We start from the raw sequence: 57,671 nt of genomic DNA, 5'->3' as shown, positions 1-57,671 counted from the left end.
TATATCTTTTCTTTCTCCAAGCATATTCATCTAAACCAAACTCCTCTATACTTCCATGAATCCAAGATATTTTCTTGATATCTCTTTTTGTAAAAGGCATATCAGGATACATTATTTCAAAATATATTTCTACGTCATAATCATCTTTTTTTACCAAATATTTTCTCAAAAAACTTGGGAAATATTTACCAAACTGATCCAGAAATAAACTAACAAATTTATTATATTTGTATGAGTTATAATAATTTATAACATTAATTCCTTTTGGTAAATTTTCTAATCCTTTATCTCCTCTGAACATTTCTACAATATCTATATCATAATCATCGAAATTTCCGTTCATTAAAATATTTGACAATATTTTTTCTGCTCCTCCTCCGCTAGAAAAAGAAGGAATAGCAATTAGTACTTTTTTTCTCATAAAATGTTATCCTTAATCTATTGACTAATTTTACCTTTATAAAATTTCAAAATTTGTTTATACAACCTTACATTCAAGCTGATAATAAAAGCTGATAATTTCCTGTTTTTAGAAATTACATTATTTTTTAATATTAATCTTCTATTATCTACAAAGTATTTCTTAATCTGCTCATACTCCTCAACTTCTGTATAGTTATCAAGTTCTAGTATTTTGTTAAATACAGAAAAGTAAGAATACATTTCTTTGGACTTCGCATAACTTAATAGATTGGGATAATTATTAGAAACATAATCAACAAATTTCTCAGCTATTTTTATATTATCCAAATGTTTTTTATTAAAATTCATATTAGTTATACTACCATCACGCATAATGTAATAATAAAGCTCTTTATTAGTTATAGCGTATTTATTAGCAACTTCTATTAATTCATAAGTATAAAAGGCATCTTCATAAAATTTATCTTTTGGAAATTCTATTTTTCTCGCAACTTCTGATTTTATAAGTTTCCAACATACTGCTCCGTATATTCTTTCCATACTAAGATATTCTTTTAAATATTCTTCCTTAGTTAACGTTAAGCAATAGTCTTCACTACTATAATAACTTCTTGGTTTATCATTATAAACTATTAAAAAACTACATTCTGCAACATCTGCATCACTTTCTGTTATTATTTCGTACAAGTGTTTGTACATATCTTCGTGAATATAGTCATCACTGTCTACAAAGCCTATATAATCTCCCGACGCTCTTGCTACACCATAATTTCTTGCGTCCGAAAGACCGCCATTTTCTTTGTGATAAACTTTTATCCTATTATCTTTTCTTGCTAAATCATTGCACAAAGTACCACTACTGTCTGTAGATCCATCGTTTACCAATATAATTTCTATGTTTTCATAACTTTGATTTATTATTGAATTGACACATTTCTCTAAATATTTTTCAACATTATATACTGGTACTATTATACTTACAAGTTTTGTGTTACTCATAAATTTACCTCTAAATTATTTATTTAATATTTCTTTTTTCTTATAATGAACCAACACTTTTTTATACATATTTTTATTCAAAAGTAATAATATAACTGCTAATTTCAATGATCTTGAAGCTTTTTTACATTTAATTATTTTATATTTATTATTTTTGAAGAATTTAACAATTTCTCTATATTCCGAAAAATCTTTATATTTATCTACCATTATTAATTTATTAAAAATAGATAAATATGCAAAAGTTAATCTAACAAATGCAATCTCTTCGTATTCTGGATAATTTTCTAGAGTGAATACATGGATTAAATTCATAATTTCTAGCATATCCATATGCTTAGAATTAAAATTCTCCGTAGTTATACTATTTTCTCTAATGTAGTAGTAATAGTAACTACCGCTAGTAATAGCAATTTTTAGATTATCTAAATTAAATAAATCATAATTATAAAATAAATCTTCATAGTATTTTCCTAAAGAAAATTTTAATTGCTTAGCTAATGGAGATTTTATTAATTTACACCATACTGATCCATAAACTCTATCCATTGACAAAATTTCTTTTAAATATTGTTTTGTATCTATAATCTCTTTATACTCTGGACCTTTGTAGTGTGATCTTGTATGCCCGTTTGCATAAACTCTTACTACATTACATTCTACTATGTCTGCATCAGTTTCTTTGGCTACATTGTACAAATGATTATACATATTATAATTTACATAGTCATCGCTATCTACAAAGCCTATATAATCTCCATTAGCTTTCATTACCCCGTAATTTCTCGCATCAGACAAACCACCATTTTCTTTGTGATATACTACTATTCTACTATCTTTTTTTGCAAATTCATCACATAAGTCTCCACTATTGTCAGTAGAACCATCATCTACCAATATTATTTCTAAATTAGAATAATTTTGATTTATTAGTGAATCGACACATCTTTCTAGATAGTCAGATACATTATATACTGGTACTACTATACTAATTAGTTCATTATTTACTATGGCTTTATCCATTAAGAACACCTGCTACTATTTTTTTATAATTTTCTATTATATACTCTACATCATCACCTGATAAATTAGTGTGTAATGGTAATGTTATCTCACTCTCATAATAACTATACGCATTAGGATAATCTTTTATATCAAATCCTTTATTTTTATAAGCTGTTAGGAGTGGTAGTGGCTTATAGTGAACGTTAGCACTAATTCCTATTTCTGCCAATCTTTTAATTATCTCATTTCTTTGTTCAATATTAATTCCTAAAATACGAGTTATATAAAGATGATGCGATGATAAATAGTTTGTTCCTTTATGCTTTAAAGGTATAATGTTACTTCCCTCAAATCCTTTATCATACATATCAACTATATCATACCTTTTCTCCAAAAGTTTTGGATAGCGAGTAAATTGCACAAGCCCTATACTAGCCATAATATCTGTCATATTGCATTTGTAACCTGGAATAACTATGTCATATTCCCAAGATCCTGCTTTCATCTTACTCAAAGCATCTTTCGTTTGCCCGTGTAAAGAATATATTTGAAATTCTTTGTAAAGCTCATCGTTATCAATGTTAGCATTATCTTTCCAAGTTACACAGCCACCTTCTGCTGTCGTGAAGTTTTTTACGGCGTGAAAAGAAAACGAACTAAAGTCTGCAATATTTCCTGCTTTTTTACCAAAATACTCACTTCCTAAAGAGTGCGCACAATCTGCAACAACTGCTACTCTGCCTAGTTGCTCTTGGTATTTTGAATTAGCGACAAATAAATCTTTTTTTCTGTCTAATATATCAAAAAGTTTATTATAATCACAAGGTATCCCTGCTAAATCAACTGGAATAATAGCCTTTGTTTTGTTGTTTATAGCTAGTTCTAACTTGTTATAATCCATTTCAAAGCTATCTTTTTGGATATCTATTAATACAGGCGTTGCTCCTACGTGATAAATAACACTGCAAGATGCTGTATAAGTCATAGCAGGAACTATAACCTCATCTCCTTCTCCTATCCCTAAAACTCTAAGAGTAAGCTCTAAGGCTGCTGTTGCTGAATTAAGGCATACTGTGCAAGAAGTTCCCATATAATCTGATAATTTTTTTTCTAATTCTTTAGTCTTTGGTCCTGTAGTTATCCAACCTGACTTTAGAACCTCTGTTACTGCTGCAATCTCTTCTTCAGTTATATCTGGTGGTGAAAATGGTATATTTAATTTTGACATATTATTCTCCTATTATTTCAATACTCCTAACAAAGTATTAATCATTATTTTTATATCATTTATAAAACTAAAATTCTCTAGATACTCAAGGTTATATTTCATCTTCTCTGGTAAGATTTTATCAACATAAGCATCATCTACATTCATACCCTCTAATAAATATTTATCTAATTCTTCGTTTTCATCTTTGTACATTATACTCGCAGTTGAAGTTACACCCGCCGGCAATAACAAGGTAGCATACATCTCTCTGCTATATCTAGATACATATTTAGCTACTTCTGGTCGAGTACCTACAAAACTCATATCTCCTAATAAAATATTTATTAATTGTGGTAATTCATCTATTCTTAAATTTCTAAGTTTTTTGCCGACTTTACTTATTCTAGGGTCATCTTGCAATGTTACCGCACTTCCCAGCTTATCAGCATTTTTTACCATAGTTCTGAATTTATAAATTTTAAACTCTCTTCCATAGGTAGTTACTCTCTTCTGACGATAAAAAACTTCCCCTGGACTATCTATTTTTATCCAAATAGCTATAAATATAAGAACTGGCGATAAAAAAACAAGTAAAATTAAAGCTAGTATTCTATCAAAAATATACTTTATAAATAAAGAAAATTTCTTTTTTCTTAAAATATTGTAATAATACTCTACTTCGCTATTTTGGAATTTACTATCTAATTCTTTAAAGTTTTTCATAAAAATTCACTCTCATTATAATATCTTTTAATTATAGCATATATTTATATTAAAATAAAACTGATTAAATAATATATCTATATTTAGTAAAAGAATAAAAAAAGATAATACGATAAAAAATCGTATTATCTTAAATTATAAACTATTAATTATTTAAATGCTGAAGTTTTTGGTGAAGCTTTGTTGCCAGCTGTTCTTGATTTAGCTGCTTCTGCTGCTTTGGCTACAAGATCTGATTTATGAGCTTCTAAGTAAGCTAATAGTTCTTTTTCTACTCTTGGTCTTACTTCTTCTTTTTGTTTTGCATTTTTAGCTGCATCTTCTACAGTTACATTTCCTGCTTCTCTACCTGCTACTGATGCTTTTTCTGCTTCGTTTAATTCACGTGCTAATACTGAAGTAGTTGGTAAACTAACCCAGCTACTAATACTGATAATAATACTTTCTTTTTCATAATAAAGTATCTCCTTCCAATTTACTGATTATTTATAAGTACGTATTAGCACTCATTAAAATAAATGTCAAGAGCTAGTATCAAATAATAGTCATTTTTTGTTTTGGTATCGTTTACTCCGTTTATTTTATAGAGTTTTTATAATTGAAATATATTAATTTTTTCTGGGTATATAAATAATAATTATTGTTATATTAATTTTTTATTAGATTAAGTATGTATAAACTATCTTAACTATTTTGTATTTAAATTAATTTGTTTTTGATAATAAAAAAAAGCATTTTACTATTATTCTATAGTAAAATACTTAAAATAATTTTTATAATAATGCTGTTAATACTGCCATTATTCCAAATACAATTCCTGGCGCATTAGCAGCTGCTAAAGGTATATCTCTATTTTTCTTCAATAATCCGTAAGATACCCATAAAGTACAATTTATAGCAGCGACTAACGGCTGAATAAAATCACCTTTATTTCCGTTAAGGTTGTTAGCTATTTGTGGAATGTATGCAACATACATTAAAACAGATAAAGTCGTAGCAATCCAACCTAATATCTTTTCGTTTTTTTCAGTCATAAGATTTCCTTACTATTAAAATTATTTTATTTTTTTAATAAATCACGAATTTCTTTTAATAATTCTTCTTTTGCATCAACTTCTGGAGTTTCTTCTACAGCTTCCTCTTCTTTAACAACTTTTGATTTAGCTCCATTAATAAGCTTAACAAATATAAAGATAGAAATTGCCACGATTAAGAAGTCAATTACAGTTTGAATAAAGTTACCGTATTTTACATTATTCCATACTAACTCTGTGAAATCAGGTTTTGTTGGGAATAATAATCCTATTAATGGCATCATAATATCAGATACTAATGACGATACGATTTTACCAAAAGCTGCCCCGATAATTACCCCGATAGCCAAATCAAGTACATTACCTTTTAAAGCAAATTCTTTAAATTCTTTTAACATAATAACGTGTTCCTTTCATAATAATATAAATTGTCTTTGCAAAACAAGATTATTATAACAAATTTTAGTAGACTAATCTATCAATAAGCTCTGAAAGATAAAATATTTTGTGATAATGTATAAATTTAATATTTAATTGAAAAGATATCTTTATATGACGTATAATATAATTGATGTTATTTTGTAGGAGGTATTTATGGATAATAAAAAACTTTTTGAGAATATAACTTTACCTAATGGTGTAACTATTAACAATAGAGTAGTTATGGCTCCAATGACTACGTGGGGAAGTAATGATGACAATACTGTTTCAGATAATGAAATATCGTTTTATACACGAAGAGCAAGAAATCTAGGAATGACTATTACTGGATGTACACACGTATCAGCTAATGGTATAGGTTTTGAAAATGAATTTTCTGCTTATGATGATAAGTTTATTCCTGGTCTTAGCAAATTAGCCTCATCTATTAAAGAGCAGAATACTAAAGCTATATTACAAATTAATCACGCTGGCAACAAAGCTTTGCAACACCTAATAAAAGATTCTGATGTTGTTAGCGCTAGTTATATAGCTACGTTAGATACTGAATTTGCAGAAGCGTGCAAAACTAGACCACTAAGCGAAAAAGAAATATTAGAAATAATAAAAAACTTTGGAGAAACAACAAGGCGCGCTATCAAAGCTGGATTTGACGGAGTAGAGATTCATGCAGCACATGGATTTTTAATTCAAAACTTCACATCCCCCTATTTCAACAAAAGGTTAGATAAATGGGGAGGCTCTTTGGAAAATAGAATAAAATTTCCTATAGAGATAACAAGAGAAATTAAAAAAGTTATAATAGAAGAAAATAAACCAAACTTTATTTTAGGATATAGACTGTCTCCTGATGAGCCGATGGAAAATGCTTTGCGTATAGAACATACTTATAAGATTATAGATGAAGTAATTAAAATAGGGATAGATTATATTCACATTTCATTACCTAATGCTCTGCAAGACAAACCGGTAAACAACAAAGATCATACATATCTTGAACTTTTGTCAAAATATATTGATAGACGTGTACCTACAATTTACGCAGGATCAATAAAAACTTTCTCCGAAGCAGAGTTATTACTAGAAAATTGTGATTTTGTCGCATTAGGACGTATTCTAGTAACAGACCCAGACTGGTTAGAAAAAGCAAAATACAATAAATCTCAAGAAATAGTAACAAAATTAGACTTACAAAATATTAACAACTTAAAACTACCCCAAAAATTAGTAAAAGAAATAATAAAAAATAAAGGTTGGTTTGAGATTGAGGGGGATTAAGTATATTTATTATAAAATATAATGGTTATTAATAAAATTAATTTATAAGAATATAAGCCGACTAGTTTATAGTCGGCTTGTATTAATTTTGACTTATAATTCTTAGTAAATCATAATTATAATATTTTACATTTCTTTTAGTTGTTTTGTCTTTGTCTAGTAATCCAATATTAACTAAATAATCTAAAGCTTTTTTTACAGTACTCTGATGATTCTCTGTAATGTTAGATACCCCTTTAGCTGTAGTTATCGGATTAGAAAAAGTTGACAACCATACTTTTTTTGTATCTCTGTTTGACATTTAGAAATTCCATACTTAGCTAATTGTTCCGAACTTTCAATTTCCTCAATAATCTTATTGGACATTCTTTCACTAGCATTTAAAAAGAAATATATCCAACTTATCCAATCAGGATTATCTGCTCTAGTTGCGTTTAAAGAATTATAATATCTAATTCGTTCTTTCTCTAATTCTTCACTAACAAAAAATAAAGGAAATTCTATGATATTTTCTTTTACCGCCATTAAAGCTATAAGAATCCTACCTAATCTTCCATTACCATCTAAAAATGGATGAATTGATTCAAATTGAGCGTGCATTATAGCTATTCTCAACAAAGAATCAACAGAATGATCAAATATTGTACTATCTTCTTTTACATCCACTTCAAAATCTCTATGTTTTTCTTCGTTTATAAAATATTCTAGATTAGTCATATAAACTGGTATTTCATTAGAATCTATCGGAATATAGACCGCATTCTCAATTTTTTTATCTGATCCTATAAAGTTTTGAATTTTCCTAAACTCTTCTTTATTAGAAGTCGTCCCTCTTGCATTATTCATTAGTATAGAATGCAAACTCTTAATTAATTTACTAGATATAACATCTCCATTTTTTATATGTTGAACACCATACTCTATTGCTGCTCTATAATTACTAACCTCTATTTCTTCCCAAGATTTATTTTGACTTTCCATTATTTCATAAAAAGTTACTTGCGTTCCCTCTATCCTTGTAGATTGAACAGATTCGTTATACATTAATAAATTTAAAATAGAATTATTAACAATAGATTTTTTTAAAATAACATCTAATTTACCTATTTTTTATTAACTTCAGATAATTTTTTATAAATCTTTATAGCATCTTTATTATTGATAATTATAGGTAGTTTTAACACGCCTTTTATCATAAAAAACTCTTTAATATAATTTTATTGTTTTTTTATATTATAAAATAATTAAAGATAAGGTTCAATGATTCTATACTTAAATCATTTAATAATATACTTTTAGTTAATAATTATATGATATTGTAATATCTTAGACATTTGTGTAAAATTAACTATAAAAAAGGAAGATGATTAATCATCTTCCTTTTTTATATTCTTTTTAGCAATTCTGTAGTTAATATAGAAGAATTTTGAGCAGCAATCTTCAAAAATTCATCAAATACTATTCTAGTACCCTCTTCTGCTTTATCACTAATACTTCGACAAACTATAAATTTTGTTCCAAAATTATAGCACGTCTGAGCTATTGCTGCTGCTTCCATTTCTACAACCTGCATATTAGGAAAGTTATTCAATATATTTTGTTTTATATTTTTATCAGAAATGAAAGAATCCGACGTTCCTACTAGACCGTAATGAATTTTATAATTAGGTAATGTAATATCTTTTGTAATATTGACTAATTTTTCATCACTTTTATAATTTTCTGGCATTTGTGGAACTTGTCCTAATTTGTAGCCGAAATGTGTTGCATCAACATCAAAATAAACAGTATTCGTAGCTACTATCATATCTCCTATTTCCATTCCTTTTTGTAATGCTCCGCAACTACCAATATTAATTACATAATCAACATCATAATTATCTAATAGCACAGTTGTCGCTATCGCTGCATTTACCTTCCCTGGTTTTGACAACATCAAAACTATTTCTTTATCTTGGTATATACCCTCATAAAATTCTACGTGTGCAATTTTATTAGTACGAGAGTTTTTTATTTGTGATTTAATAATTGCTACTTCTTCTGGCATAGCGCCTATTAATGCTATCATATTATACCTACTTAACTTTTATAATTTTGATATCCATTGAGTCTTCTGGACCAGTAGGAAGTGATACTTTTACTACATCTCCTACTTCTTTTCCTAGTAATGCTTGTGCTACTGGAGATTCATTTGATATTTTGTATTCAAATGGATTTGCTTCTGCACTACCGACTATTTTGTAACTTTCTTCAACACCATCTGGAAGCTCAACATAAGTAACAGTATGTCCCAAACGAATAGTATTAGACTTATCATCTATTTCGATAATTTTAGCATATCGAATCATTTGTTCCATTTCTAATATTTTTTGTTCGATAAATCCTTGTTCATCTTTTGCTGCATCATACTCAGAGTTCTCTGATAAATCCCCGAAACTACGTGCTACTTTTATTTTTTCTATTACTTCTGGTCGTTTTATTTTTTTGTAATGTTCTAATTCTTCTACTAATTTGTCATAACCTTCTTGGGTCATTTGATATTCTAAATTTTCTTCTATAGCCATAGTTATACTCCTTTTATTTTAGTATAGTAGTTATATTATATATGTTTTCATATTATTTTTCTAGTACTGATTTTATTTTTGTAATCAAAATATCTACTGCTATATCATTATATCCACCATCTGGGATAATAATGTCTGCATATTGTTTTGATGGTTTTATATACTGTTCGTGCATAGGTCTAACAGATGTAAGATACTGATTTATGACAGATTCCACACTACGTCCTCTCTCGTTCATATCACGCAGTAAACGACGAAGTATTCTTATATCACTAGGTGTGTCAACAAAGATTTTTATGTCCATAAAATCACGTATTCTTTTTGAGTACAATCCGAATAATCCTTCTAAAATTATTATATCTTTCGGTTCTTGAATTACTGTCTCTTCACTACGAGTATGATTAACGTAATCGTATCTTGGAACAGCTACCTTTTCTCCAGCAAGCAGTTTTTCTAGTTGTATGCAAAGCAAATCGTTATCGAAAGCATCTGGATGATCATAATTAGTTTTTATACGCTCTTCCATTGTCATATGCGACTGATCTTTGTAATAATAATCTTGCTCTATCAAAACTACTTTTTCTTTATCAAGTTCTTCTATAATTCTCTTTGTTACAGTAGTTTTTCCACTTCCGCTTCCACCAACTATTCCTATTACTTTCGGTTTCTTTCGCATTATTTCTTACCGATTTCCTTTCTCATCATATTTTGTTTATATATTTTCTTATCAACCTTAGTTCTTATAATTTGCAAGGGATGACGAGCTGCATCTATTAAATCACCGTCTTCGTCATATATCTCACCTATCACTTGTTCGAAACTATCAATTTCTGGACCAAAAAATTCTACTTTATCTCCTGTTTTAAAGTGATTTCTCTGTTGAATAGTCGCTATCTTCGTTTCTTCATCATAATGCAATACCTGCCCTACAAAGTCGTAGTTTGTTTTCTTACCACCTTGATTTCCAAACATTTGCTCTTTGTAACTAGGAATATTATAGAAGAACGAAGATGCTGTATCTCTATTAGCACATTTGTAAAGCTCTAATTTATAATTTGGTGTCATCTCAAAGTTGTCTGGATCGGCACAATAATCGTCTATTAATTTACGATATACGCTGGCTACTGCAGCAACATAATGAATAGATTTCATACGTCCTTCTACTTTCAGAGAATCTATACCAAGTTCTATAATTTCAGGTACACTTTCTATAAGTGTCAAGTCTTTTGGACTCATAGCATAAGGATCTGATGATTCTTCATATAACTTATTATCTTCACTATCTCCTTCTTCATAAAGATCATAATTCCATCTGCAAGATTGACAACATCCGCCTCTATTACTATCTCTAGCAGTCATATAATTACTTAACGTACAACGCCCCGAATATGCGATACACATAGCTCCATGAACAAACATTTCTATTTCTACATCTGTTTTTTCACGAATTTTTTTGATCTCTTCATAACCGGTTTCTCTAGCTAACACTACTCTATCAACATTTTCACTTTCCCAGTATTGTACTTCTTTATAGTTAGATATTGATTGTTGCGTACTAATGTGTACCTCAACTTTCGGTGCAACTCTTTTACAAGTTTCTATAATATAAGGATCTGCAACAATAATCCCCCTAACTCCTACATCTTGCAAAGCAATCAAAAACTCTTCTAAACCTTCAAAATTTTCATCGTGGGCAATTATATTTGCTGTAACATAAATATCTGCACCGTAATTACGGGCAAAATCACAGCCCTCTTTTATTTCTTCTATAGTAAAATTATCTGCATTACTTCTTAGTCCAAACTCTTGCCCGCCTAAAAATATTGCGTCTGCTCCATAATGTACTGCTATTTTTAATTTTTCTAAATTACCAGCTGGCATTAACAACTCTGGCTTTCTTGTTATTACTCTTTTTCCGTCTATTATTTTTGAAATTTCTTTTATTGCCATAAGTATAAGTTACATTCAAGTATAACTTGTTTTCCTCCTCAATTTTAGTACATAGTTTTTTTATGGAAAAATCCTAAATCTATTTCACGATATTTCGGTTTTATAATCTCTATATCATTATAAAAATCTTGTTTCTCATCTTCATAAGCTTCTTTATCTTCAAAGTATAAATCTATAGCATCTCTATATATGGTAGTTACTTCTGTAATATACTCTTCTGACTTTAATATACCGTCTATTTTTAATGCTTTTACTCCCGATGATATTAATACATCCAAATATTCTATAGCGCATATATCATTTGCACTCATAATATGTGTCCCGTTAGAATCTTCAAAAATAGGGTAACGTTCATTTCTATCCTGACTATATAAAAACAGCTTTTTAGAACCACTATATTTTTCTATATAATCTTCTTTTTCACTATACAAGAAATAATTATCAACTAATTTTCTTATCGATTGGAACATACAAAGCATACCTTGCACTTGTACTTCTACTTCAAAATTAGATTTCGCAGCTATTTCTGTTATTTCTTCTAATGTTAGTTCCTTGGATAAACACGTTCTGTACGCTCCTCTGTTTCCCCAGTAATTACAAGAGAATGAGTTTGTAGCTAATGTATGTGGATCCCATTGTAATTTAAAGTTTAAATTTTCTTCGCGCATAATAGTAATTATTGTAGGTTCTCCAAAAATTACTGCATCAGGATTTAATTCATTCACATACTTCAAGTACTCTATCAAATCTTCTAAATGATCGTTATGAAATATAGCATTTACACTTACATAAGCTTTTTTCCCTGCTTGATGTATTATTTCGATAGCTCTTTTTAACTCTTCTTTTTTAAATTCACCAGCTAGTCTAAGTCCGTACTTCTCTTCACCAAGAACAAAACTATCTGCACCTACATTAATAAGTTCATAAATATGTTCTATACTTTTTGGTGTTACTACTAATTCTACTGTCATTTCTTTACCTTTCTTGTTGTAATAGCTATTCCATCTCCAAACGGCAATATAACACTAGTATAATTAGGATTAGCCATTAACCATTCATTATAATTGTTAATTTTACGTGATAATTGTTTTAAATCTCTACTATGTTTTATAATGCTAGGATCTGCTACCATACCTTTAAAAAGAACATTATCGGTAATAACCAAAACATTGTCTGCAAAGTAAGGCTCATAAAGTTCAAAAAATTTTCTACTTTGACTTTTTGCTCCATCTATAAAAACTACATCATAAGGTGCATTATTAACAACTCTACTATCTAGTTCTAAAGCATCACCATAAATAGCAACTATTTTATCTTGCAAATTTCTTTCTTGTATATTTTTTTGTGCTTGTTCGTACATTTTAATATCACGCTCAATAGTTACTACCTTGCAACCAACATTTTCGCAAAAGCTTATGGTACTATAAGCAATAGCCGTCCCTATCTCCAGCACATTTCTAGCATTTTTTATATTTAATAATTGAATCAAATAAGCTCGCCCTATTTTATCCAAAATAGGCACTCTATTTTCTTTTGCAAAATTTTCTAATTTTTTATAAAAAATATCATTTTCAGGAAGTAAATTTTCTACATACAAACTATCTTTGGAATCTATAGCTACCATAACTCCTCCTAAACATAATCTTGTCATCATAATATAATACCATAACTAACAAGAAAAATATAGTAATCAAAGTCTATTATTTAAAATATAATATTTACAACTTATCCAATATACAATCTATTTTTTATACAATATAATTACAAAAAATAATTGCGGATAAAATTATTAAATTTAACTACAGATTTATTTTAATTAATATATAAAATAAAAATAGAATTTCTTACTAAAAGAAATTTTTCTAATTAGCAAGAAATTCTATAATAAATTATTTTAGAATTATTGTTTTTTTGGAATAATTACTACTATTGAAATAATAGAGAAAATACAGAATAGTATGTTTATAATTAATCCGTAAGTTGCTCCGTCATTAAAGTTTCCTCCAGCACTTAATGCACTATAAACTGCAGCCGATATAGCTACCCCTATAGCTCCACCTAAAGAACTAGCCATTTTATAAATACCCGCAGCACTTCCTACTTTATCATTAGGCACACTTGATAGTGCTGTATCCGTAGATGGCGTTGCATATATTCCTAATCCTGTACCGAATAAAGCATATCCAACGAATACTAGGATAAGGTAAGCTGTTCCTTCAACCATAGTTAATGTCATCAATCCAACTCCTATACATGTGATAACAGTCCCTAAAAGCATTGGTGTTCTAGATCCAAATTTTTGTAAAAATTTCTCCCCGATTCGAATAGTAATAAGAACACACACTAAATATCCTAAAGACATCATTCCTGCATCACGAGAATTCATCCCTCTTCCTTGTTGCATATAAGAATTAATTACTATTAAAGTTCCCGCAACAGCATTTAGTAAGAAGTTTGATATTGTCGCACCAAGATAAACTTTAATTTTGAATAAAGAAAAATCAATAAAGCTATTATCTTTGCTAGTTTCTACTTTGTAGAAAACAACTAATCCTACAACTACTACTAAGCTTAAAGCTAAAATATACGGACTAAATATTCCTAATTCTTTTGCTTTAGATATAACTACATTTAATGATAACATTGATACAATAAAAATAGTTAATCCTATAAAATCAAATTTTTCTTTAGTAGAACTGTTGACTTTGCTTTCTGGCGTTCCAAAAATTAATAGCATACTAATTACAGATACTATAATAGACATTATAAAAACGTAGCGCCAACCTAAACTACTAGAAACAGCACCACCAAATAAAGAACAGAATCCAGATCCTCCCCATGATCCTATTGACCAGAAACTTACCGCCCTTTGTCTATCTTTACCTTCATAATAAGTTTTTACCAAAGCCATTGTTGCAGGCATAATAAACGCAGCAGCTAGTCCTTGCATAGCTCTTCCTATAATAAATAATGATGATTCAAATGATATAGTTAATAAGAATGAACCTACTATATTAAGTAAAAGTCCTATATAAACAAATTTAACTCGACCTACCTTATCAGCAAGTCCTCCAACCATTACAATAAAAAGTCCAGAAAATAGAGCCGTTATAGAGATGCCTATATTTAAAGCTCCTTGTGATATAGATAAATCTTTTTGGACATCTGGTGCAATATTTAGCATAGATTGTGCAAACAACCAAAAAGATAATACCGCTAAAACTATCCCTATTAATAGTTTATTAGTTCCTTTGTAACTTGTACTCATAATTAATTATCCTCCTTTAAACATTTTAATAGTCCAGTAGCCATAGATTTCGCAGATATTAATAATGATTTTTCATCAATATCAAATTTAGGATTATGATGTGGATACATAGTAGTTCCTTCTTTATGGGCACCTACGTAGAAGAAACAACTAGGTTTTTGTCTAGCATAATATGCAAAATCTTCAGATGGCGTTTGTGCTTCACACTCTGCTACAGAACTAACTTCTGATATATTTGCTTCTTTTAGAGCTTCTGCTACTAATTTTGTAACTTCGTAATCATTCTCTAAGACAGGGTAATCATTTTTGTAGTCTAAAGTATAGCTTAAATCATATGCTTCGCAAGTGCCACGTAATAATCTAGAAAATTCTTCTTCAATTATAGATCTACAATCTTCATTCATAATTCTAACATCACCCTCTAAGAAAACTGTTTCTTTAATTACATTAGCAGACCCTTTACCATCAAAAGATCCAATAGTTACTACAGCTGAGTCAAAAGGATTTATACGACGACTAATAATTGTCTGTACTGATGTTACAAAATTAGCTGCCCCTACTATTGTATCATTTGCTAAGTGAGGCATAGACCCATGTCCACCTTTTCCTTTTATAGTAACTTTGAAAGTTGCACGCCCTGTGTGGACTTTACCAGATTTATAGAACACTTCTCCTGTTTTCATTGTACTCATAACATGAATACCTAGCACAGCATCAACTCCATTTAGAACTCCATCTTCTACCATTGATATAGCTCCTCCTGGTGGTACTTCTTCTGCAGGTTGATGAATAACTCTTACTGTTCCACTTAGTTCTTCTTTGAATTCTATTAAAGTTTCTGCAAGGACTAACATATAAGCAGTATGTGCGTCATGGCCACAAGCGTGCATAACACCTTTATTTTTAGAGCTAAAAGGTAACCCTGTTTCTTCTTCTATAGGTAATGCGTCAAAGTCTGCTCTTATAGCAATACACTTACCTGGTTTTGAACCTTTTATGTCTACAGTAATACCTTTTATACCACCTACATTACTTCTAACAACGCAGTCTTTTCCTTTGTAAAAATTTTCTATATAACTTGCTGTTTTTGTTTCTTGAAATGATAGTTCTGGATTTTCGTGCAAATGTCTCCTAATATCTATCATTTTATTTTCTTTTTCTTCTAATCTTTTATAGATTTTATCTAACAACATAATTATACCTCCTTCTTAAAATTTAAATTAATAATTACCTCTACAAACTATTTTAAACTTAATTTAAAGCGTTGTAAAATTCATATTATATATCAAACTATAACCAATAAGTTATAATATAATTATTCAGATAAAATTAATAAATTAATATTTTTAAAATTTAATAGTTTATTAATAAATTACATTATTTATCAATACTGTGATATAATTATAATAAATAAAATAATTCATTATAACTTTTTGATTATAATTATGGTGGTATTATGAATAATTCAACAAAACTAAGCTATATAAATACTATATTAAAACAACAAAATCTTACAAAAGCAGCAAAAAAACTCTATATTTCTCAACCTTATCTAAGTAAAATAATAAAAAATATAGAAGAAGAACTTGGTGTGCAAATTTTTTATAAAAACAAAAATATAATAAAACTTACATTTGCTGGAGAAAGATATATACATTATTTAAAACAAATAAACAAAATAGAAAATAAATTGTATAACGAAATATCGTTAATAAAAACGAATAAAAAAGGGAAAGTAAAATTAGGAATAAATTCTGCTTTGGCTACAGCATTCCTTTATAAAGTTATACCCGAATTTAACAAGAACAATCCCGACGTAATAATTGAGCTAATAGAAAAAAATCAAAATATTTCTGAATATATGTTAATAGAAAATGATTTAGATTTAGTTATAGGGATGAGCCCCATAGCAAATAAAAATTTATCATACAACACTCTTTATAGTGAAAAGTTGTACCTATTCATACCAAAAAAACATCACTTGTACAATCCAAAAGTAAAAAATATATCTAAGTTTAATAAACCTTTGTATATTTTAAATAATGAACCTATTGTTACCACTCCAGAAAAGTATGGCATAGGTCATACTCTAAAAATATTTTTTGAGAAAAATAATATAGAATTAAATACTGCCATAACTACTAGTACAGTTCCTACTGCGGTAAACTTAGCAAAATCTGGTATCGGTATGACATTCATTCCTGAAACTATAGTTGATGATTATATTAATGAGGAATGTAATATATACTACTTCAATAAGTCTGATATAAAAGCTGAGTATGTAGCTATTTATCGAAAAGATGAACTATTATCCGAAGTAACTACTAATCTGTTAAACATTATATTAGAAACATTAAAAAAATAATATTTCCATATTTTCTATATAAATATAACCTTTTTTAATTGTATTTAATAAACCCCTATTATAAATATTTAGGCAATATACGTTTAAAGCCATTGAGGTAGCAAACGTGTTAAATAAATTTTAACAGCGAAAATTTATTTGAAAATTACATTTATACAAGAAAATGCTCCTTTAGAAAATTACCTTATTTTCTAAAGGAGCCAAAATTATTTTTTTACCTTTTTATAAAAATTTTAATTCTTTTTGCATATCAAGATGTTCTATTCCTGCATCTAAGTAAATTTCTTCACTTTCATTTTTATAACCTAATTTCTTGTAAAAATTTTCTGCTCGCTTCTGAGCGCTTAGATGACTAACTAAATCTCTTTTGGATAATTCGCAGGCTAAACGTTCCATTCCAAGAACTAATTTTTCTCCTAAACCTAAGCCGCGATATTCTTTAAGTATAGCTATACGCCCTAGATGAATATTTTGACTACCTATATCCAAAATTCTTCCTACCCCTACCATTTTATTATTGTAAAATAACCCTACATGAACCGTATTCTCTTTACTGTCCAAGTCATCTATCTCTAGATGTAAGGGTACTTGTTGTTCATCTACAAACACTTTGATACGTATATCCTTTGCTAAATCAATATCTTTTTTATCAGTTAATATTTTTACAGTCATCAATCTTTCCTTATTCTCTCATACATAATTATTCCTGCAGATACAGAAGCGTTTAAACTCTGTGTTTTTCCTAGCATTGGCATGTGATACAAAAAGTCACAAGCATTAGTTATAGTTTTGCTCATTCCTTCACCTTCATTACCTATTATTATAGCTAGTGGAACATCTTTTGCTATATTTGTATAATTTTCTGACTTACTACTTAATGTAGTCCCTGCTATCCAAAAACCTTTTTCTTTCAATTTATTTATAGAATCCAAAAGGTTAGACACTCTAACTACTGGCATATGTTCTACTGCTCCTGCAGAAGACTTAACAACAGTTTGACTTACTACCGCTGAACGTCTTTTCGGTATAATAACTCCTTTTACACCGCTTGCTTCTGCACTTCGTATAATTGCACCTAAGTTATGCGGATCTTCTATATGATCTAAAATTAGAATTGTAGTATCTGCACTGATATCTATAGAGGAAATTAATTCATCTAGATCATAATAATTATAAGGAGCAACCAAAGCAACTACTCCTTGATGTCGTTCAGAAGTTAAATTATCTAATTTTCTTTTTGGAACCTCTTGACAAATTATTTTTTTATCATTAGCAATATTAAAGATAGACTTTAAACGCCCTTTTTCTATCCCTTCTTGAAACAATATTTTGTTAATTTCTCTTCCAGAATTTATCGCTTCTAGAATACTATTTCTTCCTGCTATAACTTCTTTATCGTTTGAAATGTTATCTTCTAATTGTCTTTCACGTCTTATTCGTTCTTCTTTAAAATCTCTATTATTTTTGTATTGTTTTTTCATATTCTTCAATAATGTAACTAAACACTTCCTCCAACCTATCAAAATTTCTATTAAGGTATAAATATCCAAAGACAGCTTCCAAACCAGTAGCTAATTTATACTCCATAACAGTTGCGTTTTTTGCTTTAGTATTATTTTTTTGATTTTTGGCTCTACTGTAAATTTTCAATTCCTCATCTGTCAAAATTTCTTGTTCTAAAAAAGTTTGCATAAATTTAGATTGCGCTTTGGCCGAAACTATAGATGACACTCTTTTATGCAAATCGTTTATTTTGCCTAAATGATTTTTCATAATATACTCTCTAGCCATAATATCATAAATACTATCTCCTATATAAGCGAGAGACAGTGCTTGTAATTCTCCTACTTTTGGTATATTTGGCTTTCTCAAATTAATAATTAAATTCTCTTCCATCTCACACCTTGTTTCGTATCTTCCAAAATTATTCCTTGAGCTTTTAAATCATCTCTAATTTTATCAGCAAGAGCAAAATCTCTATTTTTTCTAGCTTCTTCTCTTTCTGCTATTAGTGAATCTATATCTAGGTCATCAACACTATTATTACTAATTAAATTTATGCCTAAAACTTTAATATATGTATCAAAACCTGATTTTAATAATTCTAGAGTTTCTTTATTTACTGAATTTTGTTCTGTATATACATTAGTTATTTTTACTAAATCATACCACCCCGTTAGAGCATTAGCTGTATTAAAATCATCATTAAGCTGCGTTTCTAAATAAGCTATATTGTCATTTACTTTTGTTACGATGTCATTATTTAATATTGGCTCTAACATATCGTTATTAAGCCTAAATAATAAATTTTCATAAGCAACTTTTATTTTTGCATAATTAGTTTTGGCTAATTCAATAGTTTCACTAGAAAAATTTATTGGTGTTCTATAATGTACACTTAACATAAACAGTCTAATTATCATCGGATAAACAGTAGCTCGGATATCTTTTAGAAGTGTAAAGTTCCCAAGAGATTTACTCATCTTAGTTCCGTCTATATTGATAAAACCATTATGCATCCAGTAGTTACTAAAAGTAGCGTGATTATGGCATTCTGACTGTGCAATTTCGTTTTCGTGATGCGGGAAAGTTAAATCTTGTCCTCCAGCGTGAATATCAATAGTTTGACCCAGAGTTTCATTAGCCATAACTGAACATTCAATATGCCAACCTGGTCTACCTTCTCCAAACGGACTATCCCAAGATATTTCTCCAGGTTTAGCTTTTTTCCAAAGGGCAAAATCTAAAGGATCTTCTTTATCCTCTCCTACTTCGATTCTAGCACCACTAATTAAATCATCAATAGATTGTTTACTAAGTTTTCCATAATCTTCTTTTTTTCTTGTTCTAAAATAAACATCTCCATTAGATTCATATGCAAATTCTTCTTTTATTAGTTTTTGAATAAATTCTATAATTTCCGTAATATAATCGCTAACTCTAGGATTTTGGTCTGCTCTCTGGCATCCTAAAGCGTCATAATCTTCATAAAATGCTTCTATATATTTATCAGTTAATTCTTTTGGCGATATTTGTTCTTCTTTACTAGCCTTAATAATTTTATCATCAACATCAGTAAAATTAGATACGTATGTTATGTCATATCCAGCATATTCAAAATATCTACGTACAACGTCAAAGACAATTATAGGACGTGCATTCCCTATATGTATGTAATTATAAACGGTAGGTCCACAAACATACATCTTAACTTTATTTTCTTCAATAGGTTTAAATATTTCTTTTTGTTGTGTTAGAGTGTTATAAATTTTTATCAAAATATTTCTCCTTACTTATTATCTTAGTAATATTTTAACACAATCTTGTCATAAGTTATTATTTTTTATATTAATTTTTAATAATTTCTTTATTATAGTATTCTTATAAAAAACAAATGAGCAGTGATTAAATATCCTACTCATTTGTTATAATTTTCATACATTAATAAAATTAGATTTTATTATATAAGATTAATAATTTATATTTCTAAAATTTTAATATATAGCTATCATGGGTGTTGAGCCATTAATATAGTCATCTTTATCCCAACTCTTACTTTGCCATACAAAATTATAATTATATTTATTTACTCCATATTTACTAACAGGATTATAAACTGTTGTATTTCCGTTTGAATCTATTCCTCTAAGTATTACTGCATGAGTATACCCTGGTGAAACAAAAGCACTATTTCCTACAGCTGCATAAATTATATGTCCATTAGCAAGTTCTCTTTTTAGCTGATCAGAACTAGTTATAAGCCTATAATTTAACCCATATCTACTAAGCGTTTGTGGTACTGCTTGCGATAAAGTACCTATTCCACTCTTATTAAAGTAATTTGTATTATTATATAAATAATCTGCTAATTCATACGGTTTAACTGGTGTTTTCAATGTAGAAATAGCCATAGAAAGTGATGTTGGAACACATCCTGCAGCAGCCAGAGTCCATCTTCCATACCTTCTATAACCCCAAGAAGGATCATTTTGTTTGTAATAAGTAACATAGTTATTAGAGTTAGTTTGTGGCTCTTCTGCTTTTGTCTGCGTTACTACTCCATTTGCATCACTATAATACCAAATATTTGTCTTTTCGCTTCTTGACCATTTACTTATTGCCATATTACTTCCCCAACTTGCTGGCTCAAAGTAATATTGTTTTCCATTTATTATTTCTAATACATCTGATTGCTTTACACCATTTTTATAAAGATATGTTTTGCCATTCTCTTGTACTAGTCCATTTTTTATTTGTGAATCTCTATTTTCTGCCTTTGTTACTACTCCATTTGCATCACTATAATACCAAATATTTGTTTTTTCGCTTCTTGACCATTTGCTTATTGCCATATTACTTCCCCAACTTGCTGGTTCAAAGTAATATTGTTTCCCATTTATTGTTTCTAATACATCTGATTGCTTTTCTCCATTTTTATAAAGATATGTTTTGCCATTCTCTTGTACTAGTCCATTTTTTATTTGCGAATCTCTATTTTCTGCCTTTGTTACTACTCCATTTGCATCACTATAATACCAAATATTTGTTTTTTCGCTTCTTGACCATTTGCTTATTGCCATATTACTTCCCCAGCCTGCTGGCTCAAAATAATATTGTTTTCCATTTATTGTTTCTAATACATCTGATTGCTTTTCTCCATTCTTGTAAAGATATGTTTTGCCATTCTCTTGTACTAGTCCATTTTTAGATGTTTGGTTGTTTCCTTTTGATACATTTCCCGAGAAATTACCTACATAAGCATTTATTCCTTTTACTATTCCTGCTACTAGTTTGTCTTGATAACTAGATTGACGTATTTTTTGAGATTCTGAATAATTATCCATATATCCTAGTTCTAACAATACAGCAGGAATTGCAGTTTCTCTTAAAACGGCAAATGTATTTCTATGTATACCTCTATTAACTGCTCCCGTGCTGCCTATTAAGTTGTTGTGAAGAGCTTCTGCAAGAAGTTTACTATTTTTTAATCTTTCTGGATCATCGTGTTTATCTTTATTTATTTTTGAAGGATATTGTGCATAACTTTGATACCAATAAGTTTCTATTCCTTGTGCTGACGATCCTGTACCCCTACCACTAGCATTAAAATGCAAACTAATAAATATATCTGCATTACTTCTATTAGCCATAGCCGATCTTTCTGTTGCAACATCTACATATTTATCTGTAGTTCTACTAGACAATACTGTATACCCTTGACCTTGAAGTGCAGAATAAAGTTTATTATAAACCTGAAGTGCTAAGTCTTTTTCTTTTAATCCGTAATAAGAAGCTCCAGAATCAGACCCTCCGTGACCTGGATCTATAAATACTACTTTACTATTTATAGATTGATTACTATTATTATTTTGTGTATTTTCTTCATTCTTATTATACGGTGAATCTTTACTTGATTTCGTTACTACTCCGTTTGTATCACTATAATACCACATCTTATTTCGTCCACTATATGACCATTTATTTACCGCCATATTGCTTCCCCAATCTCTATGCTCAAAATAGTATTGTTTACCGTTTATTGTTTCTAGAACATCTGTTTGTTTTTCTCCGTTTCTGTAGAAATATGTTTTGCCGTTCTCTTCTATTTTTCCATTTTTAGCATACGGTGAAAGAACACTTGATTTCGTTACTACTCCGTTTGCATCGCTATAATACCACATCTTATTTCGTCCACTATATGACCATTTATTTACCGCCATATTGCTTCCCCAATCTCTATGCTCAAAGTAGTATTGTTTTCCATCTATTGTTTCTAGAATATCCGTTTGTTTTGTTCCGTTTTTGTAGAAGTACGTTTTGCCGTTCTCTTCTATTTTTCCGTTTTTTACATTTGCTTCTGATATATTGCTATCTATTACTTCAGACAATACAAAAGGCGAACTCATAACAGATAGCATTAATAATGTTTTTCTTAATTTACTATTCTTCATAATATTCTCCTAAAAATAAACTAATCTTTACTATAATAATGTAATATTTTAACAATATATATTATATCAACTTTTTTTATAATTTATATTATATTTTCATTACATTTTAAATAGATATACTATTAGCTATTACAGATTCAAAACTATGAAATACTATATTTATAGTACTGAATCATATGAACAATTATATTAAATAAATATTAATATTATATATAACAATAAAAAATAACTATGGTTAAACAAGTTTATCCACAGTTATTCTATACTTTAATGTTTTGTTATTTTGTTTAAAATCTTTTAGTACAAATCTTCCGTACTTCCTTATTGAAATAACGTCGCCGACACTACAAGTTTTTTCGCCGTTATTAATTACAATATGATTAAGCTTAATATAATCTTTTTGCAAAAATTCCTTTACTTTACTGCGAGATTTATTTGTAATTTTTGCAACTATAATGTCTAACCTAAAAGAAGAAGCTACAATTTCTGTACTTTTATATTCTTTTGTAATAGTTATATTTTCTAAATTATCTATAATTTCAAAATTAAGAATAGCTTTACCGATACGACTCAAATTTAACATTATGTAACTAGCTATTTGTTCGTCTACAAAAATGAAAATTTGTTCATTATCTACAATAATATCGCCAATTCTATTGTAGTTTATACCTAGGTTATGTACAGCTCCTAGAACATCTTTATGTTTAATACTATGAAATTTACTGTTGAACTTTGAAGATAAGCAAACTATATTATAGCTAATATCATAATATTCGTTAACTATTACCTTTGCACGTACTCTCTCTGCGTCCTCAAAACCGCCAAAAAACTCCAACTTACTTATATTATATTGACCTGCTAATTTTTTTAAAACATTACTTTCCAAAACAGTTAGGAAGTTAGTTAATATATTCTTAGATGAACTTAAATCAATATTATTATTTAATTCACTAGCTATATCCTGCTCTTCTCTAGAAAAAAAACTCAAATTCTTCATAGCTTAAAATAAAGATACGCCGAAAATAATAGAGTAAATTATTCGCTCTATAAACCCAAGAGCAATTATAGCTATAATTGGAGAGAAATCAATCATAGCAACAGGTGGTAATATTTTTCTAAATATTTTTAGGTACGGTTCACATATATCTTCCAAAAATTTCAAAATAAAATTATCACGTGAAATAGGAAACCAACTAGACAAAATATAAATTATTAAGGATCCTTCATAGATTCTAAATAAATATTTAATAAATGTATATAGCCATATTAAGAAACTACTATCTAGCAAATTAATATTCTCCTTCCGAAAACTCTCCTGCTACCTCAACACCTTTAGGTACGCATAGATAAATTTCTTCACCTATTATTTTCAACTTAGCATCAATAGCATACATTCCACCATAAATAAAGTCTAGTAATCTATCAGCTGTTTGTAAATCTAATTTAGTTAAATTAAGAATAACTACTTTATTAGCTTTAATATCATCTATTATATCTTTGCTGTCTGCAAAAACTAAAGGTTCTCTTAAAATAACTTCACCTTTATTTATTAAAGATTGCTTATTTACTAATTTACCATCTTTTTTATTTGAAGACTTTGCAACTCTTTCTACAGATTGCGATACTTCTCTTTCTTCATATATCTCATCTTCTTCTGATGAGAACATATCATTAAACTTTTTCAATACGCTCATTTCTATACCTCTAAAATCTGATTATCCCCTTCATTATAACATAGACAAACATATTTTCAAAGAATTAACTATAAAAGCAATTATTTTATAATATGTTACTTATATACTAAATAACTATCTGTTTCGTAGACAACTTTATAGTTATTTAAAATATATTTTTGAAAATCTAATTCAAAACCTTCTTGCTCATTTTCAGCAAAACTTCTATAAACTACTAGAAGTTTAGGACGGCTGTTGTTCATACTTTCAAAAAATTCTGATACAACTTTTTCATTATTTGTTACATCAGTTGCAGGCAAAGCAAAATATTTTGTATTAGCAAGCCTATCACTTTCCAAATAAATATTTCCTGATAATCTATGAGTATATATTAAATCTTCATTATTGGTATTATTTCTTACATATTCACTAACTTTCTGTATCTCAGACATATTTAGTTCATTATTGTATGTCATATTTTGAACTTCATTTATAGAAGAAGCAATTTTACTATAAGAGGTAACATTTCTATAAGAAAATATAATAAAGTTATCCATTATAATAGGGAAACTAAGTATTAAAATAGCTAGTAAATATTTAAAATTAAATGTAATTTTTTGGAATATAAATACTAAAGAAGCAGCCATTAACGGTAATAAAGCTAGTAAATAATGTGGATAATCTCTTTTAGATAATAACACAGACACAGAAGTTAAAATTATACTCCCCACTATAGCCAAATGATATTTATCTTTATAATTAATAAAAATTAACGAACTACCAAAAACAACACACATCATAATTATAACTGGGCGTAGAGAAAAACTTCTTAACACGTGCAAAATGCTTTCCCCGTCGCCTATATAATACATATTAAAAATAAAAGATTGATAAAATGCTTCATATAAAGCATTATTAACATATAAATATATACCTAGCGGCAAGAAAATAATCAATATTCCTATAATAAAATTAAAAATATAATTAATTAACAGCTTATATTCTTGCTTAGAAATTAAATTTATTAGTATTACTAATACAAAAATACACCATATAGAAATCATATTAAATCTTATTAAGGCAACTATAGAAAAACTAATACCTAGCAAAATTATATGTATATTCGTTACTTCTTTGTTCAAGAAATATTTAGAAAATATGTAAAGCGAAATCATCATAAAAGGTGTAGCATACTCTTCTACTGTATTTCCTCCTTCATATAAATAAGGTATAAAAAGTGAAACTAAAGTAGTGATAATCAATGAGTTAATTAAATTCACATACAACTTAGCTGTTTTATAAACAAAAATTAAAAATAAAGTTAAGAAAAACAGTTCAACTAAATAAAGACCGTATTTTCCTAATACTATAGCTATATAATTAAAAATAAATATAAATGGTCCTTTATGATCAAATATATCTTTGTAAACTATAAACCCTTTATCCATTGCATATCCAAAATACTGAAACATAGCAGAATCGTGACTCAGCTCAAAATTAGATAACGGATTACTATTTAATGATAATGAAATTATAATAGCTAGTAACACTGTGTACACAATAGCTACTATATTTGGTAAATAACTTTTATAATTTTTTAACATTTATAATATCTCCTTTTACTTTATCTAATTTAGTATTTTAGCATTATTAATAAATATTTTCTACAATTTTTCTGTATAAATAATATTTTTTAACATATGTAGAAATTATTATTTACAAAAATAATACATATAAAATTACTACATAATAGCATAGAATTTACGAAAACTTAGATATAAGTTATATATACTGCACAAAATAATAAAAAGACAGACCTATTGGCCTGTCTTTCAGCGCAAAACTGTATTACTTATTATATTTTCTATACTTCTACTTTATTTTTTAGACCTTTACGTAGCATTGATATAGCTGTGAATATTACTACTACTATAATAACCCATGTTAGAACTTTTAAATCCATTTTTTTTACGAATGTAGCTGCTACATAAACCCCTAATATTCCCCCGACAGTTATAGCTAAAGATCCTATTCTTGTATAGTTACCAGCTTTAATAAATTCTGGTGATCCAATAGCCATAAGACCTGCACAAGAAGCCATCATAATAGGGAACGCAACTAAAGGATTAAGTCCTAGCATATAAACTGTAGCCATACATGGTGCATATAACCCTACACCTGCCATCATTAATGCTCCAAGAACAAAGTTAACCACTACACCTATAACTAATTTTACTCCTGTTAATCCGATAGCTGTACCTGTTCCTAAACCAGCTATTAATCCGAATTGTCCTGCTATCATAAGTCCTGCTGTAACAAGTAAACAGATTCCCATAATAATTTGAATTTGTTTTTCAGGTAACTTGTTAACAAATCTTGCACCAATTATTGCACCAATTATTGCTGCAATTACCATAGAGAATAACGTTACCCCTTCTACTTCTACTGCTGCTAAGAAAATAAACGCTTCTGTTAATACTGGAATTGTATGTGAAACATTTAATGTACCCGGTATTAATTTATCATTTTTCAAAAATCTTGTTACTTGCATTAACATAGTTGTAGGAGCGAAACTTCCTATACCTAAAGTATCGAAAAAGTCTGTAACAAATCCTATAATAAATCCTATAATAGGGTTTTCTTTCCCTAAGTTATTTTTATTTTTAATAATGTCTATAGCCCATAAAGCAACGAAATACGCTCCTCCTGCTCCTAAAGACACTAACAAAATCGTTAATAAATTCATCTTAATATATTCTCCTTTCGCTATCCAAGTAAGAATCCATAAGTTAACGGATCTTCTGGATCATATACATAATTACTAAATCCAGTAATATATCCTGAACCTGTAATTTCTGGAATAATAGCATTGTATTCTTCCAATTTAGTTTCTTCTAATATTCTTCCTTTGAATATTGTACCTAGTATACTTTCATATACAAATGGCTCCCCTACTTTTAACTCGCCCTTATGATAAAGAGTAGCTAATTTAGCAGATGTTCCTGTTCCACAAGGTGAACGATCGATATTACCATCACCGAAAACTACTACATTTTTATATGTAGCTTCTGGATGAGTAGGTTTGTCATATATTTCTACTAAATCTACTGTTTTAATATGTTTTAATGTTGGATGTTGTATTTCTACTTGTGCATTAACTGCATCTCTAATTTTTAGTCCGTATTCTTTCAGTATTGATGCATTTTCTGGAGAAACCGTTACTCCTAATTGATCTGCCGAAAGAATAGCAAAGAAACTTCCACCAAAAGAAATATCTAACTTAACTTTTCCAACACCTTCTACATCTAACTCTACATCTTCTTTGCATAAAAATGATTCAACATTTTTAAAAGATACTTCTTTTACTTTTAGTCTATCTTGAGCTAGTTTAGCTGTTGCTCTAATTAATCCTGCTGGAGTTTCTACTACTACTTCTTTTTCTGTAGCACCTTCTTCTACATCAACCATTCCAGTTTCAATAGATGCTGTTACTCCTGCTATAGTATTATGACCACACATATTTAAATATCCACCTGTGTCCATAAATATTAAACCAAAGTCCGCTTCATCTACAGTAGGAGATACTACGAATGCTCCAAACATATCTTGATGTCCACGTGGCTCAAACATAACAGACTTTCTAATATGATCCATATGATCAATTAAATATTGTTTTTTCTCTACCATATTTTTTCCAGGTATTTTAGGAATACCAGCTGTAACTAATCTTGCAGGTTCTCCTGCTGCATGTGTGTCTATAACTGATATAAGTTTATTGAATTTCATGATTTACCTCTCCTTTAAAATTTTCCATCTTTTCTCATTTTTAATTTTAATAATCCCAAAGCTTTTCGTGCATCAACATAATCAATATTGTTTTGACCTACGATTTCTGTTTCTATACCTTCTTCAGATTTGTTAAAATCAATAACATATTTTGTATATTCATTCTCGACGACAAATTTATGTTTACCCATAAATTTTAAACCGACGATAGATATACCTCTTTCTCCAATTTCAAACATAGTATTGGCATAATCTACGTCACTATTTCCCCAGCCATCTGCTGAAATAATAGCTCCGTCCGTACGCATAGCGTCTAGCCAAACAGCTGCTCTAAATCCTACCAAATTTTTTAATCTATTGTCCTGAGGCGTACCTACTAATACTACACCTTGAAAATCTATTTCCGGATCTGTAGCCAAAACATCCAACAAAGGATCTCTAAAATGATGTAAACTCGTTTCTTTTGTTGATGGTCCTATTCCCATTTTATTACCTCCTTTACACCATTGCTCTTATAGCTCCGTCACGATACTCATTTGGAGTAAGCAAAACGGGCATATTTTGCATATCTATTATAGAAATACCTTTATCCATACCGCTAGGCTCAGCAGGAAATACTAAATTATCATACATCATTCCTTGCCCTGCTATTTCCTTTACAAGTACCACTTTAGGTTTACCCGGATTTTTTGTATTATAGTATTCGTGTACTTCGTCAGCTTCTCTACCACTTAACATTTTCATAACTTCTCTTATATTTTGAATATATACATCTGATAATTCAAATATAGAAAATGCCAATTGTCTGTCGAATTTTATATCTGGTTTTATTATTACATCAATATGAATTAAGTAATCATTATCGCTAGGTGTTCCTGCTTTATTTAGAACTAATTTTTCTTGTAAAATACCTTCAGAAGAACCAAATTCATGCATTTGATATCCTTCGGTATTAGCTCCTGTTAATAAAACTTTTGCACCTGTTAATGTATGTGTAATTCCTTCTCCTAATCTTCCCAATACTTTTGTAGAAATAGGAACAATATCCATTATTGTATTTACGTATATGTTATGCTCTTTGGGTTTTATAATTTTTATTGCTACATTTTCAAAAATATTTTTATCATACTCTACTTCTGTACTCAAAAATAGTTTATTATCAGCTATTTTTGTTTTGCTGGCTAATTGTACATCATTTATATGAAAAACCTTAATTTGTAATTTATTACTTTGCATACGATCAACTCCACTATACTTCCACCAATAATTATGTAGCTAACTATTGCCAAAAAGAAAATATTGCTAAAAAATAGGGAGGATATAACCTCCCTACTTTCTTAGATTTGTGCTATGTACTCATATGGAAGTGGTACTATTTTACCTGCACTTGGTATCTCTATTAATTGTTGTAATGTATCTTTTAATATAGCTGTTTGTTGCTCTACATTGTTAGGTTCTCCAGCGTTAGCTCCCATAGGAACTAATGGTGCTACCGATCTAGGTGTACCATTTTGACGTACTACTGGTGGTAATGCTGCGATAAGAATTGTTGGTATCCCAGCTTCTTCAATTGCTCTCTGCACGATCACGGCAGTTCTATGGCAAGTACCTCAACCAGCTGTCATAACTACTGCGTCTACACCTTCTTCTACTAATCTTTTTGCGATTTCTGGTCCTGTTTCATCAGTGAAAACCTCTTGGTTTCCTCCTCCACCCATAAATCCATAGTGATTAGGTGCTACACTTCCTATAAATCCTGCTTCTGCTAATTCATTTAATCTATCAATAGGGAACATACAGTTAATATCTCTATTGGCATCAGCATTATCATATCCTCCGTGTGATACCATAAGTGCTGAACTTCCTGCTTCATTAGGAACTACTCTATAACTAGTATCCCCTGCTAAATTAAATCTTGCGTCTGTTTTTAAATGTACCCCCGCTGCAGTTGCTAATGCTACTTTCATATCTTTTAGCTCTTTAGTTACTGGCGCCCAAACTGGTTTTGGTGTAATTGGTACGTATATTTCTGATTGTAAACCTTCAAATACCGTTAATGACATTCTAGTTTCTCCTCTCTTAATCTTCTTTTCTTCTGTTTTGTACTTCTTCTTTTAATTTTTTAGTATTTTGAATAGCACTAACATAATGTTCATTAGGCTCTGGATCTAAGACTTCTGGATAACTCAGTAAAAATGCTACTTCTTGTCCAATTTTTACTTCGTGTTGCGATATTAACATACGCATAGGAATTTTGAATTGTCCCAAACGACCCTTTATATCTATAGTTACACTTGCATCGTTAAAGTCTACTATGATTCCTTCAAATACTCTTTCTGTAGAAGCATATTTTAATTTATCATACATATTAAATTACTCTTCTTTTTCGTAAATTTCTTGGCGTTTTTTACTCTTAGGAAGCACTTGCTCGTTTTCTACTAAGTCTATTTTTTGTCCTGTAGTTTTTTCGATAACTTCTATGTTATTATCTTTAACTGATGGATTCCATTTTCTTTCAGGTTTTTTGATTGATCCTCCACCCATTTTTGTTTTTAACATAGCTAATGCACGGATAGCATCTTCTTTACATAATGTATTATTAGAAAGAATTTCGTTTTCTATACCTTGTTTAGATTTGTTGTTATCTACCATAGCGTCCATATATTGGTTACCTACTACTAATGCCCCTTGTTGTGCTGAATAAGTCATACCAACTACAGCTACACCACGTTTTCCTACTTCTTCTATATGTGATGCAAAGTCAATATGGTTGTTACCAAATCCTTCTGTTGTAACAATAACTCCATCTAAGTCCATAGCTTCTATAGTCATACCTAGACGTTTTGATACATAGAATTTCTCAGAGTTAGCTTGAGGTGATCCTACTAATAATACCCCCACTAAATCAATTTCTTCATCAGCCATTGCTTCTAATACTAACGGCTCACGATAGTAGTGTCTTGAACATTCTTTAGATGCTGGTCCTATACAAGTTAAAGCATGAACTCCTCCATCTAATAATTCTGTTGGAGCTAACATTACTGGTAAGTTTCCTAAGTCTACGTTTGGTTTTGCTCCTAAAGTTCCTACTGGTTCTACTGGTAAGATTAAGTTATCGTGCATTGCACCTTGTCCCATTATTTCTTTTACTACAAGAACTTTTTTGTTTCCTGGACGACGGTATTGCTTGATGTTAACATCTCCAACTACTAAGCTATCATCTTTTACAGCTTTCAATGCTTTTCTAATTTCCTCTGTTACATAATCAAAAGCTTTGTGAGCTGCTAATGGTCCTGGACGCTCCATGTTAGCTCCTGCTTTAATAGTAACTTGTCCTTTAATAAAGATTTCTCCTTTATCTGGTGCACCTGGACGCCCCCACATAATGTTACGCTCTAATTCTCCTTCAGAAGAACCGAACTCTCCGATTTGTACTCCGTTAGCATCAGTTCCTGTAAGAACCATTACTACACCTTTAAGTTCACGTGAAATACCGTGTCCTAATTCTCCTTCTTCTTTACAAGCGATAGGTTGTACGTCCATAATTGTTTCACTGTAAGTATCATATTTATCAGGAGTTATGATTTCGATTTTCATATCTTCTACTAACTCTTCTAAATCTACAGCTTCTTTACATAATTCTTCAGGGTTTCTTAAAACTAAAGTTGTTCCTTTAATTTCTGTTTTTTCTCCGAACTCTACTTTTTCTATTTTATAATGTTTTGTTAATAATTCTCTAATTAATTTTGCTTCTACTTGTTTTTCTTCAGCAAGTGCTGCTGTTAATGCTGCAACCTCTTTTACATCTTCCACTGCTTTTGTTACTGTTTCAGTAGGTGCTTTAGCAGGCGCTACTTGACTAGCGAAAGCTGACACAGGAATTTCTATATCAATTCCACGTCCTTCGTCAATGTGAAGTTTAAGCACTTGTTGTCCAACTGGTGCTACTGGAGCAACAGATGATACACTTTGTACAGGTTCTACTTCTTCAACTTTTGCTACTGTTTCTTCTGCTTTTTCCACAACTTCTTCTTTTTCTGCTCCACCTTGTACTTTATCAATAACCGCTGGTGTTAAAGGTACTAATGAATCACAAGTTTTTACTAATTTAGCTCCTAATACTTGACCTATAGTTAGAGCATCCTCTGGAAATGTTAGCAACCCTGAATCTACCAAGTCATCAAATAATGCTGGATCTTCTAGATTTTCTGGTCCTATTACTACTCCTTCTTCTGCTCTACAGCATAGTACCGCTTTGTCGTTTAAATGATCTTTTGCCGTTTCTAACGTAATTGCCATTTATATTTCCTCCTAAAATAAATTTATTTTTTCATTATACTTCTATATAATCTATGGTTGGAACCTCTTAAAACATGATCGGTACTATGGTATACTGCCACTCCTAACCTAGGAGCTACTCCTGTCACCGTATTAGTTCAATCCTCACATGTCCCTGCTATTACTGCATCGGCTCCGTCTTTTTTCATCTTCAAGACTTTTTCTGCTTGCCCTGGACAAATACCTGGAAGCTCACAACGATATCTTCCATTCTTATCTGGCTTCATTCTCTTACACATCTGCACAGATACAACTTCTGATCCCATTCCTTCTGCTATTTCTCTAAGTCTATCTTCTCCAGCTCCACACTCACAAATAAGAATACCTACTTTTTCTTTTCCAGTAGGATAAGGCATAGCTACTAAAATACCACCTGTTGTTTTGTCGATTGGTGATTCATGTTTCGCACTCTTACCTGTAAAGGGACCTCCTCGAACAATCTCTCCATGAGGCTTAATATATCCACCAGCTTGATCAATAAATTCTCCTAAAGGAAGTCCAATAGGCACGTCAAAGAATACTCTTCCTGACTTAACTCTTCCTCCAACAGTTACATCTTTATCAATAAGAGGCTTATCATCTTCTATAGCTTCTGCTATTCTTCTAATTGTTTCGATATTAGATACTACTGCATTAGCTTCAAGAGGAAGTTGTCCTATTTCTAAAACTTTCCCTAGAACTTCTCTAACAATAACACGCTCATCTCCAGCTGGATACATATCAGATAAAATTTTTACAGAAATATTTGGTTCATCTTTACACGCTTTACCAATAGTTAACAACGCTTTTCTATACTTAGTTTTCATAGCTATATAAGCATGCGCAGCTCCTGTAATTTCCATCATGTACTTTAAGCCACGAATAATAACTTCTGGATGTTCTTCCATATATTTAATGTTATGAGATAGTATAGGCTCACACTCAGCGGCATTAGCTAGGATATAACCACCTTCAATTCTTGTAGATAATTTTATACCTACAGGAAATCCTGCTCCACCTAAACCAACTATTCCTGCATCTTTAATTTTTTGAAGATAATCATCTGTTTTGGCTAATTTTACATAGTCATCACTCTGTACTTCATCTAATTTTAATACTAATTCAGATTCTGTAACTGCTTCGATAACCCCAGACAAACTACTATGAATATTAGCTCCCAAACCATTAGGAATAGCAATCAATTCTCCACGTTTTACCTTTTGACCTACTTCAACAATAGGCTTACATGGTGCACCTACATGTTGTTTCAAAGGTATTGTTATCTTTTCAACATTAAATTTATACATAAGGTCTCCTCCTTTCCTAAAAATTTTTTATTAAAAAGTAGTGGTTCGTTCCCTCCTACTCATCTGTTATTGTAATACAGAAACTTTAAAAATACAAGCGTTTTTTGAAAAAAAAGTTATATAATTTTATAACAGTTTAGCTAAAATTTATAACCGTATAAATACTATAGCATAAAGCTTGTATGCGTGTCTCAGTAATTGCGTTTTCTAATGTAACACAATTTTTTTATATGATAATCATTTTCATTTTAATATAACTGTTATAGTTTTTTATCGTTATTTTTCAAAACTGTACTAGTCCTATTTTGATTATGTTTTCTTATATTTCCATAAAATAAAATAAATTGTTGATTACTAGCCATTTTATTAATGATTAAATTATGAAAATAAAATAGATTTAGATGAAAGTTCAATTTTTGTTGTATATATAACAAAAATCAAATCATTAGCTTAAGGCTCAAAAATTTTTCTATTTATTTTATAGTTACATAATAATAATTTTTGTTGTATATACAACAAAAATTACCATATAAATTACTATATTAAATAAAAAAATTAATTATAAAACTAAAGCTATATACTTATAAATAATTAATACAACTTATCAATAGTTTCATAAGTTGTATTTGCAATTTTTTTATAGTAAAATATACTTTAAATATAAAATTAATATTATAGGAGCATAACTATGGAAAGAGTAGCTATAGTATCTGCTTACAGATCAGCGATAGGATCTTTCGGAGGATCATTAAAAGATACAAATCCTGCCTACGCTACGTCTGAAGTTATAAAATATTCATTAGATAAAATAAAGCTAGACAAAAATCAAATTGATGAAGTTATTATAGGGAATGTATTAAGTGCTGGACTAGGACAAAACATTGCTCGACAAGCTGCAATAAAAGCAGGTTTGCCAAAAGAAGTATCAGCATATGTAGTAAATAAAGTATGTGGCTCTGGACTAAAGAGTGTAACTCTTGGAGCAAGCAGTATTATGCTAGGCGAAAATGATATAGTTATATGTGGTGGTGTAGAATTTATGAGCCAAGCTCCGTACATCTCAAAAACTAATCGTTTTGGTAAACAGTTAGGAAACACAGAGTTAATAGATGGTCTTATTCACGACGGTTTAACTGATGATTTCGAAAATTATCATATGGGAATTACCGCTGAAGATATAGCAACTAAATACAACATAACTAGAGAAGAAGCCGATAAATTTTCATTAGAAAGTCAACAAAAAGCCAAACAAGCTATCAATAACAATAAATTTAAAGACGAAATAGTACCACTAACAATAAAAACAAAAAAAAGCGAAACAATTTTTGAAATTGACGAATATCCTAGAGAAACATCGCTAGAAAAACTAGCAACTTTAAAACCAGCGTTCAAAAAATATGGAATAGTAACTGCTGGTAACTCCTCAGGAATTAATGACGGTGTTGCAGTAGTAATACTTATGGCAGAATCAAAAGTAAAAGACCTTAATATAAAGCCTCTAGCATATATAGAAAATTTCGCAACATGTGGCATAGATCATAAATTGATGGGATTAGGACCTATAAATGCAACAAAAAAATTGTTAAATAAACAAAATATGAATATAGATGATATAGATCTTTATGAACTAAACGAGGCATTTGCTACACAATCTATAGCTGTAATAAGAGAATTAAATATACCTAAAGAAAAAATCAACGTAAACGGTGGAGCTATCGCTTTAGGACACCCTATCGGCGCAAGCGGTACTAGAATTCTAGTTACTTTAGTCCACGAATTAGTTAGACAAAATAAAAATTATGGACTTTGTTCTCTTTGTATCGGTGGTGGACAAGGTATATCTCTATTAATATCAAGAAAATAAAGTTTCAGAAAGGCAAACAATATGAACATTGGAATTGACAAAATAGGTTTTGCTATGCCTAATTACTATTTAGACATTAAAGATTTAGCAGAAAATAGAGGCATAGAACCAGATAAATTTACAAAAGGCTTAATGCAACTAGAAATGAGTGTAGCCCCAAGAACTCAAGATATAGTTACTTTAGGTGCTGCTGCCGCTTTAGAAATACTAGATGACGAAGATAAACAACTAATAGATATGATTATAGTAGGAAGCGAAACTGGTATTGATCAAAGTAAAGCTGCATCAGTATTTATACACTCACTATTAGCTATCCAACCTTTTGCAAGATCTATAGAAATAAAACAAGCTTGCTACGGAGCTACTGCCGGATTAGAAATGGCACGTAATCACATTAAGAATAGACCTAACTCACGTGTTTTAGTTATTGCTAGTGATATAGCAAAATATGGTGTAAAATCTGGAGGAGAATCAACACAAGGCGCAGGAAGTGTCGCAATGTTAATAAAGAAAGATCCGAAAATAGCTATATTAAATAATGATAATGTATATCAGACACGTGATTTAATGGATTTTTGGCGTCCTAACTATTCAATATATCCTTATGTTGACGGAAAATTCTCAACACAATTATACCTAGACTGCTTAACTACTACTTGGAATCAATATTTAAAAACTAACAATAAAGATATAGAAGACTTTAAAGCAATTTGTTTCCATCTACCATTTCCAAAATTGGGATTAAAAGGATTAAATAGTATATTACCTGAAGATGTAAATAACGACACTAAAGAAACTTTAAATAAAAACTTTAATAATTCTATAATATATAGCCAAAAAGTAGGTAATATCTATACTGGCTCACTATTTCTAAGTTTATTATCGCTAATAGAACAAAGTAATACCTTAAAAGCTGGAGATAATATTGCTCTGTATAGTTATGGTAGTGGGGCTGTTTGTGAAATATTTAGTTTAACTTTAGTAAAAGGATTTAAAGAAAATGTAAAAGAAAATCGCTTAGAAAAAGATTTTTCAACGCGTACACGCCTTAGTGTTGCAGAGTACGAAGACATATTCTTCAAAACTATAGAAGTTGATAACGACGGAAATGCTATTTTCGAAACAAACAATGACAAAATGCCATTTAAACTAGAGAAAATAGAAAATCACAAGCGTATTTACGTAAAAAATAACAAATAACTAAATTATGTTTTACAAATAAATTTATTATTTTGTATATAAAAGAAAAAGACGACTATTGGTCGTCTTTTTCTTTTATATTAAGAATAATTATCTGAACTATCGTTATTATAATACCCGACAAAAAAACTAGAATTACAATTTTTGTTAAATAAGTCATGTGAGATTGTGTAATAGGTATTTTCAATATATGTATATATCTTGTATCTATGTAACTCCATATAGATATAATTAATACAAATACTACCGTTTGTATAAGGTTTCTTGTTATAAGTTTTTTATGCTCCATAATTTTTCTCCTTAATTTTCTTCTTCCCAATAAACACAACTACCATATCTAACTTTGGTTATAACATAAAATCATTGATTAATATATCACTATAAAATTAAAAGCTAACTAATTATTAATTTTTTATTTAGTATTGTATAGTTATACACAAAAGATTTTACAAGATTTTTTATAACTTCTTCATTCATATATCTTACTTTGCTAAAATGTTTTTTTGTAATATTAATTAAATAACTAGGATTTACAATTATTTGTTCCAACTCATTTATATCTAAATTTTTAGTTTCTTGCAAATACATTGAAAATAAATCCTCTATTTCTTCACTGTTTAATCCTATATTTATACAATTTAAGTAAAATGAAATTTCTTTGCCCTATTTTTTAAAATACTCATTAATTTCATTAAGAACTTGTTTTAACAAAGAAATTTCATTGTACAAATTTTCATTACTAATCATTTTATATGCTCCCTTAATTTTTAGATTTTAAAGAAAAAGTCGTCTAGTTACCGCATTTTGTAAAATTTTTTAAGCTGGGTTAATGATTTACAACAGATAATAAACTATCTGTCATTAAATTTCTCCTAATAATTAACGTAAAGGCTAAATTTTAAATTATTTCATTATCATCTGAAACATTGAATTTCATTACAATAATACTATCATTATAAATCATTCTATCTTTAAATACTTTTGCATATTCCTCAAAAAATTGTTTTTCTTCTTCGGATAAATTTTTATTTTTTATAATAATCTTTCCGTAAATGTCAAATTTTTTGTTATCATTTATTTTTAATGACACATCATTATATAAGACATCTAATTTTGGAGATATATTTACTGTTTTGTAAACTAATAGTATATTATCAAAATTGGTAAAATCGTTACTTGTACTAACCTTATTAATATCTATCTTAACGAAATCACCTACATTATAAAGAATCTTCTGATTATATAATTTATCTCCTATATGCTTATAAATATAATCTTCATTTTTGCGGTAAAACAAATGTTCTCTTTCGTTACTAGAATGCTCTTGATATAAATTAATTGCGTCATATTTTTTTATACTATTTAATTCTTTTTTACTAGTTATCTCATAAGAATCCATTGTCCTATCAAATGCAGAACTACCTATTTGTTCATTAATCTTCTCCATTTTATCATCTTTCGTATTAGCACAGCCTATTACGAAAAGTGCTGTAAGCATCAAAGTTAATAATTTAAGTTTTTTAGTATACATAATTTCCTCCCTTATTATAATTAATTATCTATAATTAAATACACCCACTTAAAAATTATTTCCACTTGTAGTATATCACATTTCAACAAATTAACCAAACACTATGATAAGGTTTACAAATTGATTAAAACTAGTTTTTATTTAATAATAAATTAAAAGATAAAAATGGAAATATAATTATTTATATGATAGTATTATAGTAAAAGAAATTTATTTAAGGATAAGATACTATGACATTTTCCAATTTTTATAAAAAAACTAGAGAAGACCGTATTAATATTTTAAAAGAAGAACAAATAATATCTAACGAAAGTGCAGACAAATTATTAAATAATCAAACGCTAGATGTTAATATAGCAGGAAAAATGGCGGAAAATCATATAGGAACGTTTGCTCTACCATTTGGAGTTGTTAATAACTTTATTGTAAACAATAAGCCTTATACTATTCCTATGGTAACAGAAGAACCATCAGTAATAGCTGCTTGTAATAATGCAGCCAAAACAATAGGAAAATCTGGAGGATTTAGCGCAGATATACTAGATAGAAAAATGATAGGACAGGTAGCACTATATGATGTAGAAAATATAGATTTAGCTTTAGAAAACCTACAACGAGAAGGAACCTCACTATTAAAACTTGCGAATGAAGCCCACCCATCAATAGTTAAACGTGGAGGCGGAGCTTGTGATATTTCTCACGAAATTATTAATTTTGAAGACACTTCATTTTTGGTAGTATATTTAACCGTTGATGTTAAAGAGGCTATGGGAGCTAACATTCTAAACACTATGCTTGAAGCCATAAAACCTACTCTTGAAACTTTGACTAACGGTACTGCTTTGATGGGGATATTATCTAATTATGCTACTAAGTCGTTGGTAAAAGCAACTTGTACTATTGATGTTTCTACACTTAATAAAGATATATTAGAAGCTAGAAATATAGCACACAAAATATCTCTAGCTAGCAAGTTAGCACAAGCTGATGTATATAGAGCTACTACTCACAATAAAGGAATTTTTAACGGAATTGATGCTATTGTAATTGCTAGTGGAAATGATTGGCGAGCTGTAGAAGCTGCTTGCCACGCTTACGCAGTTAAAGATAACAAGTATCGTGGACTAGCTACTTGGAATTTTGATAAAAATAGCGATAAACTAAACGGCGAGCTAACATTACCTATGCCCGTAGCTAGTGTTGGTGGATCTATAGGTTTAAACGACACTGTAAAAATTGCACACGAAATTATGAATAACCCCGATGCAAAAACATTGGCAACTATAATAGTATCCGTAGGTTTAGCACAAAATTTCGCTGCATTAAAGGCATTAGTCAGTGTAGGAATACAACAAGGGCATATGAAACTTCACGCAAAATCATTAGCAATGCTTGCTGGAGCTAATGAAAGTGAGGCTGATATTGTCGCAAAAAAACTAACGCAAGAAAAACATATAAATTTAGCAACAGCACAACAAATATTAGAAACAATAAGATAATTTATAACTTAATTATTAGTTATTCAAATAAAAAAACTCTCGCCTATTTATTGACGAGAGTTTTGTTGTTACCACTTAAAAGTTATTGTTTAAGTTGGAAATAGAGATTCTACAAACATTATAGTTATTCATTCTAATAACAACGTACATTTAACATATTATAAGTGTTACTTATTGATATATAACCTTATTTCCTTTTTCTACTAAGCGCTAATTCTTTCTTTTTGTAATTATATATCCACACAGCTCCGTAAAATACTGATATAGAAATTAATATTGATACAAAATTTGTTAAGTTAGATATAAATTGCAAGTAGTAAAACCCTGCTAAAATCGAACCTACTACAAGCAAATAATGAAGTAAAGTAGCTATTTGCCAATTGAATTTAACATACAATTTATCTGCATAATACTGTACTATTCCTATAACAAGAAACGTCAATGCTAAATTGTATACAGACTTTTATTAGCAGTAAATGAACTTGGTAAATAACTTGTTGAATCACTTAAATAATAATTCATTAGAATAAACAGAAACCCCATTATTTCAATATTTAATATATAAATTAAAAATTCTTTTATTTTTTTCATATTATGTCCTACTTTTTAAATTTTTATTTTATATAATCAATAAAATTAACATCCGTATTAATCATAAAAAACAATTACAAAGTATATATTTCAAATTTAAATCTTTTAAATTAATTATAGTTAGTAGGCAATATATTATCATATATTGAATTAAAATGTTTAGTAAGAATTATCTTGTATTACTAACTAATTTATATTAGCATCTTTTTATTAAAAGTATCTGAAACCAATATATTTACTTGATTATAGCACTCGTCGTCATCTTTATCAAATAATATTTTATAATATTTAGATTTTTCTCTTATTTTAATAAATATTACACTTAAATATCTCTATTTTCTGAAAATTTTCATTCTTCTATAATTTATTTCCTTATCTTATAATAATTATTTTGATAATCACTTACTATAAGATTATATTGTTTGCATTATACAAAAAAACTTATCCTAAAACGTTAGGATAAGTTTTTTATTAAATTACTACTTTCTAATTATAATATTTTATTTTGTAATATCTACTACTTTAGCAGATATTAATTCTTCTAATACTTTAGGTTTTACTTCTATTTGATGTCCTACTTTTCCTGCTGATATTATTATCGTTTCTACATCTTGACTTTTTATATCAACAAAAGTTGGAAAAGTTTTTTTCATAGCAAAAGGTGAACATCCTCCTTTTTCATAACCTGTAGTAACAGTTAAATCTTTTAACGGTAGCATACTTAATGATTTCACACCTGCTTCTTTAGCTAATTTTTTGAAATCAATACTATCTTCACTCATAACTACTGCCACAAAATTATTACCTTTACCGTCAGTAGTTAATATAGTCTTAAAGACTTGATTATGATTTTTTCCTATAATATCTGCAACTCCTACACCTGTTCTTGCAGCCTCACTATCTGCTGCAAAACTATAATGATTATAATTTATACTGTTATCATCTAATAAACGCATAGCATTTGTTTTTATTTCTTTTTTCTTAGCCATAATTACCTCTCTAGCCGTTATATTCTCCAATTATTTCAAAAAGATACATTTTTATTTCTTCGGGACTATTATTATGTACCATTTCTTCTAGCTTAATTAATTTTTCATTTAATTTGTTTTCGTCTATATTAAGAGTTGTATTTTTAAATATCATCTCATTATTAGTTTTTTCACTATTTTCATAGTCAAGAGATAATTCTTCAAACATTTTTTCTCCTGGTCTAAGCCCTATTTCTTTTATATCGATATCTCTGTAAGGTTCTAGCCCCGAAAGTTTTATTAAGTTCTGCGCTAAATCAATTATTTTTACAGGTTCTCCCATATCTAATAAAAATATTTCCCCTTTGCTAGCATAATAACCTGCTTGCAACACTAATTGAGCCGCTTCCGGAATTGTCATAAAGTAACGAATAATATTTCTATGTGTAATAGTTATAGGTCCACCCTTCTTTATCTGCTCTTTAAAGATAGGGATGACTGATCCGTTAGATCCCAAGACGTTACCAAAGCGTACTGCAGCAAATTTTGTTTTATATTTATTAGCTTTTGATTGTAATATTATCTCTGTAAGACGTTTTGAAGCTCCCATAGCGTTAGTAGGATTAACTGCTTTGTCAGTAGAAATCATAATAAATCTTTCTACGTTATTAGTTATAGAAATATCCATAACATTTTTTGTTCCAAAAACATTATTTTTGATAGCTTCCTGTGGTCTTCTTTCCATAAGCGGTACGTGCTTATGCGCTGCTGCATGAAAGACTACATCAGGCTTATATTTATCAAAAATTTGTTCTAAAGCCTCTTTATCTCGAATACTTGCTATTTCTGATATATAAGATACTTCTTCAAATGATTTATCTTGATTTTTCTTAAAATCAAAATCGCGCTCTAACATATATAGGGCGTTCTCATTTACATCTAGCAGAACGATATTTTTCGGTCTAAAGTTAAAAATTTCTCTAGCTAATTGGCTTCCTATTGATCCTCCTGCTCCTGTAATTAAAATATTTTTACCATAAATATAAGCATTTATCTCATCTTGCTCAAGATCTGCTACTCCTCTACCCAACAAATCTTCTATAGAAACATCATCTATATGATTAGTGATACTCTCTCCCTCAACGAGAGAAAGTCCTGATTTCATTACTTTTACTTGAATATTGTTACATTCTTTTAAAATATTCAATATTCTATTTTTATCAATATTAGATATTGATGGAATAGCCAAAAATACTAACTTTATACTATATTTATCAATTATTCTTTTTATATCATAAGTATTTCCTAAAACCGATAACCCGCTAATAACAGAGTTAGTTCTATTATCGTCTATAAATCCTACAACATTAGCTTTAAATTTATTGTTTTTATCAAGTTCTTTCATTAGAACATATCCTGCATCTCCAGCACCAATAATCAACGTATTTTTGTAATGATCATATTTGTGTCTACTACTTTCTCTTAACGCTCTATAAAATACTCTTACCGACATCATACTCGTAATAATTAACAACGGAGAAAATATCGAAAATCGCAGGTTAGAAAATGTACTAGGAAAAATCAGATTGTATACAATTATACATATAAAATTAGCTACTAATACTGACATACATATATTAATAATTTCTTTGACACCTATATACGACCAAAGAGCTTTATTAATTCCTATCAATCGAAAAATTACAGTATAGGTTAATATAGATATAAGAACAAAAATTAAAATTTTATCACTATACTGCTTAAGCATTTCTATAGGATACATAGATCTATCCAAAAAGATCGCTAACATAGTACCTATAAAAACGGCACTTAAATCTAAAAGCATTATTAATAAAAATCTATGTTTTAAATAAATTTTAGAATTAAATAATTTATCCATACTATCTCCTCAATATAATTTAACATAATAAAATTGTATCACAATAGAATATATTGTTCAAATTATCATTAAAACTTATTTACAAGTTATTTTCTTATTACTTTCAATTTATGTGATATGTTTTAGTTGTAAATGAGATTTTTTAACATATAACCTAACTGCAAAATAAATTGCAAACCTGGAGGATAATACTATTAACACATATTTAAGTAACAAAAATATAGAAATTATTTCAATAACATTATCATTAATAGTATTTTATGAAATTGTAGTTCCTTTTTTAAAAAATAAATTCAAAATAGATATATCTATTAAAGGATTAATAAAAAGTTTAACAAAGATAAAATATGACTAATTAGTCGTCTTTTATTCATTTACTTCAAAATGAATATACAAATTTTAAATTCTGTTCATTAATATATCTAACTTTTCTGTTAATTTTCATAATAATTTTTTCTCATAGCCTTCTTATAAACTTATAACTATAATTTATTCACCAAAAATAAAAAGACAAGATTAGTCAACTTCTAATTTTATCTTTCTTAAAAATATTTAATAATAGTTTATACTATTTTTTATTATTTGTTTTTAAAGATACCATTAACAATAATGCTCCCACTACTGTTCCTACTAATAACGCTAGTAGATACATTACTGGATTAGTTACACCTTTTGCTATTACTGCAAATATACCTCCGTGAGGAGCTTTAGAAACTACTCCAAACATCATACTAAGAGCTCCCGCAATACCACTAGCTACAAATAACGGTGGGATAACTCTAACGGTAGTTAACTTATCTAAAGCTTCTTTTTTATCATTAGCCTCAAAATTAAATTGAGATAAATCATATTTGATTAATGAAGTTAATTTCATAATATTCTCCTTATATATTTTATTTTATTTTTTGTATTTTTAGTTGCGTTACTAATTGATTAATTAAATCTTTACTTCCTACTCCGACAAAAAATGATGTTGCTCCCCCCGCTGCTGAAGCATATTTTAACGCTTCTTTGTAATCCTTCGTATCATCATATCTACTTACAAACATAGCCAACATACTATCACCTGCTGCAACAGTAGAAACAACATCTCCTTTGGTTACACCTACACTAAATACTTCACCTTCTTCAGTAATAAGTAATGCTCCATCACCACCTCGTGATACTAAAACATTTCTAGCTCCTAAATCTTGTAATTTTTTAGCATAAAGTAAAATATCTTCTATACCGTTAATCTCTACACCAAACATTTCTCCTAATTCAAATTCATTAGGTTTTACGACAAAAGGTCTGTACTTCAATGTTTCTAATACCAAATCTTTATTGCTATCCACTACCAAAGTAGCACCTTTTTTAGTTACCTCTTCTGCAATGTGTACAAAATCTGATGTTGTCATTCCTGATATGATATTTCCTGATAAGAAAACAGTATCCTCTTCTGTTAAACTTCCTAGAGTTTTATGAAATTCAGCAATATCTTCTTTGGTTACTGTACTGCTTTGTCCGTTAATTTCTGTTTCTGTGTCAGTAGTCAATTTTATATTAATTCTAGTGTTACCTTTTGTTTCTACAAAATTTGTAACTACATTTAATTTTTTTAACTCTTCTTTTATGTACTGTCCTGTAAATCCAGCAATAAAACCTAAAGCTACCGTATCTTTTTCTACATTTTTTAATAACATAGAAATATTTATACCTTTTCCTCCTACCACATAAACCGCTTCTTCTGTTCTATTTAATTTACCTAAAGAAAAATTATTAGATTTTGTAAGCATATCTACAGCTGGATTTAAGGTTACTGTATAATACATTAATTATCCTCCTTTTTTATCTCTATAATATTGTAATAATTTTTAAAATCATCTGGTACAGTATAAGAAATAATAGTTGCGTCATCTAAGTCAGCAAACTTTTGAAACTTTCTATACCCGAATTTAGAAACATCAGCCAAAATATATTTTTTCTTACTATTACTTAACGCTTGCTTTTTCAAATAAGCTTCTTGTTCATCAGCAGTAGAAATTCCAAAATTATGATCTATCCCATTGCATCCTATAAAACAAGCATCAAAACTATATTTAGAAAGTTGTTCAAGAGCAAAAGCTCCAACTACAGCTTGTGTAGAATGTTTAACTATACCTCCTAAAATTATAGTATATATTTTAAAAGCACTTAATTTTCTTAGATGATAAACAGAATTTGTAACAACTGTTATTTTCTTATCTTTCAAATAATCTATCATATCGTAAGTTGATGTTCCTACATCTAAATAAATGGTTTGTCCATTAGCAATTACATTATCACTAACATATTTAGCGACATTTTGTTTATCTAATACGTACTCACCTTTCTTACTGTCAAAGGTCGATTCCACTCCTCTAGTAGAGCTTCTCTTGGCAGCACCACCATGAGTTCTATAAATAAAATTTTTGTCCTCTAAATATGCTAAATCTCGTCTTATTGTAGCTTCTGATACACCACATATTAATACTAGTTCTTGTAGAGTGACTATATTTTTATCATTTACTATAGATAGAATATTTTTCTGTCTTGTGTTCATAATGTATCTCCTTAACAATTATAAATTATATATTAACTCTCTGATTGTTTCAATCATTTTATTGTTATTTGTGGGTAAACAATCAATTATTTTGTATTTTTTGATCGTTTTGTAGCTTTTTTCTAATCGTTTTGCAAATTTAAATATTTAATTGTTCATAATAATTTCTTTATTTAACTTTGACAGCGTTTACAATTTTATATTATAATTATTTTAGAATGGAGGAATATATTATGATTAATTAACGAAATAAATACTTAACATTTGACCAAACTATATCTGACTTCTTTGAAGGTTATGCTGATTTTAAAGATTATACATCTCGTAAAGGATATTGGATACCTACAATAATTATTGTAGTATTATTATCTGTAATAAATATAATCATACTAAATAACTTATGAGGATTTCTTTTAGCAAATTTTATTTTTACTTTACTATTCGCTATACCTTTCATAGCTATTTTTGTTAGAAGACTTAGAGATATAGGATTAACTAAATTATGCTATAATTATTACCTTTATACTTCACATTACAGCACAAGTCAATAAAATCAATGGATATGCAGAAAGTCTCACATCAATAATAATCATATTTATATTTATTCTAATGTTATTACCTAGTAATTTCTTGCTAACAAGTAGCGAAAATAAAATATTACTATTCTTTTTTAGACAAAAACACAAAAATAATTAACTTCATAAAACATTTAGTAAGGCTATATATACTAATATAAAATCCTCTTTATACTTACCATTGACAAGATAATATATTTGTTTTATATTATTATTTAGAATTAATTTTATAGGAGGTTTTTATGATTGATCAAAGAAATAAAGAAATAACTTACAAACAATCTATAAGTGACTATTTTAATGGTTACGTAAACTTTTATGGCTACACTTCTCGTAGAGGTTTTTGGATGCCAACAGGGACAATAATAGCATTAGCTTTTATTTTAATAATTATATTTTTAGGAGACTTTATATATACAGTTTATAATACTTCTTTTTGGGCTCCTGATTATGTCAGTAAATTATTAAGATCTTCACTTATAGGTCTTTTAATTTTAATGGTTTTTAGTTTTACATTATTCTTACCTAGTCTTACGTTGTTGTTTAGAAGACTTAGAGATGTAGGATTATCAAATTGGGGAATTGGGGTTTCTATTATTGGATACCTAATAATAAACTCAACACCTTTCACTCTACTAGCAACAGCATATTCTATAGGATTATTTATAGTACTACCTTCACTAAATTCAAATATGTTAGTGACAAATAAAACAGATAGTTTCTCACAATTTTTCTTTAGAAAAGCTAGTAAAGAAGTTGTTTCTGAGGTTAGACAAGAAAACACTACAATTCAATCAGAAGAGGAAATTTCAAATCAACTTGAAAATGTAGGTAGCATTGACAATAATGCTCAAGAAGATTCTAACAATACAAATCAATAAAATATAAAAATACAGCTTTAATATCAAATAAGATAAATAAAGCTGTATTTTATTAATTTTCAACGTAAAATAACAATAAATTAATTTTAATATTTTTAAATCATAGATTTAATAAAAGCGTTAAATAAAAAGTCGTCTTATTGTTCTTTATAAATTATTATCATTATTTATAACTACAAAATAAAAAGGAGGTTTTATCCTCCTTTAATTTAACTATTATTTTGTTTGTTCTTTGTTAGCAAAATACTCTCGTACTATTGGTGCTACTTTTGTTCCAAACAATTCTATAGCTTTCATAGTATCTTCGTGAGGGATTGATCCTATAGGTAAATGTATCATAAATCTATCTAATCCTAACTCTTCTACTATATAGATTATTTTTTTCGCTACATATTCTGGCGAACCTACAAACATCGCTCCATCTGGACCAACAGAATTCATATATTGCTCTTTAGTCAATGGTTGCCAGTGAGCTCTATCTTTGGCTATACTATCAACTAGGCATTTTGTAGGATGGAAATATTTATCAATAGCCTCTTTATGATCTTCTGCTATAAATCCCCAAGAATGTGCAGCAACTTTTAATTTTTCATCTGAGTGACCTTCATTCTTACCAAATTTTTTGTATAAATCGATTAATCGTTTAAAGTTCATAGGATTTCCACCTATAATTGCATACACGATAGGTAGTCCTTTTTTAGCGATTTTCAATGTGGATTCTATGTTTCCACCAGTAGCTACCCATATAGTATAATCTTCTTGTATCGCTCTAGGATAAACACCTTTGTTATCAATAGTCTGAGCATGTTTTCCGTCCCAACTTACTATTTCATTATCTTTAATTTCAAGTAACATATCTAGTTTTTCTTCAAACAATTCTTCGTAATCATTTAAATCATATCCAAACAACGGAAATGATTCTGTAAATGATCCGCGTCCTACCATTATTTCTGAACGCCCATTAGACAAAGCATCTACCGTTGCAAAATTTTGATACACTCTTACAGGATCATTAGAAGATAGAACTGTAACAGCACTAGATAAACGTATATTTTTTGTTTTTACAGCACCTGCTGCCAAGATGATCTCTGGAGCAGAAACTGCAAAATCTTCTCTATGATGCTCGCCTATAGAATAAATATCTAATCCAACTTTATCTGCTAACTCAATTTCTTCAATTATATTACGGATACGTTCATCGTGTGAAATTGGTTTTCCTGTATTTTCTAGAGGAGTCGTTTCTCCAAATGTACTTATTCCTAATTCTATCATAATAAAACCTTCTTTCTTTATAGTTATTACTAATTAGTAATATTATTTTAACATATATTTTTTATATTGCAAATATTTTTACTTAATAATTTCAAATATAAAAAAAGACACTAGTTATAAATTTAACTAATATCTCTTTTAATTATATAATTTAAAAACCTTTGTTATCTTTTAGGAATTCTAATTCTTCTGCAGTTGATATTCTTCCTAAAACTTCATTTCTGTGAGGATATCTTCCAAATCTATCTATAATTTCTTTATGTTTTAACTCAAAATCATAATTGTATTCTAATCCTTTTTCAGAATAAAGTTTAACTGCTTCTTTATGTATTTCTTTTGACTCTGAATGCATAAACGGTAAATATAGGAACGATTTTTCCACTGTTGTCAACTTATGAAAATCTTCTGCTTTAATAGCTTCTTGTGCTAGAACCAAAGCCACATTATCATAAGCAAAAGATTTAGGATTGTTACGAAACATATTACGAGAAAATTGATCAATAACTATAATTTCCGCTAAACGTCCATATATGTTATCTCTCCAATAAGATAACTCTCCGACTACAGCTTTTTGATGAATATCAAAAAATCTATTCTTTATCTCTTGATCAAAGTCGTCTGATTTTTTGAACCATAATTCTTTGTCCACTTCTTCAAACCAAAAGCATAAAACTTCTTGATACTTGTTCATAATAAAACCTCCAAAATTTATTATTAGAATTATAACATACATAATTAAAACATATAAACTCTTTTGTTTATATGTTTAATTTTAAAGTAATATTGTATTTTCTATATCGACAATAATAAAAGGATTGATTTTTTGTATAAACGTTAATCAATCCTAAATTAATAATTTACCAATAGTTATTTGTTTCAATAAACAAGTATATCTAATTTAATAATATGCTTAAACTATTAGAATGTATAGATAGTGGGCTATTATCCCTGCTAAAAGTCCACCTATAGTATGAGATATAATTGCTTTTGATGAAAGTTTACGAACTCCTAGAGCGTCCATCATTCCTATATGCGTACTCAAATATCCACTCCAACACATCCCCATAGCTGTAAATACCGCTATGTCATTTCCGCTGATAAGCCCTTTTTGTAAGAATGTTGGTACTAATGACATAGCTCCTCCAACAGCTCCTAACGAAGTTATAGGAAATGATATTGCTTCTGGTGAAGTAAAACCAAATAATGGCTCTAAAATAAATGATAACTTGTCTCCTAAATAAGGTAATAATGCAACTCCCTCGTATGCGGCTCCTGTGTAACCTTTGTCTGGCATTCCAAATGTAAGCATCATTACCATAGTACACACTATTAGTACCCCTGGTATAATAGCCATACCCAAGTCCACTCCTACTTTTCCGCCTTCAAGCAAAGTATCAAGAACTCGTTGGAACATATTACCTTCTCTTATTTCTCTAGTATTTAGAAGATCTTGATTTTCTTTATCTCCTTCTGTATAATCATCATCTGATTCAGCACCATAATATTTTCTAGTCTGCATTAACATAAGACGCACACTAAAAATACTTCCTATGATTGCCGCCACATTTCCTATTAGAGCTGCTTTCCAAAAACCTTCTCCTTGTGTCATCATAAACATTGTAACTACTAGACCCATTCCAAATGATGTACCTAAGTTACAAAGTGCAGGAATTTGATATTTTTTGAAATATACTGTAAATTTCTTATCTTTAGCGAATGGAATAATAGCTGGATTATCAGATAAATAAGTTGCTACCGCTCCTGTAACACTAGCTCCTGGCATTCCCCATAAAGGTTTCATCAATGGAGCAAAAACTTTATTAATTAATGCTATAACTCCAAATTCTGAAAGTAACATACTTATAGCTCCTGTTACTACTGCCATAGCCATAATAAAAAATACCGTATTAAGTAATAAATCGTGTGCCGTTGCCATCATCGTTTTGAACATATTGGCTACACCCATTTTATTACCTATAAAACCAAATATCAAAATTAATATTGCTAAAAACACAAAAGTTTCTGTACTTATCGCCTTCTTAGTCCGTATATCACCGTTCATAGTTATCCTCCTAATAATTATTGATGTAATACAGTTGCAATAATATTATACCATAAATAATACAGTTTGGCAAGTTAACCTTAAATCAAAGCTAATTATAAAAATAAATTATATACTCTGTATTATAAATGAACTAAGAAAGATTCAACTAACTAACTATTATTATTCAAATGTACCAAAATCTAATTGATTTCTACCTTTAACGAATCTACCCGTAGCAACATATCTTCTAAAACCTGTTCTTGATAAATAACTTATCCAAACGTAGCCTTCTGATATACAATATTTGTCGTAAAAAATAATACTACCTTCTCCATATTGTGCTACTATTTCACTAGATATACTAGGCTTGGACCTAACGTTTAATAAATCTACCGTTACTGTAAAATGACCGTTCTCGGCAATAAAATTGTAATTATAATATTCCTCACTGTCATCTTCAAAAGGTGGTCTAATAATACAAGCTAAGTTCTTATAATCTCTCTTTACTACTCTAGCAGGCCCACCTTTTGTTAAAGCATCTATATTACCGTCTACATTCTGTTCGACGCAAGTAATAAAATCTCCATCTACTTCTATAACTACTCCTATATGTCCCCAAGGCATAGTCATATACCAAACCACTATATCTCCAGGCAAAATTTCTATATCACCTTTTTGATATCTTTTAAATCCCTCTGGCAAACTGTTATGAAGGTAATCCATTGCATTACCTCTCATCATAACACCCCACATCTCTCCAACATAAGCCATTATTAAGTCTACACACTGCGCACCATAATATCCGTCCCAATCTATAGCCTTATCTACTTTATCCTTTATCCAATCACAAGAAGTTATTCTAGTTACCATAGCTATCTCCTTTTAGTTTTATAGATTCATTATTTCTTTCAATAATCTTTGTCAATTCTGATAAATTACTAGCAATTAATTTTAATGTTCCGTCCAACTTTAGCAAGAAAAACAATGCTACAAATATCGGAAACCCTATCTCATTAATAACGCTTACTACATCCATGTTTCTTTATTATAATTAGTCTAATTATTTTTATAAATATCCTAAATAACCTAGATATTTAATAAGAATTTGTATAGTCAACAATTAAGAATAAACATCTCTTTCATTGACTATACAAGAAATACTTAGCTAACTATATCCTTTCTATTAGTTTATAATAGTTTCTTCTCTAGTAACATAAGAAGCTTTTTTCAAGTCTTTCAAACTTCTTTTACTATTGTTCAAGATATTAGTAGTAATTAATTTACTAGCAGCTAAATTTATAGAATCTATATTCAAATTATCTTTAGGATTTCTAAATTTAACTCTGTAAGTTTTCTTATCCTCTGTGTTAAATGTTAATACTAAATTTTTCTCCATTTTAATTATACCTCCTATAGAACTTCTGTTGTCGTTAATGAATAACTTACTATATCATCTTTTATTAAGGTAGATAAAACTTCTCCTACCTCTTTTGCTACTGATTTATCTACATTTTTAGCTATATCAAAACCGTAGCTTTTAGTAACTTGCTTACCATTACTTTCTACTTCATAATTTAACTTCAATCTTTTTTGTTTTACTGTCATTATTTTTACCTCTTTTCTTATTTTTGTCTTTGGCCTCTGACATTAAATATATCGTTAAAATTTTGAATTTTTCCAAGTTTTTCATCTAAAATATTAATAAATTATGATATAATTATTGTTAAGAAAATGTTTTTATTAATCATAAAAGTTATTTTTCATAACTTTTCACTATATTTTAGAAAGGAACTATTATGATAGCTAATTATTTTTCAAATATAAGTTTGTTACAAGTGCTTATATCTATAGGTGATATTCTATTAGTTTGGCTTTTAGTTTATACCGGCTTACGTATTTTAATAGGTACAAGAGGTATTCAATTAGTTAAGGGTATTTTTGTTATTATATTCTTAAAAGTTGTTTTGAACATTATAGGATTCAAAACTATGAGTTATATTGTAGATCAATTAGTAACGTGGGGAGTTCTAGCTATCATAATAATCTTCCAACCAGAAATTAGAAGAACGTTAGAGCATCTTGGGAGATTTGATATAGGTAATATCCTTTTCAATAGAAACAATGATGATGCAAAACATAAAAATAAAGTTATTAATATGCTAACTTCATCTACTAGACATATGGCAAGGCGACGTATAGGTGCGTTAATAGTTTTGGAAAATAATACTGGACTTGACGAGTATGTTGAAAGAGGTATTGTTCTAAATTCAGAAATTAGCTCTGAACTTATTATTAACCTATTTATTCCAAATACTCCTCTTCATGACGGGGCAGTTATTATTAATAAAGATAAAATTAGATCAGCAAGCTCAATGTTACCCCTAACTGATAATAGAAATATTGATAGCAAATACGGAACACGCCACAGAGCCGCTATAGGTCTTTCAGAATTAACTGATGCTATAATTATTGTTGTTTCAGAAGAAACTGGGATTATTTCTGCTGTACACAATAACAAATTTGTTACTGATTTTACCGAAGAGAAATTAAAAGTTTATCTAGAAAAAAATTGGCTAGTAACTAACTCTAGTGTAGAGGAGGATAAATAATGAAAGAAAATAAAAATAGTCTAAAAATTATATCATTATTAATTGCTATTTTGTTATTTATTTCTGTTAACGATAATTTATCAGAAATATTCTCTAATCAAGCCAAATCTAATCACACTACTACTTGGATTAGAAATGTCCCTGTCGAAGTAAACTATGATAAAGAAAAATTTTATGTTTTAGGTATTCCTGACACTGTTGATGTTAAGATAACCGGCCCTGTAGCAAAGGTTCAAAAGGAATCTCTTGATAGAAAATTCAAAGTTAAACTAGATTTTAGTAAAATAAATGTTGGTGATGATCAAAAAATAAAAGTAGAAATAACAGATTTAGATAGCTCACTTGAAGCAGTTAGCGAACCAGAATTTGTAACAGCTTCTGTTAGAAATAGAATAACAAAAGAATTCTCTATAGTTCCGGTCATAAAAAATGAACGTTTATTATTAGGATATTCAGTAAGCGCAAAAACAGTATCTAATCCGACAGTTAAAATTTCTGGAGCAGAAGAAAGTATTAATAGTATCTATGAAGTTCGTGCAGAAAGTGATGTAAAAACAAAAATAAATTCTAATGTTAATGAAGAAGCTAAATTAGTAGCATATGATAGAAATTTCAACAAAATAGAAGATATAGATATGGAGCGTACAACTACAACTATAAATATTACAGTAGAGAGTATTGAAAAAACTCTTCCGGTTTCTGTTAATCAAATAGGAACTTTACCCGCAGGATATTCTTTGGAAAGTATAGATATTGTCCCTGAAAATGTTAATATAAGAACAGAAACAAAAGAAAGTTTAGCTACAATTAATGAAGTATTTGTAGATGTAGAATTATCTAACTTAACATCATCTGCAGAACTTAGCAATCTAAAAGTATACGCTAATACGTCAATACCTTATAGCCTTGATACAGCTACTGTAAAAGTTAACATAAAAATCAAAAAAAATTAAATACTGTATTTTGAGATAGGAGTACTTTATGGATAATAAGGAACAAAAAATTATTGTTATTAATGCAATATCTTCATTCTTTTCTATAGGGTTATTGGTAGGTGCATTTTTTGTAAAAGATGTTCAAATTAGAAAATATATAATTATTGCTGCATTAATAAGCTTAATTATACAAAAGATAATAGATATAGCTATTATTAAACAAACTAGAAAAGCAAGTATTGTTATATTAGTAGTTATCATTATATTATTAATATATTTTGCTCTATTTGTTAAGTAGAAAGAAAAAGCTATTATTAGGACAATATATCCTAATAATAGCTTTTTTGTGTGTAATTATTTATAAGATTTTCTTAGAACTACAATCATTGCTAACATTAATACAGACATTCCTAAACCGCTAGATCCTGAGCTAGCTTCCCCTGTTTTTGATAAGCTACTTTTCGGTTTTTCTGGAACATATTTATTTGTAATGTTATAACCGTTGATTTCTGTTGTGTATCCTTCAACTTTGTCTTCTGTTATTGTGTATGTTATTTCTTTTCCGTCTTTGTATTTTGGTAGGTTGGTAAATTCATATTTCCAGTTATCTTGTGAACTTACTTCTTTACTTTGAATTACTTCTCCGTTCGCTAGTAAGTTTACTTTGATTTTATCTGGGCGTTTTCCATCTTGGTTGTTGCCGTCTTCCCATGTTTTCTCTCCAGATATTTGTGTTACTTCTGGTGTATATTTGTTTGTTATGTTGTATCCGTTGATTTCTGTTGTGTATCCTTCAACTTTGTCTTCTGTTATTGTGTATGTTATTTCTTTTCCGTCTTTGTATTTTGGTAGGTTGGTAAATTCATATTTCCAGTTATCTTTTTCACTTACTTCTTTACTTTGAATTACTTCTCCATTCGCTAGTAAGTTTACTTTGATTTTATCTGGACGTTTCCCATCTTGGTTATTGCCGTCTTCCCAAGTTTTCTCTCCAGATATTTGTGTTACTTCTGGTGTATATTTGTTTGTTATGTTATAACCGTTGATTTCTGTTGTGTATCCTTCAACTTTGTCTTCTGTTATTGTGTATGTTATTTCTTTTCCGTCTCTATCAAATTTATCAAGTTCAGTGAAAATTCCTTTCCAATTATTAGCTTCATTTAAAACTAAAGTTTTCCCTTCAACTTTATTCCCATTAGCTAATAAATTAACAATAATTTCTGTTGGTCTTTTACCGTCTTGATTATTGTTATCTTCCCAAGATTTTGTTACAGGAATTTCGGTCTTAATACGTTTATTTTTTATAGTTTTTACTACTCCCTCTTTTCCTACCGTTACTTTAATTTGTTCTGTAATCTTTTCATATCCCGCAGGTGCTTCTATTTCTTCAATTATAAACTCGCCTTTACTCACTTCTTCTGATGAATAAATTTCCGAATACGCTCGACCATTTTCATCAGTAGTAATTATAGATGTTTGTCCACTAGGTGTCGTTATTTTAAACTTAGCTCCTGGTAACAAATCAGCAGTTTTTTCATCAGTTTTATATAAAATTATACGATAACCTGTATCTATAGTTATATTTCCTCCTTCAACAATTTTAGAACTTCTTGTTACTATATGCTCCGTCTTTGTAGTGTCTTTTCCAATGGTTAAAGGGGTTCCATCTCCTGTTACTTCTATTTTATTACCTACTATAGATCCATCAGCAGGAGATGTTGTTTTATAAAATACATTGTACGATGCCGGTTTCCCATTAATCAATCTCTTATTAGCTTTCAAAATAGTAAGCGTGTATTCTGTATAAGATTCATTATACTCTATTGTGTAATCGATATCTCTTTTTAATTCTGTACTATTTTGTAAATTTAATGAAGAGTCAAATGCTCCAGCTACTACAGAAAATTTCTCTGGAATATGTTGCATAGGAGCATACGAATCTAATATTTGATCTTTTAATACTATTTTATCATAAGAAGATTGATTAGTATTTACACGTAAAAACCAAGAATGAGCATATTCTCCTTTTTTACCTAAAATTTTAGAATCATAAGGATCTTTTGTATTTAATATACCACCAAATTTTATGAAATTTTCATTTTTTATTCCCTCTGTATAATCTGATTTTTCTCTTTTCAAAATTTTAATAGTATGATTAATAGGTTTTACAGTTTCTGATACCTTGTAATTAATTTCTTTTCTATCCATAATTTCACTACTATTAAAATCTGTATAGAAAGTTCCTTTAACATCTTGAACTTGTACTCCACCTTTTTTATTTAAATACTCATCTAAATTTTTTAATGTTACTCTTACAGTACCACCCTTTCTTTGCCCTAATGGATTTCTAGTTACAATCGCTGTACCAACTTCTAAATTTGTAGAGCTATCTATAAGTGGTACAGTTGCACCATCGTTCACATCAAATGGAGCTGGAATTGTGAAATTAAAGTAGTCACCATCATTTAATTTTCCATCATATTTTTTCAAATCAAAAGATACTTCATATCTATAAGATTTATTTTCATAAAGTTTATATTCTCCATTTGCATCTGGTGATAATGCTTTTCCTTCAGAAACATCAATAATATTAATTCCAGAAATTACATTTTTTAATTCTTTAGTTGCTGCCCCCTCATTAGCTTTTACTACACTTGATAAAGGGAATATAGTTGATAAAATCACTAAAAAAACAACCACTTGGCTAATTAGTTTTTGAATCAATTTCATGATTTCCTCCCAAAAAATATTGTTTTGCAATGTATAAAATATCTAAATTAATAGAACATAGCTTACCCTATTGTTATACATCAAAGTATATTTTATTAAGAAAAACACTGTATGTCAAGGAATTATAGACCACCTTAATTTAAATCAAATAAAAATATTTAATTATTATTAAATTAAACAATAAAAAGAGAAAAACCTATATATATATATATATATAG

The 57,671-nt window shown here is 28.9% G+C and carries 62 protein-coding genes (1 of these 62 running past the window's edge); 9 read left to right on the top strand and 53 right to left on the bottom strand.

What is annotated here, in order from left to right:
- From HZY83_RS02990 to mscL, 7 genes are all read right to left on the bottom strand, one after another.
- Positions 1–421, bottom strand: partial view of a glycosyltransferase gene (locus HZY83_RS02990; RefSeq protein WP_179942592.1) — the beginning only. 683 nt of this gene lie to the left of the window's left edge; only the first 421 of its 1,104 coding nucleotides appear in the window; the start codon lies at positions 419–421; the stop codon falls past the left edge of the window.
- Positions 422–438: 17 nt separating this feature from the next.
- Complete coding sequence (locus tag HZY83_RS02985) at positions 439–1,422, bottom strand: glycosyltransferase (protein WP_179942591.1); 984 nt, start codon at positions 1,420–1,422, stop codon at positions 439–441.
- Positions 1,423–1,437: 15 nt separating this feature from the next.
- Positions 1,438–2,445, bottom strand: coding sequence for a glycosyltransferase (locus tag HZY83_RS02980; RefSeq protein WP_179942590.1), 1,008 nt, complete (start codon positions 2,443–2,445; stop codon positions 1,438–1,440).
- Positions 2,438–3,655: a DegT/DnrJ/EryC1/StrS family aminotransferase gene (locus HZY83_RS02975; RefSeq protein WP_179942589.1), complete on the bottom strand. Its 1,218-nt coding sequence runs from the start codon at positions 3,653–3,655 to the stop codon at positions 2,438–2,440. The genes HZY83_RS02980 and HZY83_RS02975 overlap by 8 nt, the downstream gene beginning before the upstream one ends.
- Positions 3,656–3,667: 12 nt before the next feature.
- Positions 3,668–4,360, bottom strand: coding sequence for a sugar transferase (locus HZY83_RS02970; RefSeq protein WP_179942588.1), 693 nt, complete (start codon positions 4,358–4,360; stop codon positions 3,668–3,670).
- Between the two features lie 773 nt (positions 4,361–5,133).
- Positions 5,134–5,394, bottom strand: a complete 261-nt coding sequence (locus tag HZY83_RS02965; protein ID WP_179942587.1) for a SemiSWEET family transporter — start codon at positions 5,392–5,394, stop codon at positions 5,134–5,136.
- 26 nt (positions 5,395–5,420) lie between these two features.
- Complete coding sequence (gene mscL, locus HZY83_RS02960; RefSeq protein WP_179942586.1) at positions 5,421–5,792, bottom strand: large conductance mechanosensitive channel protein MscL; 372 nt, start codon at positions 5,790–5,792, stop codon at positions 5,421–5,423.
- Positions 5,793–5,988: 196 nt separating this feature from the next.
- On the opposite strand from mscL, the gene HZY83_RS02955 reads away from it, so the two are divergent.
- On the top strand, positions 5,989–7,113 hold the full coding sequence (locus HZY83_RS02955) for an NADH-dependent flavin oxidoreductase (protein ID WP_179942585.1): 1,125 nt from the start codon (positions 5,989–5,991) through the stop codon (positions 7,111–7,113).
- Between the two features lie 82 nt (positions 7,114–7,195).
- Here the strand turns inward: HZY83_RS02955 and HZY83_RS08245 are convergent, their stop codons facing one another.
- The 10 genes from HZY83_RS08245 to HZY83_RS02910 all read right to left on the bottom strand — a co-directional run bounded on the left by HZY83_RS08245 (position 7,196) and on the right by HZY83_RS02910 (position 16,088).
- Positions 7,196–7,414 (bottom strand): hypothetical protein, encoded by a 219-nt coding sequence (locus tag HZY83_RS08245; RefSeq protein WP_218925323.1) that lies wholly within the window; start codon positions 7,412–7,414, stop codon positions 7,196–7,198.
- A complete protein-coding gene (locus tag HZY83_RS08430) occupies positions 7,360–8,172 on the bottom strand; it encodes a Fic family protein (protein WP_370520043.1) in 813 nt (270 codons plus the stop codon). The genes HZY83_RS08245 and HZY83_RS08430 overlap by 55 nt, the downstream gene beginning before the upstream one ends.
- A 325-nt stretch (positions 8,173–8,497) precedes the next feature.
- A complete protein-coding gene (locus tag HZY83_RS02945; RefSeq protein ID WP_179942584.1) occupies positions 8,498–9,181 on the bottom strand; it encodes a 5'-methylthioadenosine/adenosylhomocysteine nucleosidase in 684 nt (227 codons plus the stop codon).
- A 7-nt stretch (positions 9,182–9,188) separates the two neighbouring features.
- The gene (greA, locus tag HZY83_RS02940; protein WP_179942607.1) at positions 9,189–9,671 is read right to left on the bottom strand and encodes a transcription elongation factor GreA; all 483 of its coding nucleotides are present in this window, start codon (positions 9,669–9,671) and stop codon (positions 9,189–9,191) included.
- Between the two features lie 58 nt (positions 9,672–9,729).
- Entirely contained in the window at positions 9,730–10,353 is a 624-nt protein-coding gene (gene udk, locus HZY83_RS02935) for a uridine kinase (RefSeq protein ID WP_179942583.1), read from the bottom strand.
- Positions 10,353–11,627 (bottom strand): peptidase U32 family protein, encoded by a 1,275-nt coding sequence (locus tag HZY83_RS02930; protein WP_179942582.1) that lies wholly within the window; start codon positions 11,625–11,627, stop codon positions 10,353–10,355. Before HZY83_RS02930 ends, udk begins: the two co-directional genes overlap by 1 nt.
- A gap of 44 nt (positions 11,628–11,671) precedes the next feature.
- Entirely contained in the window at positions 11,672–12,598 is a 927-nt protein-coding gene (locus tag HZY83_RS02925) for a peptidase U32 family protein (protein ID WP_179942581.1), read from the bottom strand.
- The gene (locus tag HZY83_RS02920) at positions 12,595–13,251 is read right to left on the bottom strand and encodes an O-methyltransferase (RefSeq protein WP_179942580.1); all 657 of its coding nucleotides are present in this window, start codon (positions 13,249–13,251) and stop codon (positions 12,595–12,597) included. The genes HZY83_RS02925 and HZY83_RS02920 overlap by 4 nt, the downstream gene beginning before the upstream one ends.
- 276 nt (positions 13,252–13,527) lie before the next feature.
- On the bottom strand, positions 13,528–14,898 hold the full coding sequence (locus HZY83_RS02915) for an MFS transporter (protein ID WP_370520042.1): 1,371 nt from the start codon (positions 14,896–14,898) through the stop codon (positions 13,528–13,530).
- Positions 14,898–16,088, bottom strand: coding sequence for a M20 family metallopeptidase (locus HZY83_RS02910; protein ID WP_179942578.1), 1,191 nt, complete (start codon positions 16,086–16,088; stop codon positions 14,898–14,900). The genes HZY83_RS02915 and HZY83_RS02910 overlap by 1 nt, the downstream gene beginning before the upstream one ends.
- Positions 16,089–16,351: 263 nt before the next feature.
- Here HZY83_RS02910 and HZY83_RS02905 point away from each other — a divergent pair, with 263 nt between their 5' ends.
- Complete coding sequence (locus HZY83_RS02905; RefSeq protein ID WP_179942577.1) at positions 16,352–17,260, top strand: LysR family transcriptional regulator; 909 nt, start codon at positions 16,352–16,354, stop codon at positions 17,258–17,260.
- Between the two features lie 222 nt (positions 17,261–17,482).
- Here HZY83_RS02905 and HZY83_RS02900 read toward each other — a convergent pair whose 3' ends face one another.
- The 18 genes from HZY83_RS02900 to prdC form a co-directional block, all read right to left on the bottom strand.
- On the bottom strand, positions 17,483–17,932 hold the full coding sequence (locus tag HZY83_RS02900) for a GNAT family N-acetyltransferase (RefSeq protein WP_179942576.1): 450 nt from the start codon (positions 17,930–17,932) through the stop codon (positions 17,483–17,485).
- A complete protein-coding gene (rlmB, locus tag HZY83_RS02895) occupies positions 17,932–18,741 on the bottom strand; it encodes a 23S rRNA (guanosine(2251)-2'-O)-methyltransferase RlmB (RefSeq protein WP_179942575.1) in 810 nt (269 codons plus the stop codon). Before rlmB ends, HZY83_RS02900 begins: the two co-directional genes overlap by 1 nt.
- On the bottom strand, positions 18,719–19,156 hold the full coding sequence (locus HZY83_RS02890) for a Mini-ribonuclease 3 (protein ID WP_179942574.1): 438 nt from the start codon (positions 19,154–19,156) through the stop codon (positions 18,719–18,721). The genes rlmB and HZY83_RS02890 overlap by 23 nt, the downstream gene beginning before the upstream one ends.
- Entirely contained in the window at positions 19,141–20,538 is a 1,398-nt protein-coding gene (cysS, locus tag HZY83_RS02885; RefSeq protein ID WP_179942573.1) for a cysteine--tRNA ligase, read from the bottom strand. The genes HZY83_RS02890 and cysS overlap by 16 nt, the downstream gene beginning before the upstream one ends.
- Positions 20,539–20,754: 216 nt before the next feature.
- Positions 20,755–23,211, bottom strand: coding sequence for an N-acetylmuramoyl-L-alanine amidase (locus HZY83_RS02880; protein ID WP_179942572.1), 2,457 nt, complete (start codon positions 23,209–23,211; stop codon positions 20,755–20,757).
- A 235-nt stretch (positions 23,212–23,446) separates the two neighbouring features.
- Positions 23,447–24,208 carry a YlmH/Sll1252 family protein gene (locus HZY83_RS02875; RefSeq protein WP_179942571.1) on the bottom strand — a complete coding sequence of 254 codons (762 nt, stop codon included), beginning with the start codon at positions 24,206–24,208 and terminating at the stop codon, positions 23,447–23,449.
- Positions 24,209–24,211: 3 nt separating this feature from the next.
- Positions 24,212–24,499 (bottom strand): YggT family protein, encoded by a 288-nt coding sequence (locus tag HZY83_RS02870; protein WP_179942570.1) that lies wholly within the window; start codon positions 24,497–24,499, stop codon positions 24,212–24,214.
- 1 nt (position 24,500) lies between these two features.
- The gene (locus HZY83_RS02865; RefSeq protein WP_179942569.1) at positions 24,501–24,905 is read right to left on the bottom strand and encodes a cell division protein SepF; all 405 of its coding nucleotides are present in this window, start codon (positions 24,903–24,905) and stop codon (positions 24,501–24,503) included.
- Between the two features lie 95 nt (positions 24,906–25,000).
- Positions 25,001–26,488 (bottom strand): hypothetical protein, encoded by a 1,488-nt coding sequence (locus HZY83_RS02860; protein ID WP_179942568.1) that lies wholly within the window; start codon positions 26,486–26,488, stop codon positions 25,001–25,003.
- 260 nt (positions 26,489–26,748) lie between these two features.
- Complete coding sequence (locus HZY83_RS02855) at positions 26,749–27,630, bottom strand: TSUP family transporter (RefSeq protein WP_179942567.1); 882 nt, start codon at positions 27,628–27,630, stop codon at positions 26,749–26,751.
- Between the two features lie 20 nt (positions 27,631–27,650).
- Positions 27,651–28,670: a proline racemase family protein gene (locus HZY83_RS02850; protein WP_179942566.1), complete on the bottom strand. Its 1,020-nt coding sequence runs from the start codon at positions 28,668–28,670 to the stop codon at positions 27,651–27,653.
- Between the two features lie 14 nt (positions 28,671–28,684).
- Entirely contained in the window at positions 28,685–29,155 is a 471-nt protein-coding gene (locus HZY83_RS02845) for a glycine/sarcosine/betaine reductase component B subunit (RefSeq protein WP_179942565.1), read from the bottom strand.
- A gap of 13 nt (positions 29,156–29,168) precedes the next feature.
- Positions 29,169–29,906, bottom strand: coding sequence for a proline reductase cluster protein PrdD (prdD, locus tag HZY83_RS02840; protein WP_179942564.1), 738 nt, complete (start codon positions 29,904–29,906; stop codon positions 29,169–29,171).
- 101 nt (positions 29,907–30,007) lie between these two features.
- Positions 30,008–30,259, bottom strand: coding sequence for a hypothetical protein (locus HZY83_RS08625; RefSeq protein WP_218925321.1), 252 nt, complete (start codon positions 30,257–30,259; stop codon positions 30,008–30,010).
- A 21-nt stretch (positions 30,260–30,280) separates the two neighbouring features.
- Positions 30,281–30,733: a glycine/sarcosine/betaine reductase selenoprotein B family protein gene (locus HZY83_RS08620; RefSeq protein ID WP_218925320.1), complete on the bottom strand. Its 453-nt coding sequence runs from the start codon at positions 30,731–30,733 to the stop codon at positions 30,281–30,283.
- A 16-nt stretch (positions 30,734–30,749) separates the two neighbouring features.
- Complete coding sequence (locus HZY83_RS02830) at positions 30,750–31,037, bottom strand: CBO2463/CBO2479 domain-containing protein (RefSeq protein WP_179942562.1); 288 nt, start codon at positions 31,035–31,037, stop codon at positions 30,750–30,752.
- A gap of 6 nt (positions 31,038–31,043) precedes the next feature.
- A complete protein-coding gene (gene prdA, locus HZY83_RS02825) occupies positions 31,044–32,969 on the bottom strand; it encodes a D-proline reductase (dithiol) proprotein PrdA (RefSeq protein ID WP_179942561.1) in 1,926 nt (641 codons plus the stop codon).
- A 137-nt stretch (positions 32,970–33,106) separates the two neighbouring features.
- Entirely contained in the window at positions 33,107–34,294 is a 1,188-nt protein-coding gene (prdC, locus tag HZY83_RS02820; RefSeq protein WP_218925319.1) for a proline reductase-associated electron transfer protein PrdC, read from the bottom strand.
- Positions 34,295–34,982: 688 nt separating this feature from the next.
- Between prdC and HZY83_RS02815 the strand changes: the two genes are divergently transcribed.
- Entirely contained in the window at positions 34,983–36,158 is a 1,176-nt protein-coding gene (locus HZY83_RS02815) for an acetyl-CoA C-acetyltransferase (protein ID WP_179942559.1), read from the top strand.
- A 21-nt stretch (positions 36,159–36,179) separates the two neighbouring features.
- Positions 36,180–37,358 carry a hydroxymethylglutaryl-CoA synthase gene (locus HZY83_RS02810; RefSeq protein ID WP_179942558.1) on the top strand — a complete coding sequence of 393 codons (1,179 nt, stop codon included), beginning with the start codon at positions 36,180–36,182 and terminating at the stop codon, positions 37,356–37,358.
- 55 nt (positions 37,359–37,413) lie between these two features.
- On the opposite strand, the gene HZY83_RS02805 is transcribed toward HZY83_RS02810, so the two are convergent.
- The 3 genes from HZY83_RS02805 to HZY83_RS02795 all read right to left on the bottom strand — a co-directional run bounded on the left by HZY83_RS02805 (position 37,414) and on the right by HZY83_RS02795 (position 38,889).
- A complete protein-coding gene (locus tag HZY83_RS02805; RefSeq protein ID WP_179942557.1) occupies positions 37,414–37,647 on the bottom strand; it encodes a hypothetical protein in 234 nt (77 codons plus the stop codon).
- A 104-nt stretch (positions 37,648–37,751) separates the two neighbouring features.
- Positions 37,752–37,946, bottom strand: coding sequence for a hypothetical protein (locus tag HZY83_RS02800; RefSeq protein WP_179942556.1), 195 nt, complete (start codon positions 37,944–37,946; stop codon positions 37,752–37,754).
- A gap of 310 nt (positions 37,947–38,256) precedes the next feature.
- Positions 38,257–38,889 (bottom strand): hypothetical protein, encoded by a 633-nt coding sequence (locus HZY83_RS02795; RefSeq protein ID WP_179942555.1) that lies wholly within the window; start codon positions 38,887–38,889, stop codon positions 38,257–38,259.
- 230 nt (positions 38,890–39,119) lie between these two features.
- Between HZY83_RS02795 and HZY83_RS02790 the strand changes: the two genes are divergently transcribed.
- Positions 39,120–40,388, top strand: coding sequence for a hydroxymethylglutaryl-CoA reductase, degradative (locus HZY83_RS02790; protein WP_179942554.1), 1,269 nt, complete (start codon positions 39,120–39,122; stop codon positions 40,386–40,388).
- Between the two features lie 187 nt (positions 40,389–40,575).
- Here HZY83_RS02790 and HZY83_RS02785 read toward each other — a convergent pair whose 3' ends face one another.
- The 7 genes from HZY83_RS02785 to HZY83_RS02755 all read right to left on the bottom strand — a co-directional run bounded on the left by HZY83_RS02785 (position 40,576) and on the right by HZY83_RS02755 (position 46,864).
- A complete protein-coding gene (locus tag HZY83_RS02785; RefSeq protein ID WP_179942553.1) occupies positions 40,576–40,785 on the bottom strand; it encodes a hypothetical protein in 210 nt (69 codons plus the stop codon).
- Positions 40,786–41,479: 694 nt separating this feature from the next.
- Complete coding sequence (locus HZY83_RS02780) at positions 41,480–41,968, bottom strand: aminoacyl-tRNA deacylase (protein ID WP_179942552.1); 489 nt, start codon at positions 41,966–41,968, stop codon at positions 41,480–41,482.
- 10 nt (positions 41,969–41,978) lie between these two features.
- Positions 41,979–43,847 carry a polysaccharide biosynthesis protein gene (locus HZY83_RS02775; RefSeq protein ID WP_179942551.1) on the bottom strand — a complete coding sequence of 623 codons (1,869 nt, stop codon included), beginning with the start codon at positions 43,845–43,847 and terminating at the stop codon, positions 41,979–41,981.
- 568 nt (positions 43,848–44,415) lie between these two features.
- Positions 44,416–44,721 carry a PTS sugar transporter subunit IIABC gene (locus HZY83_RS02770; RefSeq protein ID WP_228098447.1) on the bottom strand — a complete coding sequence of 102 codons (306 nt, stop codon included), beginning with the start codon at positions 44,719–44,721 and terminating at the stop codon, positions 44,416–44,418.
- Positions 44,722–44,740: 19 nt separating this feature from the next.
- Positions 44,741–45,658, bottom strand: a complete 918-nt coding sequence (locus HZY83_RS02765; protein ID WP_179942550.1) for a 1-phosphofructokinase family hexose kinase — start codon at positions 45,656–45,658, stop codon at positions 44,741–44,743.
- Complete coding sequence (locus tag HZY83_RS02760; RefSeq protein WP_218925318.1) at positions 45,658–46,407, bottom strand: DeoR/GlpR family DNA-binding transcription regulator; 750 nt, start codon at positions 46,405–46,407, stop codon at positions 45,658–45,660. The genes HZY83_RS02765 and HZY83_RS02760 overlap by 1 nt, the downstream gene beginning before the upstream one ends.
- 313 nt (positions 46,408–46,720) lie before the next feature.
- Positions 46,721–46,864: a hypothetical protein gene (locus tag HZY83_RS02755; protein ID WP_179942549.1), complete on the bottom strand. Its 144-nt coding sequence runs from the start codon at positions 46,862–46,864 to the stop codon at positions 46,721–46,723.
- Between the two features lie 360 nt (positions 46,865–47,224).
- On the opposite strand from HZY83_RS02755, the gene HZY83_RS02750 reads away from it, so the two are divergent.
- A complete protein-coding gene (locus HZY83_RS02750; RefSeq protein WP_179942548.1) occupies positions 47,225–47,863 on the top strand; it encodes a DUF805 domain-containing protein in 639 nt (212 codons plus the stop codon).
- Positions 47,864–48,079: 216 nt separating this feature from the next.
- Here the strand turns inward: HZY83_RS02750 and HZY83_RS02745 are convergent, their stop codons facing one another.
- From HZY83_RS02745 to HZY83_RS02715, 7 genes are all read right to left on the bottom strand, one after another.
- On the bottom strand, positions 48,080–49,135 hold the full coding sequence (locus HZY83_RS02745) for an LLM class flavin-dependent oxidoreductase (protein ID WP_179942547.1): 1,056 nt from the start codon (positions 49,133–49,135) through the stop codon (positions 48,080–48,082).
- Positions 49,136–49,286: 151 nt separating this feature from the next.
- The gene (locus HZY83_RS02740) at positions 49,287–49,826 is read right to left on the bottom strand and encodes a DUF924 family protein (protein WP_179942546.1); all 540 of its coding nucleotides are present in this window, start codon (positions 49,824–49,826) and stop codon (positions 49,287–49,289) included.
- Positions 49,827–50,045: 219 nt separating this feature from the next.
- Positions 50,046–51,197: a CD0519/CD1768 family membrane protein gene (locus HZY83_RS02735; RefSeq protein ID WP_179942545.1), complete on the bottom strand. Its 1,152-nt coding sequence runs from the start codon at positions 51,195–51,197 to the stop codon at positions 50,046–50,048.
- A gap of 162 nt (positions 51,198–51,359) precedes the next feature.
- Positions 51,360–52,049, bottom strand: coding sequence for an SH3 domain-containing protein (locus tag HZY83_RS02730; protein WP_179942544.1), 690 nt, complete (start codon positions 52,047–52,049; stop codon positions 51,360–51,362).
- Entirely contained in the window at positions 52,039–52,215 is a 177-nt protein-coding gene (locus HZY83_RS02725; protein ID WP_179942543.1) for a hypothetical protein, read from the bottom strand. Before HZY83_RS02725 ends, HZY83_RS02730 begins: the two co-directional genes overlap by 11 nt.
- A 147-nt stretch (positions 52,216–52,362) precedes the next feature.
- Complete coding sequence (locus HZY83_RS02720; protein ID WP_179942542.1) at positions 52,363–52,575, bottom strand: DUF2922 domain-containing protein; 213 nt, start codon at positions 52,573–52,575, stop codon at positions 52,363–52,365.
- Between the two features lie 14 nt (positions 52,576–52,589).
- Positions 52,590–52,784 (bottom strand): DUF1659 domain-containing protein, encoded by a 195-nt coding sequence (locus HZY83_RS02715; RefSeq protein ID WP_179942541.1) that lies wholly within the window; start codon positions 52,782–52,784, stop codon positions 52,590–52,592.
- A 191-nt stretch (positions 52,785–52,975) separates the two neighbouring features.
- Between HZY83_RS02715 and cdaA the strand changes: the two genes are divergently transcribed.
- Genes cdaA through HZY83_RS02700 form a run of 3 tightly spaced genes read left to right on the top strand, consistent with a single transcriptional unit; the run spans position 52,976 to position 55,021 of the window.
- Complete coding sequence (gene cdaA / locus HZY83_RS02710) at positions 52,976–53,788, top strand: diadenylate cyclase CdaA (RefSeq protein WP_179942540.1); 813 nt, start codon at positions 52,976–52,978, stop codon at positions 53,786–53,788.
- A complete protein-coding gene (locus HZY83_RS02705; protein ID WP_179942539.1) occupies positions 53,788–54,741 on the top strand; it encodes a CdaR family protein in 954 nt (317 codons plus the stop codon). The genes cdaA and HZY83_RS02705 overlap by 1 nt, the downstream gene beginning before the upstream one ends.
- Positions 54,742–54,769: 28 nt before the next feature.
- On the top strand, positions 54,770–55,021 hold the full coding sequence (locus HZY83_RS02700) for a hypothetical protein (RefSeq protein WP_179942538.1): 252 nt from the start codon (positions 54,770–54,772) through the stop codon (positions 55,019–55,021).
- A gap of 56 nt (positions 55,022–55,077) precedes the next feature.
- Here the strand turns inward: HZY83_RS02700 and HZY83_RS08555 are convergent, their stop codons facing one another.
- Positions 55,078–57,453, bottom strand: a complete 2,376-nt coding sequence (locus tag HZY83_RS08555; protein ID WP_218925317.1) for a Cna B-type domain-containing protein — start codon at positions 57,451–57,453, stop codon at positions 55,078–55,080.
- Positions 57,454–57,671 lie beyond the last annotated feature (218 nt).

The organism is Gemella sp. GH3 (assembly GCF_013415425.1).
Classification (GTDB): Bacteria; Bacillota; Bacilli; order Staphylococcales; family Gemellaceae; genus Gemelliphila.
The sequence above is the reverse complement of the archived record's forward strand: the minus strand, read 5'-3'. Positions and strand labels throughout refer to the sequence as shown.

Excerpts from the sequence above, each read along its gene's own strand:
- HZY83_RS02985 (WP_179942591.1), bottom strand. The coding sequence starts at position 1,422 with ATGAGTAACACAAAACTTGTAAGTATAATAGTACCAGTATATAATGTT.
- HZY83_RS02980 (WP_179942590.1), bottom strand. The coding sequence starts at position 2,445 with ATGGATAAAGCCATAGTAAATAATGAACTAATTAGTATAGTAGTACCA.
- HZY83_RS02975 (WP_179942589.1), bottom strand. The coding sequence starts at position 3,655 with ATGTCAAAATTAAATATACCATTTTCACCACCAGATATAACTGAAGAA.
- HZY83_RS02970 (WP_179942588.1), bottom strand. The coding sequence starts at position 4,360 with ATGAAAAACTTTAAAGAATTAGATAGTAAATTCCAAAATAGCGAAGTA.
- HZY83_RS02965 (WP_179942587.1), bottom strand. The coding sequence starts at position 5,394 with ATGACTGAAAAAAACGAAAAGATATTAGGTTGGATTGCTACGACTTTA.
- mscL (WP_179942586.1), bottom strand. The coding sequence starts at position 5,792 with ATGTTAAAAGAATTTAAAGAATTTGCTTTAAAAGGTAATGTACTTGAT.
- HZY83_RS02955 (WP_179942585.1), top strand. The coding sequence starts at position 5,989 with ATGGATAATAAAAAACTTTTTGAGAATATAACTTTACCTAATGGTGTA.
- HZY83_RS08245 (WP_218925323.1), bottom strand. The coding sequence starts at position 7,414 with ATGTCAAACAGAGATACAAAAAAAGTATGGTTGTCAACTTTTTCTAAT.
- HZY83_RS02945 (WP_179942584.1), bottom strand. The coding sequence starts at position 9,181 with ATGATAGCATTAATAGGCGCTATGCCAGAAGAAGTAGCAATTATTAAA.
- udk (WP_179942583.1), bottom strand. The coding sequence starts at position 10,353 with ATGCGAAAGAAACCGAAAGTAATAGGAATAGTTGGTGGAAGCGGAAGT.
- HZY83_RS02930 (WP_179942582.1), bottom strand. The coding sequence starts at position 11,627 with ATGGCAATAAAAGAAATTTCAAAAATAATAGACGGAAAAAGAGTAATA.
- HZY83_RS02925 (WP_179942581.1), bottom strand. The coding sequence starts at position 12,598 with ATGACAGTAGAATTAGTAGTAACACCAAAAAGTATAGAACATATTTAT.
- HZY83_RS02920 (WP_179942580.1), bottom strand. The coding sequence starts at position 13,251 with ATGGTAGCTATAGATTCCAAAGATAGTTTGTATGTAGAAAATTTACTT.
- HZY83_RS02910 (WP_179942578.1), bottom strand. The coding sequence starts at position 16,088 with ATGTTGTTAGATAAAATCTATAAAAGATTAGAAGAAAAAGAAAATAAA.
- HZY83_RS02905 (WP_179942577.1), top strand. The coding sequence starts at position 16,352 with ATGAATAATTCAACAAAACTAAGCTATATAAATACTATATTAAAACAA.
- HZY83_RS02900 (WP_179942576.1), bottom strand. The coding sequence starts at position 17,932 with ATGACTGTAAAAATATTAACTGATAAAAAAGATATTGATTTAGCAAAG.
- rlmB (WP_179942575.1), bottom strand. The coding sequence starts at position 18,741 with ATGAAAAAACAATACAAAAATAATAGAGATTTTAAAGAAGAACGAATA.
- HZY83_RS02890 (WP_179942574.1), bottom strand. The coding sequence starts at position 19,156 with ATGGAAGAGAATTTAATTATTAATTTGAGAAAGCCAAATATACCAAAA.
- HZY83_RS02880 (WP_179942572.1), bottom strand. The coding sequence starts at position 23,211 with ATGAAGAATAGTAAATTAAGAAAAACATTATTAATGCTATCTGTTATG.
- HZY83_RS02875 (WP_179942571.1), bottom strand. The coding sequence starts at position 24,208 with ATGAAGAATTTGAGTTTTTTTTCTAGAGAAGAGCAGGATATAGCTAGT.
- HZY83_RS02865 (WP_179942569.1), bottom strand. The coding sequence starts at position 24,905 with ATGAGCGTATTGAAAAAGTTTAATGATATGTTCTCATCAGAAGAAGAT.
- HZY83_RS02860 (WP_179942568.1), bottom strand. The coding sequence starts at position 26,488 with ATGTTAAAAAATTATAAAAGTTATTTACCAAATATAGTAGCTATTGTG.
- HZY83_RS02855 (WP_179942567.1), bottom strand. The coding sequence starts at position 27,630 with ATGAATTTATTAACGATTTTGTTAGTGTCTTTAGGAGCAGGAGGAGCG.
- HZY83_RS02850 (WP_179942566.1), bottom strand. The coding sequence starts at position 28,670 with ATGAAATTCAATAAACTTATATCAGTTATAGACACACATGCAGCAGGA.
- HZY83_RS02845 (WP_179942565.1), bottom strand. The coding sequence starts at position 29,155 with ATGGGAATAGGACCATCAACAAAAGAAACGAGTTTACATCATTTTAGA.
- prdD (WP_179942564.1), bottom strand. The coding sequence starts at position 29,906 with ATGCAAAGTAATAAATTACAAATTAAGGTTTTTCATATAAATGATGTA.
- HZY83_RS08620 (WP_218925320.1), bottom strand. The coding sequence starts at position 30,733 with ATGTCATTAACGGTATTTGAAGGTTTACAATCAGAAATATACGTACCA.
- HZY83_RS02830 (WP_179942562.1), bottom strand. The coding sequence starts at position 31,037 with ATGTATGATAAATTAAAATATGCTTCTACAGAAAGAGTATTTGAAGGA.
- prdA (WP_179942561.1), bottom strand. The coding sequence starts at position 32,969 with ATGGCAATTACGTTAGAAACGGCAAAAGATCATTTAAACGACAAAGCG.
- prdC (WP_218925319.1), bottom strand. The coding sequence starts at position 34,294 with ATGTATAAATTTAATGTTGAAAAGATAACAATACCTTTGAAACAACAT.
- HZY83_RS02815 (WP_179942559.1), top strand. The coding sequence starts at position 34,983 with ATGGAAAGAGTAGCTATAGTATCTGCTTACAGATCAGCGATAGGATCT.
- HZY83_RS02810 (WP_179942558.1), top strand. The coding sequence starts at position 36,180 with ATGAACATTGGAATTGACAAAATAGGTTTTGCTATGCCTAATTACTAT.
- HZY83_RS02805 (WP_179942557.1), bottom strand. The coding sequence starts at position 37,647 with ATGGAGCATAAAAAACTTATAACAAGAAACCTTATACAAACGGTAGTA.
- HZY83_RS02800 (WP_179942556.1), bottom strand. The coding sequence starts at position 37,946 with ATGTATTTGCAAGAAACTAAAAATTTAGATATAAATGAGTTGGAACAA.
- HZY83_RS02795 (WP_179942555.1), bottom strand. The coding sequence starts at position 38,889 with ATGTATACTAAAAAACTTAAATTATTAACTTTGATGCTTACAGCACTT.
- HZY83_RS02790 (WP_179942554.1), top strand. The coding sequence starts at position 39,120 with ATGACATTTTCCAATTTTTATAAAAAAACTAGAGAAGACCGTATTAAT.
- HZY83_RS02780 (WP_179942552.1), bottom strand. The coding sequence starts at position 41,968 with ATGGCTAAGAAAAAAGAAATAAAAACAAATGCTATGCGTTTATTAGAT.
- HZY83_RS02775 (WP_179942551.1), bottom strand. The coding sequence starts at position 43,847 with ATGGATAAATTATTTAATTCTAAAATTTATTTAAAACATAGATTTTTA.
- HZY83_RS02770 (WP_228098447.1), bottom strand. The coding sequence starts at position 44,721 with ATGAAATTAACTTCATTAATCAAATATGATTTATCTCAATTTAATTTT.
- HZY83_RS02765 (WP_179942550.1), bottom strand. The coding sequence starts at position 45,658 with ATGTATTATACAGTAACCTTAAATCCAGCTGTAGATATGCTTACAAAA.
- HZY83_RS02760 (WP_218925318.1), bottom strand. The coding sequence starts at position 46,407 with ATGAACACAAGACAGAAAAATATTCTATCTATAGTAAATGATAAAAAT.
- HZY83_RS02755 (WP_179942549.1), bottom strand. The coding sequence starts at position 46,864 with ATGAAAGGTATAGCGAATAGTAAAGTAAAAATAAAATTTGCTAAAAGA.
- HZY83_RS02750 (WP_179942548.1), top strand. The coding sequence starts at position 47,225 with ATGATTGATCAAAGAAATAAAGAAATAACTTACAAACAATCTATAAGT.
- HZY83_RS02745 (WP_179942547.1), bottom strand. The coding sequence starts at position 49,135 with ATGATAGAATTAGGAATAAGTACATTTGGAGAAACGACTCCTCTAGAA.
- HZY83_RS02740 (WP_179942546.1), bottom strand. The coding sequence starts at position 49,826 with ATGAACAAGTATCAAGAAGTTTTATGCTTTTGGTTTGAAGAAGTGGAC.
- HZY83_RS02735 (WP_179942545.1), bottom strand. The coding sequence starts at position 51,197 with ATGAACGGTGATATACGGACTAAGAAGGCGATAAGTACAGAAACTTTT.
- HZY83_RS02730 (WP_179942544.1), bottom strand. The coding sequence starts at position 52,049 with ATGGTAACTAGAATAACTTCTTGTGATTGGATAAAGGATAAAGTAGAT.
- HZY83_RS02725 (WP_179942543.1), bottom strand. The coding sequence starts at position 52,215 with ATGGATGTAGTAAGCGTTATTAATGAGATAGGGTTTCCGATATTTGTA.
- HZY83_RS02720 (WP_179942542.1), bottom strand. The coding sequence starts at position 52,575 with ATGGAGAAAAATTTAGTATTAACATTTAACACAGAGGATAAGAAAACT.
- HZY83_RS02715 (WP_179942541.1), bottom strand. The coding sequence starts at position 52,784 with ATGACAGTAAAACAAAAAAGATTGAAGTTAAATTATGAAGTAGAAAGT.
- cdaA (WP_179942540.1), top strand. The coding sequence starts at position 52,976 with ATGATAGCTAATTATTTTTCAAATATAAGTTTGTTACAAGTGCTTATA.
- HZY83_RS02705 (WP_179942539.1), top strand. The coding sequence starts at position 53,788 with ATGAAAGAAAATAAAAATAGTCTAAAAATTATATCATTATTAATTGCT.
- HZY83_RS02700 (WP_179942538.1), top strand. The coding sequence starts at position 54,770 with ATGGATAATAAGGAACAAAAAATTATTGTTATTAATGCAATATCTTCA.
- HZY83_RS08555 (WP_218925317.1), bottom strand. The coding sequence starts at position 57,453 with ATGAAATTGATTCAAAAACTAATTAGCCAAGTGGTTGTTTTTTTAGTG.